At 67.1% G+C, this 52613-nt stretch carries 41 protein-coding genes; 20 read left to right on the top strand and 21 right to left on the bottom strand.

The window, feature by feature from the left end; all coding sequences use genetic code 11:
• The 4 genes from B2W22_RS28220 to tssJ form a co-directional block, all read right to left on the bottom strand.
• The coding region (locus B2W22_RS28220) for a type VI secretion system Vgr family protein (protein ID WP_286940472.1) at positions 1–5678 on the bottom strand (5678 nt) is incomplete at its 3' end.
• A 101-nt stretch (positions 5679–5779) separates the two neighbouring features.
• Positions 5780–6559, bottom strand: coding sequence for a DotU family type IV/VI secretion system protein (locus B2W22_RS28225; protein ID WP_175123334.1), 780 nt, complete (start codon positions 6557–6559; stop codon positions 5780–5782).
• A 16-nt stretch (positions 6560–6575) separates the two neighbouring features.
• The gene (gene tssK, locus B2W22_RS28230; RefSeq protein WP_175185953.1) at positions 6576–7922 is read right to left on the bottom strand and encodes a type VI secretion system baseplate subunit TssK; all 1347 of its coding nucleotides are present in this window, start codon (positions 7920–7922) and stop codon (positions 6576–6578) included.
• A gap of 84 nt (positions 7923–8006) precedes the next feature.
• The gene (tssJ, locus tag B2W22_RS28235; protein ID WP_286940473.1) at positions 8007–8624 is read right to left on the bottom strand and encodes a type VI secretion system lipoprotein TssJ; all 618 of its coding nucleotides are present in this window, start codon (positions 8622–8624) and stop codon (positions 8007–8009) included.
• Positions 8625–8780: 156 nt separating this feature from the next.
• Here tssJ and B2W22_RS28240 point away from each other — a divergent pair, with 156 nt between their 5' ends.
• The 12 genes from B2W22_RS28240 (at position 8781) to B2W22_RS28295 (ending at position 25807) form a co-directional block, all read left to right on the top strand.
• Positions 8781–9497, top strand: coding sequence for a tetratricopeptide repeat protein (locus B2W22_RS28240; protein WP_286940474.1), 717 nt, complete (start codon positions 8781–8783; stop codon positions 9495–9497).
• Positions 9498–9564: 67 nt separating this feature from the next.
• Positions 9565–10080: a type VI secretion system contractile sheath small subunit gene (gene tssB, locus B2W22_RS28245; protein ID WP_008168611.1), complete on the top strand. Its 516-nt coding sequence runs from the start codon at positions 9565–9567 to the stop codon at positions 10078–10080.
• Positions 10073–11566 (top strand): type VI secretion system contractile sheath large subunit, encoded by a 1494-nt coding sequence (tssC, locus tag B2W22_RS28250; RefSeq protein ID WP_175123331.1) that lies wholly within the window; start codon positions 10073–10075, stop codon positions 11564–11566. Before tssB ends, tssC begins: the two co-directional genes overlap by 8 nt.
• Before the next feature lie 48 nt (positions 11567–11614).
• Entirely contained in the window at positions 11615–12118 is a 504-nt protein-coding gene (locus B2W22_RS28255; protein ID WP_105237422.1) for an Hcp family type VI secretion system effector, read from the top strand.
• A 64-nt stretch (positions 12119–12182) separates the two neighbouring features.
• On the top strand, positions 12183–12668 hold the full coding sequence (gene tssE, locus B2W22_RS28260; protein WP_105237423.1) for a type VI secretion system baseplate subunit TssE: 486 nt from the start codon (positions 12183–12185) through the stop codon (positions 12666–12668).
• Between the two features lie 51 nt (positions 12669–12719).
• Positions 12720–14558 carry a type VI secretion system baseplate subunit TssF gene (tssF, locus tag B2W22_RS28265; protein ID WP_286940475.1) on the top strand — a complete coding sequence of 613 codons (1839 nt, stop codon included), beginning with the start codon at positions 12720–12722 and terminating at the stop codon, positions 14556–14558.
• Entirely contained in the window at positions 14522–15613 is a 1092-nt protein-coding gene (tssG, locus tag B2W22_RS28270) for a type VI secretion system baseplate subunit TssG (protein WP_175138886.1), read from the top strand. The genes tssF and tssG overlap by 37 nt, the downstream gene beginning before the upstream one ends.
• Before the next feature lie 22 nt (positions 15614–15635).
• On the top strand, positions 15636–18347 hold the full coding sequence (gene tssH, locus B2W22_RS28275; RefSeq protein WP_286940477.1) for a type VI secretion system ATPase TssH: 2712 nt from the start codon (positions 15636–15638) through the stop codon (positions 18345–18347).
• 16 nt (positions 18348–18363) lie between these two features.
• Complete coding sequence (locus tag B2W22_RS28280; protein WP_286940480.1) at positions 18364–21078, top strand: type VI secretion system Vgr family protein; 2715 nt, start codon at positions 18364–18366, stop codon at positions 21076–21078.
• Positions 21075–22046 (top strand): DUF4123 domain-containing protein, encoded by a 972-nt coding sequence (locus tag B2W22_RS28285; protein ID WP_286940481.1) that lies wholly within the window; start codon positions 21075–21077, stop codon positions 22044–22046. The genes B2W22_RS28280 and B2W22_RS28285 overlap by 4 nt, the downstream gene beginning before the upstream one ends.
• Positions 22043–25186 (top strand): T6SS effector BTH_I2691 family protein, encoded by a 3144-nt coding sequence (locus B2W22_RS28290; RefSeq protein ID WP_175123326.1) that lies wholly within the window; start codon positions 22043–22045, stop codon positions 25184–25186. The genes B2W22_RS28285 and B2W22_RS28290 overlap by 4 nt, the downstream gene beginning before the upstream one ends.
• A 12-nt stretch (positions 25187–25198) precedes the next feature.
• Positions 25199–25807, top strand: a complete 609-nt coding sequence (locus B2W22_RS28295; RefSeq protein WP_175123325.1) for a hypothetical protein — start codon at positions 25199–25201, stop codon at positions 25805–25807.
• A gap of 31 nt (positions 25808–25838) precedes the next feature.
• Here B2W22_RS28295 and B2W22_RS28300 read toward each other — a convergent pair whose 3' ends face one another.
• Entirely contained in the window at positions 25839–26204 is a 366-nt protein-coding gene (locus B2W22_RS28300) for a hypothetical protein (RefSeq protein ID WP_175185948.1), read from the bottom strand.
• A 133-nt stretch (positions 26205–26337) separates the two neighbouring features.
• Between B2W22_RS28300 and B2W22_RS28305 the strand changes: the two genes are divergently transcribed.
• Positions 26338–26985, top strand: a complete 648-nt coding sequence (locus B2W22_RS28305; protein ID WP_286940483.1) for an OmpA family protein — start codon at positions 26338–26340, stop codon at positions 26983–26985.
• 69 nt (positions 26986–27054) lie between these two features.
• Entirely contained in the window at positions 27055–27381 is a 327-nt protein-coding gene (locus tag B2W22_RS28310; protein WP_175123322.1) for a 4a-hydroxytetrahydrobiopterin dehydratase, read from the top strand.
• An 18-nt stretch (positions 27382–27399) separates the two neighbouring features.
• On the opposite strand, the gene B2W22_RS28315 is transcribed toward B2W22_RS28310, so the two are convergent.
• From B2W22_RS28315 to B2W22_RS28340, 6 genes are all read right to left on the bottom strand, one after another.
• Positions 27400–27855 (bottom strand): MarR family winged helix-turn-helix transcriptional regulator, encoded by a 456-nt coding sequence (locus B2W22_RS28315; RefSeq protein WP_175185947.1) that lies wholly within the window; start codon positions 27853–27855, stop codon positions 27400–27402.
• Positions 27852–28094, bottom strand: coding sequence for a hypothetical protein (locus B2W22_RS28320; protein WP_175123320.1), 243 nt, complete (start codon positions 28092–28094; stop codon positions 27852–27854). The genes B2W22_RS28315 and B2W22_RS28320 overlap by 4 nt, the downstream gene beginning before the upstream one ends.
• On the bottom strand, positions 28091–29716 hold the full coding sequence (locus B2W22_RS28325; protein ID WP_286940485.1) for an FAD-dependent oxidoreductase: 1626 nt from the start codon (positions 29714–29716) through the stop codon (positions 28091–28093). The genes B2W22_RS28320 and B2W22_RS28325 overlap by 4 nt, the downstream gene beginning before the upstream one ends.
• 163 nt (positions 29717–29879) lie before the next feature.
• Positions 29880–30578 (bottom strand): DUF6776 family protein, encoded by a 699-nt coding sequence (locus B2W22_RS28330; RefSeq protein WP_175123318.1) that lies wholly within the window; start codon positions 30576–30578, stop codon positions 29880–29882.
• Positions 30579–30737: 159 nt separating this feature from the next.
• Positions 30738–31424, bottom strand: coding sequence for an N-acetylmuramate alpha-1-phosphate uridylyltransferase MurU (gene murU, locus B2W22_RS28335; RefSeq protein WP_286940486.1), 687 nt, complete (start codon positions 31422–31424; stop codon positions 30738–30740).
• Positions 31424–32464 carry an aminoglycoside phosphotransferase family protein gene (locus B2W22_RS28340; protein WP_175185944.1) on the bottom strand — a complete coding sequence of 347 codons (1041 nt, stop codon included), beginning with the start codon at positions 32462–32464 and terminating at the stop codon, positions 31424–31426. The genes murU and B2W22_RS28340 overlap by 1 nt, the downstream gene beginning before the upstream one ends.
• 168 nt (positions 32465–32632) lie before the next feature.
• On the opposite strand from B2W22_RS28340, the gene B2W22_RS28345 reads away from it, so the two are divergent.
• From B2W22_RS28345 to rsmA, 3 genes are read left to right on the top strand one after another with little or no spacing between them, the layout of a single operon-like run.
• Positions 32633–35014, top strand: a complete 2382-nt coding sequence (locus B2W22_RS28345) for an LPS-assembly protein LptD (protein ID WP_286940497.1) — start codon at positions 32633–32635, stop codon at positions 35012–35014.
• Positions 35011–36603 (top strand): peptidylprolyl isomerase, encoded by a 1593-nt coding sequence (locus B2W22_RS28350; protein ID WP_175185942.1) that lies wholly within the window; start codon positions 35011–35013, stop codon positions 36601–36603. The genes B2W22_RS28345 and B2W22_RS28350 overlap by 4 nt, the downstream gene beginning before the upstream one ends.
• Positions 36604–36621: 18 nt before the next feature.
• A complete protein-coding gene (gene rsmA, locus B2W22_RS28355; RefSeq protein WP_175123313.1) occupies positions 36622–37413 on the top strand; it encodes a 16S rRNA (adenine(1518)-N(6)/adenine(1519)-N(6))-dimethyltransferase RsmA in 792 nt (263 codons plus the stop codon).
• Positions 37414–37530: 117 nt separating this feature from the next.
• Here rsmA and B2W22_RS28360 read toward each other — a convergent pair whose 3' ends face one another.
• Complete coding sequence (locus tag B2W22_RS28360; protein WP_286940487.1) at positions 37531–38673, bottom strand: glycerate kinase; 1143 nt, start codon at positions 38671–38673, stop codon at positions 37531–37533.
• 106 nt (positions 38674–38779) lie between these two features.
• Here B2W22_RS28360 and pyk point away from each other — a divergent pair, with 106 nt between their 5' ends.
• Positions 38780–40222 carry a pyruvate kinase gene (gene pyk, locus B2W22_RS28365; RefSeq protein ID WP_175123311.1) on the top strand — a complete coding sequence of 481 codons (1443 nt, stop codon included), beginning with the start codon at positions 38780–38782 and terminating at the stop codon, positions 40220–40222.
• A 55-nt stretch (positions 40223–40277) separates the two neighbouring features.
• On the opposite strand, the gene B2W22_RS28370 is transcribed toward pyk, so the two are convergent.
• Positions 40278–41507 carry a nucleoside recognition domain-containing protein gene (locus tag B2W22_RS28370; RefSeq protein WP_175185997.1) on the bottom strand — a complete coding sequence of 410 codons (1230 nt, stop codon included), beginning with the start codon at positions 41505–41507 and terminating at the stop codon, positions 40278–40280.
• Positions 41508–41650: 143 nt separating this feature from the next.
• On the opposite strand from B2W22_RS28370, the gene B2W22_RS28375 reads away from it, so the two are divergent.
• Complete coding sequence (locus tag B2W22_RS28375; RefSeq protein ID WP_286940488.1) at positions 41651–44041, top strand: acyl-CoA dehydrogenase; 2391 nt, start codon at positions 41651–41653, stop codon at positions 44039–44041.
• Here the strand turns inward: B2W22_RS28375 and def are convergent.
• The 8 genes from def to glyQ are packed head-to-tail and all read right to left on the bottom strand — an operon-like array spanning position 44038 to position 51513.
• The gene (gene def / locus B2W22_RS28380; protein ID WP_152383492.1) at positions 44038–44571 is read right to left on the bottom strand and encodes a peptide deformylase; all 534 of its coding nucleotides are present in this window, start codon (positions 44569–44571) and stop codon (positions 44038–44040) included. The two genes, B2W22_RS28375 and def, sit on opposite strands and share 4 nt — an antisense overlap.
• Positions 44572–44585: 14 nt before the next feature.
• Complete coding sequence (gloA, locus tag B2W22_RS28385) at positions 44586–44981, bottom strand: lactoylglutathione lyase (protein WP_063955180.1); 396 nt, start codon at positions 44979–44981, stop codon at positions 44586–44588.
• Between the two features lie 11 nt (positions 44982–44992).
• Entirely contained in the window at positions 44993–46135 is a 1143-nt protein-coding gene (locus B2W22_RS28390) for a 2-aminoethylphosphonate--pyruvate transaminase (protein WP_175123309.1), read from the bottom strand.
• Positions 46136–46181: 46 nt separating this feature from the next.
• Entirely contained in the window at positions 46182–47207 is a 1026-nt protein-coding gene (locus tag B2W22_RS28395; RefSeq protein ID WP_286940491.1) for a M48 family metallopeptidase, read from the bottom strand.
• Complete coding sequence (locus B2W22_RS28400) at positions 47194–47922, bottom strand: lysophospholipid acyltransferase family protein (protein WP_286940494.1); 729 nt, start codon at positions 47920–47922, stop codon at positions 47194–47196. The genes B2W22_RS28395 and B2W22_RS28400 overlap by 14 nt, the downstream gene beginning before the upstream one ends.
• A gap of 4 nt (positions 47923–47926) precedes the next feature.
• Positions 47927–48466 (bottom strand): D-glycero-beta-D-manno-heptose 1,7-bisphosphate 7-phosphatase, encoded by a 540-nt coding sequence (gmhB, locus tag B2W22_RS28405; protein ID WP_175123306.1) that lies wholly within the window; start codon positions 48464–48466, stop codon positions 47927–47929.
• The gene (gene glyS / locus B2W22_RS28410) at positions 48463–50601 is read right to left on the bottom strand and encodes a glycine--tRNA ligase subunit beta (RefSeq protein ID WP_286940495.1); all 2139 of its coding nucleotides are present in this window, start codon (positions 50599–50601) and stop codon (positions 48463–48465) included. The genes gmhB and glyS overlap by 4 nt, the downstream gene beginning before the upstream one ends.
• Complete coding sequence (gene glyQ, locus B2W22_RS28415; protein WP_062683440.1) at positions 50602–51513, bottom strand: glycine--tRNA ligase subunit alpha; 912 nt, start codon at positions 51511–51513, stop codon at positions 50602–50604.
• Positions 51514–51781: 268 nt separating this feature from the next.
• On the opposite strand from glyQ, the gene B2W22_RS28420 reads away from it, so the two are divergent.
• A complete protein-coding gene (locus B2W22_RS28420) occupies positions 51782–52549 on the top strand; it encodes a crotonase/enoyl-CoA hydratase family protein (protein WP_286940496.1) in 768 nt (255 codons plus the stop codon).
• The last annotated feature ends 64 nt before the right edge of the window (positions 52550–52613 follow it).

Genomic DNA, 52613 nt, shown 5'->3' on the forward strand with positions numbered 1-52613 from the left:
GGCAGCCCGGCGCCTTGCGGCCAGCCCGCTCCTTGCGGTAACCCGGCGCCTTGCGGCAATCCTGCCGTGCCGGCCTCCGGCACGAAGCCCGGCGTTTGCATCGAGGCTTGCGGCAGGGACGTCGCGGCGGCGGACGAAACATCGGTTGCCGGCAGCATCGTCGCTTCGCTCATGACGGCGTCCGGCGCGGAGGCCGAGGGCGCATGCGGCGCGAATGTGCCTGTCGAGGGCATCGCGGCAGCGGCGCCGCCTTGTGCCGGCGCGGACACGGCCGCCGAATAGTCTCCGCTCATGGCGCCGCTGGCGGATATTCCGGACGCGGCGCTGCCGGAAGGCGAAGCCATGGAGGGAAGATCCGAAGCGCCGGGCAGGCCGCCTTCCACCGTGGATGCGGAGGTCAGCGGGCCGGCATGGCCGGCTGCCGACGCCGTTGTGCCAAGCAGGCTGCCCGCGCCCGCGGCCAATGAGGCGAGCAGGGCCGCATTCGGCAGCGCCGTGGTGCTCGCCGTGTTGTCGCGGTGAGAACCGGATTGCGCGTTGCCGGTCTTGGCGTCGTGGGAAGCGTGCGGGAGCGTGGCTGAGCCGTCCGCTGCCTGTGCGCGCGCGGACGGCGCGGCGGTCGCGTTGGACTGTCCCGAACGGCCTGCGCCAAGCAGGGCCAGCGCGGACAGCGCGGCTGTTTTCGATTCGGAATGCCGATCGTGCGCGGCGGGCGTTGCCTCGCCGTGTGTCGGCGTTCCGTATTGGTCGGGGTTCTCAATGGAGGCAGCGGAGCTGGTCGCGGCGCTGCGCGGTTCATCGGCGGTGTGGGCTTCATCGGCACGACGGCTGACGCCTTCGCTGTCGGCTTGCGACGACGCTTGTGCCGACATCGCGTGGGCCAATGTCGCCAGCATGCCAGCAGACGCGATCGGTGCGCTGGTTTGGCGGGCGCCCGAAGACGCGACGTTGGCAAAGCCCGCGAGCAGGGACGGCTGGGCGTCGAAGCGAGAGACGGCGTCCTCTGGCCGGACGGAGCGCTTGATGTCTGCGGCGTAAGCGGAGTCCGCCGGACTCGCCGAATTCGCTGCGGCCGTGGCGGCAAACGGAGCAGCCGTTTCCGAACCCGGGGCGTCCGTGGCTGCACGCGCGCCACTTGCGCTCGGCTGGGGCTCGCGCGAGGCTTGGACCTTGCCGCCAACCGTGCCGGCGGCAACGCCTGCGGCCATCGTCGCGCCAGCCGCTGCGCCCATTGCATCCAGAATGGGCCTTGCTGTTGCGCTCGCACCCGCGGCGTCGCTCGCGAGACCCGCGCCCGTAAATGCTGCCGACGTTCCCGCTAGCGTAGTCGCTGCAATGCCTGCATCTGTCACGCCGGTCGGGAGGCCTGCGCCGGCGATCGCTGCTGGCGAACGCGCGATGGTTTGCGTCGCGATGCTTGCATCGGTTGCCGGGTTCGCGAGCGCCTTGTCTGCAAATGCTCCGGACGATCCCGCTAGAGATGGTGCGGCACTGCCTGCGTCGGCGGCATGGTTTGCGAGACCCATGTCCGCGAATGCGCCAGACGTTCCCTCGACGGTGCCCGTCGCCAGGTTTGCGCTGGTCATGCTGTGCGCGACGCTTGCGCCAACCGACGGGTCCACCGCTGCGAGCGGCAGCTCTGCCGCCGAGCCCGCGCCTTGGACATCAAGCGCGGGACTCGCGAATTGCGCGCCGGCGTTCATGGCCGCCGCGGACGGATTCACGCCCGCCCCGCCAGCGGTCAGACCTGCGACCGTGCCGGCTCCGGCGGTGCTGGCGGCCAGCCCCCCGCCGGCCCCGGCCGGCAGGGTGTTGGCGGCTACGCCTGCCGCCGCGCCCGTGGCAGAGACGGCGGAAGCGCTCACCGCTGCGGTTGCGCTGCCTGCCGCCGCGCCGGAACTCGAGGCGGTGGCTGGTGTCGTCGCGGATTGCGTCGGCGTTGCGTTGGCGGACGCTGTCGACGCTGCGGAGGGCGCGTCAGCGGCTGCCGACGTGACATTCGGCGCAGATGCTGCCGATTCAGGCGCTGATGGCGAAGTCGCTGACGACGCCGATGCCGTTGTCTGTGCGGATGCGGATGGCGTTGCCGGAGCGGAACCCGATGCCGATGCCGAGGCAGGCGCCGACGCCTCGGCGGAATTCTGTGTGGAGGTCGGCGCCGATGCAGGCGACGCAGCGGCATCCGCCGTCGTGGCCGAGCTGTTGGCGGCGGGCGATGCCGCAGCGGGTTGCGACGCCTGCGCGGTTGTTGCGCCGCCTGCAGCGGCAGGCCCGCCAGACGTGGCGCCAGGGCCACCAGCAGCGCTTGCCGCGGGTGTCGAGCTTGCGCTTGTTTGCGCACTATCGGCAACACCGGCTGGGGCAGCCGCTTCACCCGCCGTGCCAACAGCCGCACCAGCACCAGCACCAGCGCCAGCACCAGCACCAGCACCAGCACCAGCACCCAATCCCCCCGCCACGCCAGCACCCGCTCCGCCAGCGCCGCTCCCGATCCCCGCCAATCCGGCGGCGCTGCTGATCATCTTCGACGCGCCTTCGGGTGCGACGGAGGCCAGCATGTCGGTGGCGGCCGGCAGCGCGGACATGGGGTTCTTGACGAGTTCAGCCGCCTTGGAAACCGCGCCCGCAGCAGAAGCGGCGCCGTCGATCAGGCCGCCCGCGCCGGGCGCCACGCTACCCAGCAATCCCTTGGCTGCCGGCAGCGTCGACATGGGGTTGGCAACCATGGCCTGCGCCTGCGACACCATACCCATGGTGTTCTTCGCCGTAGTCAGCAGGCCGCCGACGGCAGGGCTGGCGTTGCCCAGCAGCCCGGGGGCGGCCGACAGCGCGCTCATCGGATTCTTTGCCATGCCGGCCAGCGCATTGGCCTGGCCGGCCAGTTGCGACAGTTTGCCGGCTGCACCTGCAGCGGTCTTGCCCAGGTCGCTCAAGCCGCTCGGCACCATGTCGCCCAATCCGCCCAGGCCACCGCCCGCGCCCGCAGCACCCGCCGCGCCGCCAAAGCCCGCCATCAGGCTCGTACCGGCATTCTTGGCGGCGGTGGCGAACACGCCGTCCTTGTGCACCAGTTCCGCGCTGACGATGAGCGGATCATCCACCGTCGTGCTGGGCAGGGCCGGCAGGCTGGCGGCATCGCTGCCGGGGCCGACGAAGTTGTGCGTGGCGCCCTTGACCGAGAACAGGCCGGGCCCCTTGAACACGATGTCCGCGCCATCGAGCGTGACGCTGCCGCCGGCGGCCTGCAACGTGACGCGCTGGTTGCCGAGGATCTCGATCCCTTCGGCCGACGAGGTCACGGTGATGTCCTGCCCGGCCAGCGCTTCCAGGATGTCGGTGTGGGCGTGCAGGGAGACGGGCGCCTGCGCCGAGATGGCGCGCAGCGGGCCCTGTTGCGCGAAGACGCTGGCAGACTTGGCCGAGACGGCTGCATACGTCTGCGTGGCCGCGACATGGGCATCGGACTGCGCGGTGGCATGCAGGTGTTCGCCCGCATGCAGCACGGCGCTGGCCGGTGTGGCAAGGTTCAGCGAGTTTGGCGCATCGACCATCAGGTGCGGCCCGTCGATGCGTTCGATGTCGGCCTCGGCCATGCGTTGGCCGTTGATCGCCTTGCCGGCCGCCTGGCCATTGACCTGGCGGGCGTAGCGGCCGTCCTGCTCGGGATCCAGCGCCTTGATGAGGTCGTCATAGCCCTCGGCGGCCGCCAGGGGCCGCGCCTGATGCTGGCCCGCACTGTCGTTGAGCCGGCGCGAGGCGTCCTGCGCGCCGCGCAGCAACAGCAGCGCTTCATTGATATCGGCCTGCGTCGACTTGCCATGCTCGCGTGCCGTGGCCGACACCAGCAGTCCCTGACCCGAGCGCAGCACGGCCCAGGCGTCCGTGCGCAGTTCGAAGCCCGTGCCGCGCCATTGGCCGCGGCTGGCGTCGTCCAGGCCCTGTTCCACCAGATAACCCAGGCCCAGTTGCGTGGCGGCGGTGGAACTTGCCAGGCGCGTGCGCAGCTTGCCCTTGGTGTCGTCGAAGACCCACTGGTTGCGGCCGGCGCCGTCCAGACCCTGGCTATGCCAGCCGCTGAGCACGCCCGCGTGGTTGGCGTCGCCGTTCTCTCCCGCGGACCAGGGCGGCAGATCCGCGTCGTTGTATAGCTGGCCCGCCACGACAGGCTGATCGATATCGCCGTCAATGAACTCGACGATGACTTCGGTGCCGCCACGCGGTAGATGATGAGCGCCCCAGTTCGGCCCGGCCTGCGCGCTGGCCACGCGCAGCCAGGTGCCGGACCGGTCGTCGCCGGGCGCGTTGCCGCTGGCGTCGCCATGGGAGCGATGCGGCAGGCCGCCCGTCAACGGCTTCTCGCCGCGTTGCCACGGAAACTGCACCTTCACGCGCAGGTCGCGGTCGGACGTGATGGGCGCGTCGGCCGCGCTGACGACCACGGCGGCCAGGCTCTCGGGCGCCGTGGGGCGGGGGCGCCAGGCCGGCATGAGCGCTGCCGCCTCAGGCTGCGCGCGGAAGCGGTTGCGATAGGTGCCGCGCTCCATGTCCGGCGTGTTCAGGACCTGCGCGGCTTGCCCGCCCAGGTTGTTGGTCGCTTCGTGCGTGACGTCGAGCAGCACGTACCGGTTGCCGGCAAGCTCATCGATGGCCTCTTTGCCGCCGCCCTGCGCATAACGGTCATGCTGGCTCAGCGCGAACACCCGGCCCGGCGCAAGCGAGCGGGCCGTGCCGGCGCCCTCGAAGCGCACCAGCCGCGACTCGTGCGCGCGCATCGCACGCGCCGCGCTCTGTTCGGCGGCATCGTCGTCGGCGTACTGGCCGTGGCCCGCGTAGTCATAGTCTTCCAGCACGGGCAGCGCTTCGAAGACCACCTGCGACTGCAACTGCGCGGCATGCGCGGTCAACGAGCGCTCGTTCCACGCCGCGCGCGCCACGCTGCCCGGACGCACGGATTGCGCGGCGGAAAAGCGTGTGATGCTGTCGCTGGTTTCCGTGGCGTCGCTGCGGTGAAAGCGCAGGGGTGACGCCGGGTCTTCCGGACGCGCCGCATCCGCATCGAAGATCACCACGCGGTGGCGTGCGCCGCCGCCGGCGCTTTCGCCATCGTCCTGCTGGTGCTCGAACCTGTAGCACAGGCCGGCCTGCGCCAGAATGCGCTCCACGAACGCCAGGTCCGATTCGCGGTATTGGGTGCAGATCGCACGGGGCGGCAGCGCGTCGGTGAGTTCGAAGGCGAACGCGGCCTGGGGATAATCCGAAAACACCTCGCTGACGATGTCCTGCACCGACAGGTCCTGATAGATGAAGCTGTCGCGGCGCAGCGCCAGCGCCGCCATCCACGGAGCCGCATGCAGGCGGTAGCGCGCCAGTCCGCCATCGGCGCCCAGCGCGTCGGCGCCTTCTACCACTGCGTGCCAGTGCCGCATCGAGCCATCGGCCTGCAGCAGGCTGACGGTGATCTCCTTGCCCAGCAAGGCTGCCACGTCCAGTTCCGCGCTGGCCGCCAGGCAATCCAGCGTCATCGAGAACAGCCGCGAGACACCCTCGGACAGGCTCATGTGCTCGATGACCAGTTCCGCATCAAGCGCGGTGGTCAGGCGCAGCAAGCGGGCTTGTTGCGACAGGGTGGCGATGTTCAGCGTGGAATAGGCCGGGGCATTGGAAGGCGAGGCGTTCATAGGGCTGGGCGGTATTCGTTTGGCGGAGCCAGAGGCGCGCGGGTGCGCCGGAAGGAACGGGCCCTCTCATGCGTGGCCCGCCCGGGTCTTGCGTGCCGCCGCTAGGGCAGCGAAATCGTCAGGTGCGCGGCACGCGGACCCAGCTTGACGATGTCGTGATAGGGTGCCATCGCGGTCTGCATTTCGGTGTTCAGGAAGTGGCCCATGCCCAGGAAGGCGAGCAGGCCCAGCAATGCGAACAACGCCATGATCGACCAGAGCGGCACGTCGCGCTTGAGCGTGTGCGCCACCTTGTCGGGCAGCGGCCAGTGCGGCGCGAAGCCGGTGCGCTTGCCGCGCAACAGGGCGATCTCGTCGCCCAGGCGCGCCGTCAGATACCCCAGCTTTTCCTGGCCTTCGATCAGGTACTTGCCCTGGAAGCCCAGCAGCAGGCACATGTAATAGATCTCCAGCGATTGCAGGCGCGGCGCGCCCTGCGCGCGCAGATCCTCCAGCCGGGCGAAGAAGTTCTCGCCCGCCAGTTGCTCGCCAAAGAGCGCAAGCTGCAGCGGCTGAAGCATCCAGGCGTCGCGGATCGCGAAACCGGAATTGAGCACGGTCTCGTCCACGGCGGCACAGAACGCGTACTTGGTCGCGTACACGTCCTCGGCGGGAATATCCATTTTCTTGGCGGCGCGCTCGTAGTCCGCCAGGAACTGCTGCACGTGGGCGGAGAAGGCGGCCGCGTCGGCGGGCTCCTGGCCGCTCTTGAGCAAAAACAGCATCAGGAAGCCGTCGTACATCAGATCCAGCAACGACCTGGCGGGACGGCTAGCGTGAAAGGCCGCCGCGTGCGGCGGCAGCGTTGCGCCAGGCATCAGGGAGGGGGCGTCAGCAGTCATGGCGGTGTCGTTCCTGTCAGCGAGTCACTGCGATCAGATCCAGCTTCAGTTCGGGAATCCCGGCGGGGGCATAGATGGCAATGCTTCGCGCCTGCAGCATGCGGTCATACAACGAACCGCGCGTCTGCAACGCGAAATAGACAGCGCCCGGCTTGACGGGCACGGCGGGCGGCACCTGCGGCGTATAGGACAGCGGCACGCCCGGCATGGCGGACAGCACCAGCTTGTCCACGTCTTCGGGGGCGCCCACCTTGAAGCGCATGGGCACGCTCTCGGCCAGTTCAGCGGCGGGCATCGCGGCCTGCACCGCCAGATACAGCGAGGTGGTCTCGTCCAGCTTTTCGGAATCGAGGCGGCCCATGTGGAACGAGGGACGCAACTCTTCGAGCACGATCGAGAAGTACCGGGTCGAGATCACCGTTTCGAGCAGGTCGCGCAGGATCTCGTCCATGCGGGCGAACGCCGGTCCGGGCGCATCGTGGCGATACACGGGAAGATCCGCCAGTGTGTGCACCTTGGAAAAGGTCATCAACGCGCCCGCCAGCCGCGCCAGTTCCTGAAACAGGCGTTCGGGATGCAGTTGCGGATGATGGAACAGGTGCGACAGCGTGGCGTAGGCCTCATTTGCAGTGTGCAGCAGCCAGAACGAGGCGACGTCGCCGGAGCGGAACTCGATGATGTTCTTGCTGGGTTCGCGATGAAAACCGTAGAGCGCGTTGACCTTGGCCTGCAAGGCGTCGAGCAGCCGCCGGAGCAGCTCGTGCAGGGCGCTGGAGGCGGTCAGCGACAGGCTGGGCGCAATGAAGGTCGTGTCCAGTTCATAGCTGGCGTTGGCCGTGCGCCGCACACGCGCCACGGGAATTGCCAGCAGTTCGTCGCGCGGTTCGAATTCGGAGATCAGGCGCACGTCCTTGCGCAGGAATGCGAGCTCGGCGGAGGCCGCGCCGGTGTAGAGATCGGGGGCGGGGGTATTGCTGTGCGTGTAGCGGGAATCGAAGCTGCCCGACGTCTGGGCGTCGCGGTAGTTGCCGCCGATTGCCTTCAAGGGATGGATCGCCAGATAGAACACGGCTTCGGTCACGCCATCCAGCGCGGTCAACGCGACAGGCGGTGGTAGTTCATCGCCGTGCGGCGCGCTGTAGAGTTCGCCGTCCGGAAACACGGCGCTCATTTCGGTGGCGCGCAGCATGCCGTTGGCGAGCGCCGAGGCATCGAAACGCGCAGAGCGCAGACCCCATGCATAGGGGTGCAACACGCGGGCCATTTCGGCCAGCCGATCTTCGTGATACGCATCCTGCCGCTGGAAATGCTGCGGCCGGAGGAACAGACCTTCGCCCCAAAGGACTTTGGCGGAGTAACTCAAAATACGCGCTCCCTGTTTCGTCTTTCCTGGTTTCTCTATTGCTTTAAGAATTGAAGGATGTGAACGGCGGGCGGCTTTGATGCTTCAGCCTGGACACTGCACGCCGGACAGGCGTGACGGGTCGTAGGCGGGTACGCCCGCAGGCAACGTGGGGCGGCCCTTGGCCACCGTCAGCGCGCAGGCATGCGCGCCCAGTACGATGCCGTCGTCTTCCACATCCTCGACTTTGAATACGTACTTCCAACGCATGGGCGCGGGTGCATAAAACAGCCCGGCGACAGCGATGTAATCGGCTTGCTTGGGGACTTTTTCGACGGTTTCGTAACGCTGTCCCGGCGTGAGCGTGAGCTCGCGCGAACCCAGCATTGATTCCCCCAGCGCTGCCTTTTCCCCGGCAGTGTCTATCAATTGCGTGAGCGGCGCACGCTGGAATGGCTCAGGATTCTTCAGGTAGTATATTTTTGTAACGATCGCCATCGCCTGGCCGGCGCCGGCATTCAAATTTTCTCCGGCGTGAATCGCCAGGTTCACTTCCACAGGCGCGTTTTCGGGCTTTTTCAGGCCCGCCATCTCCATCGCATTGCCCGTCAAACCGGCCACCGCGCCGATGGCCGAAACGGCTGCACATCCAGTAAGGACGGTGCTCGCGAGCGCACACGACAACCCCGTGAACAAACGTGATAAACGGATATGTTTGGACATGGCTCTTTATACCGGAAGTGTGTGAAGCAATACAGATCACGGCACGATACGTGCAAATTCGACGCAAGTAACATGAAGAAACGTGCTGTAGCGCTGCACTAACAAAAGGTTGATGAAATACGGCCCCTAGTTACAACCTTGCTAGGTGCTTAAAAAATGCCCTTCTTCCGCCTCGTTGTCATCGCAGGTGTCGTTGCATTGATGACCGGCTGTGTGTCGGTCAAGCCGCAGTCCGAAGCCGAGTACAAGCAGTCCCTGGCCGATGCCGAAAAGACGTTGGCGCAGAAAGACGCTGACCAGGCTGTCGCGCAATTTGAAGAGATCGCGCAGCGCAATCCGTCCAAGGGCGAACCCTGGTCCTACATTGCAAAGATCCGCTTCGACCAGCAGAAGTACGGGCAGGCGATCGTGGCCGCCGACGAAACGTTGAGCCGCGATCCGGATGACTTCGTGGCCAAGACGGTGCGCGCCGTCGGTGGCCTGCGCGTGGCCATGCAGTCCCTGGCCGATGTGCGCGCCGACGCGCTGCTGGCCGGCAACGCCCGCCCGGACGCCGTCGCGCTGGCCGAGGCGATGCGTGAAACGCTGGGCCAGGACGTCCTGTTCCCCGAGGGACGCCGCCCGCCGCCCCGGCCGCGCCAACCGCGCAAGGTGGATCCGGCACCTGCAGTCAAACCGGCAGCGGCGCTGCCCAATGCGGGGGCGCCTGCCGCAGGATCGCCTGCCGCAGGATCGCCCGCCGCAGGATCGCCCGCCGCAGCGTCGCCTGCCGCATCCCCCGCCGCGTCCCCGTCTTCGCAACAACCCGCCAGCCCGCCTGCCCAGCAGCCCAATCGCGCGCCGAATCCGTTCGGCGACCTGCTGACCAAATGATTCGCCTTGGGGCGCCGCCCTGGCGTCTCCTCGACCGACAGACAAGATCCTTTGCACGGAGCCGTCCATGGCCAAGAAAGAAAGCGTTCAGAAACGATTGCAGAAAGTCCGTCCGCCGCGCGTTCAGCTCACGTATGACGTGGAGAAGGGCGACGCCATCGAACAGAAGGAGCTTCCCTTCGTGGTCGGCGTGGTGGGCGACTTCTCTGCGCAGTCCGAGGCCGAGCTGCCCCGTCTGAAGGACCGCAAGTTCGTCAACATCGACGTCGACAACTTCGACGACGTGATGCGGGGGCTGGAGCCCCGCGCGGCGTACCGCGTGAAGAACCGCCTGACTGATGAAGGCGGCACGTTCGGCGTCGACATGAAATTCCGCTCCATCGAGGACTTCCGTCCGGAAGCCGTCGTGCAGCAGGTGGATCCGCTGCGCGAGCTGCTGGACATCCGCACCAAGCTGGCCGATCTGCGCAACAAGCTTGCCGGCAACGACAAGCTGGAAGACCTGCTGGGCGAAGTGCTGACCAGCACCGAAAAGCTGCAACAGCTCACCAGCGAGACCGATAAGGGAGGCCGCAATGAGTAATTCCGCCGCCGCACAAAACACCGCCGCCACCGCCACCGAAGCGCAAAGCGGGCTGCTGGACCAGATCGTCGAGCAAAGCCGCGTCGCCAAGTCCACCGCCGAGCACGACCGCGCCAAGGACATCATCGGCGAGCTGGTGCGTGAGGTGATGAAGGGCACCGTCGTCGTGTCCGACAACCTGTCGGCCATGCTGGACGCGCGCGTCGCCGAGCTCGACCGCCTGATCTCGGCCCAGCTCAGCGAAGTGATGCACGCGCCCGAGTTCCAGAAGCTGGAGAGCACCTGGCGCGGCCTGCACTACCTGTGCCAGGAGACCGACACCAGCCCGATGCTGAAGATCAAGGTGCTGAACACGACCAAGCGCGACCTGGTGCGTGATTTCCAGACCGCGATCGACTTCGATCAGAGCCTGATGTTCAAGAAGGTGTACGAAGAGGAATTCGGCACGTTCGGCGGTGCGCCGTTCGGGGCGCTGCTGGGCAATTTCGAGATCACGCGCCAGCCCGAGGACATGTATTTCATCGAGCAGATGTCGCACGTGGCAGCCGCGTCGCACGCGCCGTTCATCGCGTCGGCGTCGCCGGAGCTGCTGGGGTTGGACAGCTTTGCCGATCTGGGTCGCCCGCGCGATCTGGCCAAGGTGTTCGATACCGTTGAATACACCAAATGGCGCAGCTTCCGCGATTCGGAAGATTCGCGCTACGTCGGCCTGACCATGCCGCGCTTTCTGGGCCGCCTGCCGTACGACCCGGTGGAAGGCACCACGGTCGAAGGCTTCAATTTCGTCGAGGACGTGGACGGCACCGACCATTCCAAGTACCTCTGGTGCAACGCCGCGTGGGCCTTCGGCGCTCGCTTGACGGCGGCATTTGCGGACTTCGGCTGGTGCGCGGCGATCCGCGGCGTCGAAGGCGGCGGCCTGGTCGAGAACCTGCCCACGCATACGTTCAAGACGGACGACGGCGAAATCGCGCTCAAGTGCCCGACCGAGATCGCCATCACCGACCGGCGCGAAAAGGAACTGAGCGATCAGGGCCTGATCCCGCTGGTGCATTGCAAGAATTCGGATTACGCCGCCTTCTTTGGCGCCCAATCGGTGCAGAAGGCCAAGAAGTACAACACGGACAGCGCCAACGCCAACGCGGTGTTGTCGGCGCAGCTGCAATACATCTTCTCGGTATCGCGCGTGGCGCACTACCTGAAGGCGATGATGCGCGACAAGATCGGCAGCTTCGCATCGGCGCAGTCCGTAGAGAGTTTCCTGAATCGCTGGGTATCGCAGTACGTGCTGCTGGACGACAACGCGACGCAGGAACAAAAGGCGCAGTTCCCGCTGCGCGAAGCATCGGTGCAAGTGGCCGAGGTGCCAGGCCGCCCTGGCGTCTTCCGTGCCGTGGCGTTCCTGCGGCCGCATTTCCAGCTTGACGAACTCTCGATCTCATTGCGCCTGGTCGCCGAATTGCCGGCGCAGGCCCAGAAATCCTGAGCGTCATTGCACTGACAACTCATCCATCATCTGAAGAGGCTATCAACAATGAAGGACATCTACGTCAAGTTCGGCAATCCGGCGCTCAAGGGCGAGTCGCAGGACAAGGACCATCCGGACTGGATCGAAGTCAGTTCGTGGCGCCACGAGATCATCCAGCCGCGTTCGGCCACCGCATCGACCTCGGGCGGCCATACCGCCGAGCGCACCGAACACGGCGAAATGGTCTTCACCAAGGATCTGGACGTTGTCAGCCCGCTGCTGTATCAGCACGCGTCGGGCGGCACCACCTTTGACGAAGTGACCATCGACTTCCTGCGCGCCGACGGCGAGGGCAACCGCGTCAAGTACCTGGAGATCAAGCTCAAGTACGTGATCATTGCCCGCGTGGCGCCGGAAGTCGTGGCCGAAGGCCTGCCGCACGAAACGTTCTCGCTGAAGTACGCCGCCGTGCAGTGGAAGTACACGCAGCAGAAGGTGGGCGGCAATCAGGGCGGCAACGCCCAGGGCGCCTGGAGCCTGACCAAGAACGACAAGACCTACTCGGTCTGATCTCCGCCGGGCAGGCACGAAGACCGCGGCCCGAGAGGGTCGCCGTCCTTCTTTTGAGGCCCCGATGAAAGGATTCGAACCGAGTCTCTTCGACAAGCTGTTCGAAGCAGAGGGCCAGTCGCCCTATGCCTTGCGGCGCTTGTCGATCGAGGAGATGAAAGAGACGGTGGCGCGCGACATCGAGGCGCTGCTGAACACCCGCATGGTGTTCACCGAGGAGGACCTGCGGCGCTACCCGAACTGCCGGCGTTCCGTGCTGACGTACGGGCTGTCGGACTTTTCGGGACTCAGCCTGGCCAGCCACTACGACCGCGAGTTCATCTGCCGTTCGCTCGAACAGGCGATTGCGCGCCACGAGCCCCGGCTGACGCACGTGCGGGTCATGCTGCAGGTCGACAGCCGGGCGACGTCGGTGCTGTATTTCGCGATCACGGCCATGCTGGATGTGGGGCCCGCCCACGAGCCCGTGACCTTCGACGCCACGCTGCAGCCCTCGACCTTGCAGTACTCCGTGACCAAGGGTTGGGCCAAAAGCCCGGCCACGGTCTAGCGCATCAACCCGCGGTGCAGGTGCCCTGGCGCGCCGGACAGGAAGACATCAATGGAAGAATTGCTGCCCTATTACGAGCGCGAACTTGGCTTCTTGCGCACCTCGTCGCGCGACTTTGCCGAGCGTTATCCGAAGATCGCCGCGCGGCTGGGGCTGTCGGGCGAGACCTGCGAGGATCCGCACGTCGAACGCATGATCGAGTCGTTCGCATTGCTGAGCGCGCGCATCAACAAGAAGCTGGACGACGATTACCCCGAATTCACCGAAGCGCTGTTCGAGGTGATGTATCCGCATTACCTGCGGCCGTTTCCTTCGTGCAGCGTGGCGCAGTTCGACTTGGGCGGCGCGGGCGCGCAATTGACCGCACCCGTGCGCATCGGGCGAGGCACCGAACTGAAATCCCATCCGGTACGCGGGGTGGCGTGCCGCTTTCGCACCGCCTATGACGTCACGCTGGCCCCCATCGAGGTCCGGCGCGCGGCGTTCGAGTCCAGCGCCAATGCGCCGGCCACGGCCAAGCTGCCGGCCGGCGTCACGGGCCGCTTCTCCATTACGCTGGGCTGCCTGGGCGAGAACCAGCACTTCGGCATGCCGGGCGTCGACCGGCTGCGTGTCTATCTGCACGGCGAACCGTCGTTCGTGGCGGCGCTGCGCGACGCCCTGTTCCTGCGCGCGGCTGCGGCCTATGTCGAGCTGCAGCCGGGACGGTGGGACCGCCTGGCCACGATTCCGCTGGCGCAGGTCGGGCTGGCCGAGGAAGATGCGCTGATCGACTTTCCCGCCAGCTCGCACCCGGCGTACCGCCTGCTGGCCGAATACTTCGTGTTCGCCGAAAAATTCAATTTCGTCGATATCGACCTGAGCGCGCTGCGTCCCCATCTGGGCGCCGTGCGGGAATTTACGCTGCATGTGCCGGTCAGCGGGGTGCGCGCCGATTCCAACACGGCGCGTCTGCTCGAATCGACATCGGCGGACAACCTGCGGCTGGGCTGCACGCCGGTGGTGAACCTGTTTGCGCAGCGCGCCGATCCGATCCGCGTGACGCACGCCGCGGCGTCGTATCCGGTGGTGGCCGATGCGCGTCGCGCGTACGGATACGAGGTCTATTCCATCGATCGCGTGCGTCAGGTGCGGCAGAACGCCCAGAACGATACGGTGGTGGACTTCCGGCCGTTCTACTCGCTGCATCACGGCGAATCGCCGGAGTCTGCCGGCCACTACTGGACCATGCGGCGCGATGCGTCGATGGCGCAACGCAGCCCGGGGTACGAGACCGAGATTTCCATCGTCGACATCGATTTCGATCCCTCGGTGCCGCAGACCGAAACCCTGAGCCTGGACCTGACGTGCACCAATCGCGACCTGCCGGCGAGCATCGCGGTGGGCCAGTCGGGCGGCGACCTGTTCCTGGAAGGCGGCACGGTGGCGCGCAGCATCCGGATGCTGCGCCGGCCGACGCATTCGCACCGTTTCCAGCAGGGGCGCGCCGCCCACTGGCGGTTGATTTCGCATCTGGCGCTGAACCATCTGTCCCTCGTGCAGAGCGGCCTGCCCGCCTTGAAGGAAACGCTGCGCCTTTACGACCTGTCCGGGTCGGCGGTCGCCGCGCGTCAGATCGAAGGACTGATCGGCCTGGACTACAAACCGGCCACGCACTGGATGCCGGGCGAGCCTTTCGCCACGTTCGTGCGCGGGATCGAGATCCGCCTGACCGTCAATGAAGATCACTTCGTGGGCACGAGCCTGCATACATTCGTTGCCGTCATCAACCGCTTCTTTGGCCTGTACGTGCACGCCAACAGCTTTGTGCAATTGGTCGTGTTGTCGCGCCGCGGCGCAGAGGAATTACTACGATGCCCCCCATGCAACGGCGACGCCATCCTAGCGTGATGGACGCGCTGCTGGCAGAGCCGCAGCGCTTCAAGTTTTTCCAGGCCGTACGTCTGCTCGAGCAGTGCTTCGCGCGGCAGGAACGCGGCGCGACGCGCCATACGGTTCCCGTGCACCTGCGCTTTCCCAATGCCCCCGGGCTGGCGTTCCCGCCCAGCGAAGTCGTCGATGCGGTGGCGTATGACAAGGATGGCGAGGCGTTGGCCGACGAGGCGGCGCGCCAGGCTGCCATTGCCGAGGGACGGTTGGGCCGTGTGGAAGTGACACCGGCATTCTTTGGTCTGCTTGGCGGGCAGGGGGCGCTGCCGCTGCATTATTCCGAGATGCTGGCAAACCGGGAGAGCCTGCGGCGCGACCGCGGCGCGCGCGCCTTTTTCGATATTTTCTCGAACCGGGCGGCGGCGCTGTTCTACGCCGCGTGGAAGAAGTACCGCATGCCGCTGCGGCACGAAACCGAACAGGACCATCACTTTCTGCCGCTGTTGCTGGCGCTGGGTGGGATCGGTCACCCGGCGCTACGCGACCGGTTGCACAGCGGCGCGGGCAAAGTGTTCGACGAGTCCGTGGCGCATTACGCGGCGGCCGCGCGCCAGCGGCCTGTTTCGGCGCCGATGCTGCAGCGCGTGTTGCAGGACTACTTCGGCGTGCCTCTGCGCGTGGAGCAGTTCGTGGGGCGCTGGTATGACGTGCCGCCGCAGAATCGTACCCGATTGGGACAGCCGGGCGCGGTACTCGGCGTGTCCGCCCTGGCGGGCGATCGCATCTGGCAGCGCGACCTGCGCATCCGGTTGTGGATCGGACCGCTGCCGCGCCAGGCCTTCGCCGATTTCCTGCCGGGTGGCGAGCGCGCGCAGGCGCTGGAAAAGCTGTTGACGATGTTCGGCGGCATGACTTTCGAATACGAAGTGAGGCTGGTGCTGGCGCGCGAGAGCGTCATGCCTTGCCAGCTCGGCGAGGGCGGCGACGTGCGCCTGGGCTGGAATTCGTTCCTGTGCACCGGCCCGGCCACTGAGGACCGCGACGACGCCAGTTATGAACTGCACACCATCCATTGAACCGAAGACAAGCTAAAGACTCATGGCCACTCCGCTGAAGACGTTGATCGGGAAGTTGAATCAGACCTGCCGCCAGGCCGCCGAGCGGGCGGCCAGCCTGTGCATGGCACAGGGCCACTATGAGGTGGATCTCGAGCATCTGTTCCTGGCGCTGCTGGAAAAGCCGGCCAGCGACGTGAGCATCATTGCTCGGCGTTGCCACATCCAGGCTGATGCGCTGGAAGCCGATCTGAAGGCGGAGATCGACCGGTTCAAGAATGGGAATACGCGTACGCCCGTGTTTTCGGCGCATCTGCCCAAGCTGTTCGAACACGCGTGGCTGATCGCGTCGCTGGATACGCAGACCACGCGGATCCGTTCCGGGCATCTGCTGCTGGCGTTGCTGACGGAGCCGGACCTGGCGCAACTGGCGCGCCGGGGCTCGCCGCTGTTCGAATCGTTCCGGCTGGACGAACTGAAACACGATTTCGCCGCCCTGACGCAAGGGTCGGAGGAGACGGGGCAGGCGGTGGGCTTGGCCGATGACGCGGGTGGGCAAGAAGCGCCCGGGCAGCCCGCGCCGGGCTTGTCGCAGACGCCCGCGCTGGACCAGTACACGACCAATCTCACCGAGCGTGCGCGGGAAGGCAAGATCGATCCGGTCATCGGGCGGGATGCCGAGATCCGCCAGATGATCGACATCCTGACGCGCCGGCGGCAGAACAATCCCATCCTGACCGGCGAGGCGGGCGTGGGCAAGACTGCAGTGGTCGAGGGGCTGGCGCTGCGCATTGTCGCGGACGACGTGCCGCCCGCCTTGGCCGGCGTCACGTTACGCGTGCTGGACATGGGCCTGCTGCAAGCCGGCGCCAGCGTGAAAGGCGAATTTGAGAACCGGCTGAAGAACGTGATCGACGAGGTCAAGAAGAGCCCGTCGCCCATCATTCTTTTCATCGACGAGGCGCACACGATGATCGGCGCGGGCGGGCAGGCGGGGCAGAACGATGCCGCCAATCTGCTCAAGCCCGCCCTGGCGCGCGGCGAGCTGCGCACCATCGCCGCCACGACCTGGAGCGAATACAAGAAGTACTTCGAGAAGGACGCCGCGCTGGCGCGGCGCTTCCAGGTCGTCAAGGTCGAGGAGCCGGACGAAGCGCTGGCGGCGTCGATGCTGCGTGGCATGGCGCCGCTGATGGAACGCCACTTCGGTGTGCGCGTCCTGGACGAGGCCATTGTTGCGGCCGCGCGGCTGTCGCATCGCTACATCACGGGCCGTCAGTTGCCGGACAAGGCCGTCAGCGTGCTCGACACCGCCTGCGCGCGCGTGGCGCTGGGCCGCAGCGCCACGCCGGCGCTGATCGACGACGCGCGCCATCGTCTGACGCGGCTGCGCACCGAACGGGAGGCCCTGCGGCGCGAGGCCGCCACGGGGGCGCCGCAGGCGCGGCTGGCGGAACTGGACGCGGAAATCACCAGCGTGGAAGCGGCGCTGGCCGACGCGGAAGGGCGGCACGCGGCCGAGATGGCGCTGGTCGACAGGATCCAGGCCTTGCGCGCCGAACTGGAAGCCCAGGGCCAGGATGCGCCGAACGCGGACGCTTCCGCGGCGCCACCCGCCGCGCCGGCTTCCGGCCGCCGCAAGCCGGCGCCCGCGCCGCTTACGCCCGAGCAGCAGCGCCTGGCCGGCCTGATGGACGAGCTGCGCGCCTTGCAGGGCGAGCAGCCGCTGGTGCCCGCCTGCGTGGACGCCCAGATCGTGGCCGAGATCATTTCGGCCTGGACCGGCATTCCGCTGGGCCGCATGGTGAACGACGAGATCCGCACCGTGCTGCAATTGCAGCCCATGCTGGCCGAGCGCGTCATCGGCCAGGACCACGCGCTGCATGCCATCGCGCAGCGTGTGCGCACGGCCCGCGCCGGGCTGGAAGATCCGGACAAGCCCAAGGGCGTGTTCCTGTTCGTGGGCCCGTCGGGCGTGGGCAAGACCGAGACGGCGCTGGCGCTGGCCGACATTCTTTATGGCGGCGAGCGCAAGCTGGTCACGATCAACATGAGCGAGTACCAGGAGGCCCACAGCATTTCCGGACTGAAGGGCTCGCCGCCCGGATATGTCGGCTACGGCGAGGGCGGCGTGCTGACCGAGGCGGTGCGGCGCCAGCCCTACAGCGTGGTGCTGCTGGACGAGATAGAAAAGGCCCATCCCGATGTGCTGGAACTGTTCTTCCAGGTGTTCGACAAGGGGGTGATGGACGATGCGGAAGGGCGGGAGATCGACTTTCGCAACACGCTCATCATCCTGACGTCCAACGTGGGGTCCAGCACCATCATGCAGGCCTGCCTGAACAAGCCGGCCAGTGAGCGCCCGTCGCCGGAGCAGTTGGCGGAACTGCTGGCGCCGCAGTTGTACAAGGCGTTCAAGCCGGCGTTCCTGGGCCGCATGAAGACGATTCCGTACTACCCGGTGGACGACGACGCGCTGGCGCACATCATTGGCCTGAAGCTCGGCCGCATCGCGCGCCGCGTCCAGGCCACGCACCGCGCGGCGTTCGACTGGGACGACGGATTGGTGGAAGCCGTGCTGGCCCGCTGCACCGAGGTCGACACCGGCGCGCGCAATGTGGACCACATTTTGAACGGCGCGCTGCTGCCGGAGATCGCGGAGCAGGTGCTTGGCCGCATGTCGCAGGGTGAGGCCATCGCCAAGATCCGTGTGACCGCGGGCAAGAACGGCGAGTTCCGGTTCCGGATGAGCTGACGAGGGAGACGCAGACATGGCCCTTGAATCCGCTGCTGCCGGCCCGCTGGGCGCAGGCTTTACGCAGGCCGATCGCCTATTGGACCTGGCCACGCCGCTGGGGCCGGATACCTTGCTGGCCGAGCGGCTGCAGGGCCGGGAGCAGTTGAGCGGCGGCGGCTTCGTGCTGGACGTGGACGCGCTGTCCGGTGATGCCCACATCCCGCTGAAGTCGCTGATCGGCCAATCCGCGCAGGTCAAGCTGCAGACCGCCTTGGGCCGGGACGAACACCGCGTGTGGTGCGGCGTGGTGACCGAGGCGCGCTTCGAGGGCGCCAATGGCGGCTTTGCGCGCTACCGCCTGCGCATCGAGCCATGGCTCGCGCTGCTGCGCCAGCGGCGCGACAGTTTTGCGTTTCAGGATCTGTCGGTGATCGACATCGTCGACAGCGTGTTTGGCGATTACAAGGGCCAGGGTGCGCTTGCGCCCCAATGGCGCTGGGAAGTGAAGGATCGCGATGCTTACGCCAAGCGCAGCCTGACGATTCAGTATCGCGAAACCGACTTCGCGTTCGTGGAGCGTCTGCTGGCGGAAGAGGGGCTGTTCTATTGGGTCGAACATGAAGGCGGCGACGGGGAACCCGGTACGCATACGATCGTGATCGCCGATCACAACGGCGCATTCGAGACCGGCCCGCAGGACAGCGTTCCCTTCCAGCGCGCCGATGCGACCGAGGAACAGGACTCCATCCAGGCCTGGCGCCAGCACCGCGCATGGCGCACGAATGCCGTGCGGCTGGCCACCTGGGACTATCGCGCCATGCAGGCGCGCAAGGTCAGCGCCCAGATCGAAGACAAGTTCGCCAATGCGCTGGAACTGGCCGACTCGGATTACCCCGGGCAGTATCTGTACGAAGACAGCGCGCAGGGCGAGCGGCTGGCGCACAATGCGCTGGCCGCGCAGCGCGTTCGCCAGTCGTTGTTCGAGGGCGAAGGCACCGTGCGCACCCTGGCGCCGGGGCAGCGCTTCACGTTGACCGGCCATTGGGGGCCCTCGCAAGGCGCAGGGGCGGACTTCGTGGTCATCGGCATCCGTCACGAAGCGCGCAACAACTTCGACGAAAGCCTCGGGCAGGCCGTGGCGCAGGCGCTGGGCGCGGCGGGCGGCGGGGCTGTGGAAAAGGCGGAGGGCGAGGCGGCGGACTTCTATCGCAATCGCTTCGAGGCCATTGCCGCCACGCTGGAGTACCGGCCCAGCACACGCGACGGCCACGGCGCGCGCCTGCATCCGCGCCCCACCGTGCACGGCGCGCAGACTGCGCTGGTGGTGGGCGCCGGCGACTCGGTGCACACCGACCGCGATCATCGCATCAAGATCCAGTTCCACTGGCAGCGCGGCAGCGCGTCGAGCAGCCGGCAGGACCATCCGGCCGGCGAGGACAATGCGCCCGCCAGCGAGGCGCTGGGCACCTGGGTGCGTGTGGCCGAGCCCGTCGCCGGATCGGATTGGGGCGGGCATTTCGTTCCCCGGCTGGGACAGGAGGTGCTGGTGCAGTTCCTGCATGGCGATATCGATCGGCCTGTCGTCGTGGGCGCGCTGTACAACGGCGCGGGCACGGAAAACGCCGCGAACAACCAGGTGCAGGGCGGCGCGGCCAAGGCGACCGGCAATGCGCCCGCCTGGTTCGCGGGCAGCGAGGCGGGGCACGCGCACAACGTGGTGATGTCGGGCTTCAAGACCCAGGCGCTGGCGTCCAGCGGACAGGGCATGGGCGGCTACAACCAGCTCGTGCAGGACGACACGCCGGGCCAGTCGCGGTTGACGGCCTCGACCACGCAGGCCGAATCGCGATTGAACCTGGGGCACCTGAAGCAGCAGCGCGACAACGAGCGGCTGTCGGACCTGGGCCATGGCGCCGAGTTGGCGACGGCCGAGGCGCTGGCGCTGCGGGCGGGGGAAGGCCTGCTCATCAGCGCCCACAAGCGCGAAGACGCAACGGGCGGGCTGCTGGACAGCGAAGAGGCCATCCAGCAGATGGAAAAGTCCATCGAGCAAGCCGCCGAGCTGTCCGCAACGGCCGGCCGCCAGGAGGCCCTGTTGCCCGGCGACAACGACAAGCCGCGGGCGCTGAACGAGCTGAATGCAGTGCGCGAGATCATCGAAGGCACCAAGTCCGACGCAGAACACCGCGTGCCGGCCTACACCCAGCCGCACGTCCAGGTCAGCGCGCCCAGCGGAATCGGGCAATACACGCCGCATAACGCGTACACGGTGGCCGGCGCCACGCTGTGCCAGATTGCCCCGGACGTGAACTGGGCGGCGGGCGCGAATCTGGCGATGTGCGTGGCGCAGGGCGTCGCGCTCTTCACCAAGGGACTGGGCGGCAGCGGACGGGCGGTGCAGGAGCAAGGCATCCGCCTGCACGCCGCCGGTGGAAAGCTGCGGCTCCAGAGCCAGAAGGCGCGCATGCGGCTGGCGGCGGAAAAGGCGGTGACGCTGGCGTCGGCGCAGGGCGCGGTGGACGTCAATGCGTCCAAGAAGGTGCTGGCGACGGCCGCGGGCGCGTACATGCGGATCGAGGGTGGCGGCATCCAGCTGCATGCGCCCGGCAAGGTGGAACTGAGGGCCGGTGTGCACAACTGGGTGGGCCCGCAAAACGGCGCCGGACCCGCGCAGCCGCCGCAGGGCGACATGGAAGGCTGCGCCGCGGCGCTCGAAGACGCGGCCGGCAGCGGCGCGCTGGCGGCATGACGATGGATGTGACGTTGGACATGACGTTGGACATGACGACCCGCCAGCCCGAGTATTGGACGCCTGCCGCCGAGGCCCGCGTCGAGCGCGCCATTGCGGGCCTGCGCGCGGTGCTGGACGCGCGCGCCGACCGCCGCGTGCTGCTGTTGTGCGATTCGACGCTGGCCGATCCGCTGGGCGAGGACATCGCATCGGCCGGTCTGCGGCGCTGCGAGGTCGACCTGATTTCACAAGGGGCAAGCGCGCCGCCCTTGTATCTGGCCGAGGTGCCGGATGAAGTGCGGCACGAACGTCTGATCAACCGCAGCCTGCGGCTGGCGGTGGACGAGGCCGTGCGTCCGGCGCCGGCGGCCAAACGGCCGCGCTCGATGTCGGCATGGCTGGCCACCGATCTGCCGCTGGCCGAGGTCGCGCAGCGCTTGGTGCTGCGCGCGCGCCTGCGCGATGCGCAGGGGCGCGTGCGCATCCTGCGGTTCTGGGACCCGCGCACCACGCAGTTCCAGAGCGAGCTGTACGCGGGCACGGCGCCGGCCTCCTGGATCGAGGGCGTCACGTGGATGAGCGTGGACGGGTTCGGCCAATGGCAGACGCTGCCGGACGCGCGCGGCCCGATGCAGACCGTCACGCCCGATTGGCCGCGTCTGGCGCGGCTGGGCCGCGTCAACGCCGTCCTGCAACGGCTGAACGCGCAAGGGCTGCGTTATGAGACGCCGGCGCTGGAGGCGGTACGGCGCGCGCTGGATGCCGCCGCGGCGTGCGGCATCGCCGATGACGAGGACGCGGCGCTGTTCGCGGCCTGGCGCGTGCGACTGGACGCGCCGCTGGAATGCGCGCCATCGTTCCTGGCGTTGCTGCGCGAAGTGCGCGAGGAAGGCGGCCGCCTGTATCGCGCCGCCGAGGGCATGGACGACGAGGATTGGCAGGCGTTTGCGCACGAGGCGCAGGCGCGGGAGGATCTGCAAGCATGACGACTGACTACGACGCGCTGCCCTGCAAGGGCAAGTTCTGCGGCCGGCCGGGCCTGCCCATCCTGCCCATGCGGATCGCCTATGTGCCGGGCGGCAAGAACGACCTGCCCGACGGCGTGTACATGGATCCGGAGCTGTACTACGAGACCATGCGCCAGGGCGCCTACATGCTGCGCGCCATCACCGCCGGCTACGTCTACATCTGGGATCCGCGCCGCAGCTACGGTTGGCGCGCGTTCGCGGCGACGGCGACGGGCCAGATGAAGGAAGTGCCGGTCGACGACGACAACCGTCCGTCCGAACAGCCCACGTTCACGTGCACGCGCGAGGGTCACGGCCTGGAATCCACGCTGATCAATGTGGAGGCGCCGGCCAACGCGTCGCGCACGGTGTGGGTGGGGTATTCGCGCGTATGGTGGACGCGCGACATCCGCCGCGATCTGACCCGCGACGAACGCTGGCGCAAGAAGATCATGGTGGAGCTGGACGCCAAGGCGGTGTGGGGCGGCGGGTATCCCAAGCCCGAGACCGGCTACCGCGTGGCCGAGGACGGCGCCAATCTGGCCAAGCACTCGATCGAGTTCCGCGACGCGGCCGGCGCCGCCACGCTGTTCAGCAATACGCTGTCCCCGGCCGTCAACGTGTTCGGCGGGCAGGGCGCGGCCGTTGCGGCCAAGATGCGGCAGATGACGCCCAAGGGCGGCATCGTGCTCGCGCTGCGCGACCCCGTCGGCATCCTGGCCGACGTGGCGACGTGGCGCAACAAATGCATGGGCGAGCTGGCCGAACACCATCTGGACCCCACGCGCATGCGCGAGGTGGGCGTCGCGCAGATCATCGACGGCCTGCAGAAGCAGATGGGCAACACGGGCGACGAGATCCGGCGCCTGCGCGAACGTGTCGATACCGGCAAGGTCGCCAAGACGCTCAGCGACAACAAGGTCGCCATCGACCGCATGCGCGAGAAGATCGAAGGGGCGGGCAAGGATTGGGCGTGGTGGTATGGCCGCGAAGCGTTCTGGCTGGCGCTCAAGGCCTATTCGCCCAAGGACGCCGCGGCCGGCGAGCGGCTGGAAGAGGACATGGCGCTGTGCGTGGATGGCGCGGGCGCGATCGAAAGCGAACACAAGGTCATCGACGATTCGCTCAAGGACGAGGACAGCGACAGCACCTATGCGGCGATCTGGCGCGCGCTGGCGGCGAACGACGGCGAGCTGCTGGGTTTCCTGGACCGCGAGGCCAAGGGCAAGGTGATCTCCAAGCAGGTCTCCAATGTCCGCAGGATGATCAAGAGCTACAACGACTGGATCAAGGCGCGGGCGGCCAAAGGCCAGTTGCCGCCGATGCGGGTGGCTGGCGCGGCGATCGGCCGGTTCATGGCGACGCAGCTGCTGCGGCTGACCCTGGCGGGCGACCCCATCGCCGAACGCGTTGCGGCGCGCGTCACGCTGACGATGTCGGCGCGGATGAACGTCGTGATGGCCGTGCGCACGCATACGACCACCTTGCCGCGGATGATCGCGGACATGCACCAGATTGTCTGGGAACCGAACCCGGCGACGGTGACGGTGGGCGCGGGCAGCAGCGAGGGCCTCGGTGCGAGCAAGCAGATGCAGTCCGGCTGGATGGGCACGCAGGCCGAACGCTCCACGCCGGTCACGCTCAACTACATCATTCCCGAGGAAGTGGATGCGCAGTTGAACGCCGCGGCGGCGGCGCCGCCCCGTCCCGGCGGCGGCCCATCGCCGGCGCTTGCGCTACCGGCGCCCGCGCCCGTGCTGGCGCTGCCCGCACCGACCATGTCGCCGCTGGCGGGCCTGGTCAAGTGGGCAAAGTCCAAGGACGGCGCGAATGCGGGGGCGACTGGCGTGCTGACGCTGGTGGCGCTGTATGCGTCGGTCTCGGACTTGCGCAACGCGCAGGTCGTGCAGGACGCCAAGGCCGCGCGCAAGGCATGGTTCGGCATCACGTCGGGGGTGTTGGGCGTGGGCAGCGTCGCGATCGAAGTGACCGCGGGCGCGATCGGTGCACGCGTGGGCGCCAACACCGCCTTCACGATGAACCTGAAATTGAACATGCGCCTGACTGCGGTGCGGACGGCCGGCGCCGTGTTTGCGGCAGCGGCCACGTTCGTCGACGGCGCCAACAACGCGCTGAATGCGATCGACCAGTACGATGTGAAGAACTACGAGGCGGGCAACGCCTATGCCACCTCATCCGTGTTCCTGCTGTTGTCCGGGTTGACCGGCGTGGCCACCGCCCTGGTTTCGTTGGGCGGCGCATTCAGCACGGCCGGGGTGGTGGCGGGCGCGGGGGGCTTTGGCAGCGCGATGGTCGGCCTTACCAGCGGCGGCACGGTGCTGCTGGGCATTCCCGTGTGGGGATGGATTGCGCTGGGCCTGTGCCTTCTGGCTGCCGGGTTGTACTTCAAATTCTGGGGCGACAGCGCCAAGGAAAGCGAACTGGAAGTCTGGTTCACGCGTTGCTGCATGCGCTCCGCGCAGTTCTCGGACGTGAAGGATCGCGAACTCTATTCGACCCGGGAAGAGGAACTTGAGGATTTCAACTGGGCGGTGTTCGGCGTGCGCGTGATGCTGGAGTGGAAGGGCTTTAAGCAGGGGGAAATCTTTGGCCGCGATCGTCTGGTGCTGGACGTGGTGATGCCGGGCTATACCGAACACAGCGATTACGCATACATCCTGAAGCTCGTCGGACCGGGCATCAGCGTCATCGTGGCAAGCAAGGGATCCCCGCGCGCGACGGACCCGGATCTGCTGCCGCGTGGACCATCCGATATGCAATGGGTGCAGGGGCGCCCGCGCGAGGAGACCTGGGCCGACCGTGTGGACAACTACGTCGACAATATGACCTCCCGCCCCGGGTGGGCGGATGCCTGGCGCTGGATACGCAAGGATCGCAGCCAATCCATCGAGTTCACCGCCAAGCCTTGGGACGAGTCGGTTCAGTTCAATGTGAGCAGCGGCCGCGGGGTGCTGCGCACGGAGGTGCTGGTCGATGACGATATTTTCAATGAAGCGATCCTGAAGGTCGAATACTGGCCCGACCCGGATCGCATGCCCGACATCCGCTCGGTGCCCATGGGCCCCGGCGGTTCAAATCTTGTAAGAGCGACTAACTGACAAGGCGCACGCATGAACAGCAACGAACGGATCCCGGTGTCGGTCTATACGCGATGGCACCAGTTGTCGGTGCCCCTGGCGTTCGCGCTGGCGGCAGGCAACTTTATGCTCGTGGTCTTCAACCGCGGGCCGATCGGGCTGGCTGCCGTGCTTGCCGTGTTGGGCCTGTTCGTGCCGCCGCTGGTGGCGTTCAGGGGATTTCCCACGCGCAATGACGTGAAGGTGACCGCCGAAGGGCTGGAGTTTTCACGCCGCAAACCCGTTGCCTTCAAAGATCTGGTTAGTTGGGGCACGGACGATTATCTGAAACTGGTCCGCCCCGGTCTGCCGACCCTGCTGGTCAGCGCGGCGGACTTGCCCAGGCGCGAGCGCCTGCTGCGCGAATTCGAACAGGCATTGACGGCGTGGCAGAAGCGCCAGCCTGCAGGCACGCAGGCGGCGCGCCGCACGCATTTCTATGGGTCCACGGCGGGGCGTCTGGTCGGCTTGGCAATCACCGCCCTGGGCGCGGGATCGGCCATCATGGCGCTGAACTTGCGCGAGCCATCGGTGTCGCTGGCCATCGTGGGCGGGCTGGGGGCGTTGTTCGGGCTGGCGATGGTATTTGGCCGGCGCGGGTGATCGCACCGCTGATGGCCCGCGACGGCGTGGCCTACCGGAGCGTCGGCACACGGGCCGAATCCGAGAACACGACGCTGATCGACGTGTTCGACGTCAGGCGCAAGCTCACGTCGGCTTGAGGATGAACCGCGGAGCCCACCGTCTTGGCGGAGGTCCAGATCAGCCCAAGCAATGGCACGGCTGCCGATACCAGATCGCCGATTCCGGGCGCGGGATTGAGCGGGGCACGCACCACCGCGCTGCTCATGCCTGCGTCGCGGCACAAGGCCTGGAGACGGGTGACGGCGAGTTCCAGGTCGTCGACGTTTTCAAGGAAGAAATCCGCTTTTGCGTCGCACAAGCGGGCGAGTTCGTCGCCGGCCATCCTGTTGAAAAAGTAGGTGCGCGCCACGGACATGGGTTTCTCCATCGGAAGCGCCATCTTAGCGTTGGCCGCGTACAAAATGTTGCCCGGCGCCCCATTTCCCCTTGCTAGCATGATCCACGCCGGAATGATCCGGCATCTGGATGGATGGACAGTGGAGGTTGCCATGAATTCAAGAAGAACATTCAACCGTATCGCCGTGATTGTGGCGGCGGGTGCCTTGATGGCCGGTTGCGCGACGCAACAGCAAACGAATACCGCTGTCGGTACGGGCGCGGGCGCGGCGTTGGGCGCGGGCATCGGCGCGCTGATCGGGCACGGCAAGGGCGCTGCGATCGGGGCCGGCATCGGCGCGGTGGCGGGCGGCCTGGTGGGCTACAACTGGAAGGTCGTGAAGGATGACGTGCAGAAGTCCGGCGCGTCATCGCTCGGCATCGACGTCGTCGAAATGCCCGACGGCAGCCTGAAGGTCAACATCCCGAGCGGCGTGTCGTTCGATACGGACAAGACGCAGCTCAAGCCGGCGTTGCTGCCGGTGCTGGACAGCGTGGCGCGTTCGCTGAATCAGCATCCTGAACTGCGGGCCAAGGTGGTCGGCCATACCGACAGCACCGGTGCGCTGGCGCATAACCAGACGCTGTCGGTGAACCGCGCCAAGAGCGTGACGGATTATCTGGCCAAACAGGGCGTGGCCGGCACGCGTCTGACGGTGGAAGGCCGCGGTCCGAACGACCCGATCGGCGACAATGCGACCGCCGAAGGGCGCGCGCTGAACCGGCGCGTAGAGATCTACCTGTACGCGGTCCAGCAATAAACGCGGGCGCGTCATTTGCTGACAGGCGGCTGGCGCGATGCGCCGCCGCCTATCTTTACGGAGTCTGTCATGAGCGATTTCCCCCCCGCCCGCATCGGCACCGATATCGCGATCGCCGCGCTCACCGGCTGGCAGGCCGTGGCCGGGCGCGATGCCATCGAAAAGCGCTACCGCTTTCCCAATTTCAATGCCGCGTTCGGTTTCATGGCGCGGGTGGCGATGTTCGCGGAAAAGCTGAACCATCACCCCGAATGGACCAATGTCTACAACCGCGTGGACGTCACGCTGACCACGCATGACGCCGGCGGCGTGACCGAGCTGGACGTGCGGATGGCGCAGTTCATGGACGAAGCCGCCGAGCACGCGGGCGCGACGGCGCCGAAAGCACAGCCCTGAAGGACGCTGCCGCCGCGCTCAGTCCGCGGCGTCGCCGGCCTCGGCTTGCAGATGGCCGATCAGGCGGTCCAGCATATCGCCGAACTGCCGCTGTTCTTCGGCGGTCAGGCAGCCGAAGATCTCTTTGTTGCGGTGCGCGATGAGGTCGATGATGCGCCGGTAGTGCGTCAGGCCCTCGGCGGTTGGCGCCAGCACGACGCCGCGTCCGTCTGACGCCGACACCGTTTTTTCCACCAGCCCGCGATCCACCAGTGCCTGCGCGGATCGGCTGGCCTGGCCCTTGTTCAGGTTGGCAGCGCGCGCCAGGTCATTGACCGAGAGCGGCGCAAACCGGCCGATGGCGGCCAGGCACCGCGCCTCGCCCAGAGGAATGTCGCAATCCTTCAAGTAAGCCCGATTCGTGTCCCGGTCCGTGATCTTGTTGAGCACGTGCAGGCGGTAAGTCAGGAATCGTTCCAGAGGGGGCGTTTTCACGTCGGGCGGGCGGGATCTGCGCCCGCGGAAGATGAGGCCGGATAGTTTGCCATAGCGCCGTCCTCGAGGCTGGCGGCTTCGGCCTGCGCCAGCAGGGCCAGCGCGTCTTGCGTGGAAGGCAGGCGGCTCAGCAACGACAAGCCAAGTATCGACAGAAAGAGCGGCGCGCGTGATTCGCCGACGCGCGTCAGCGCCTGCGCCATGCTGGTGTAGACCTGATCCAGAGATTCGTTGTTCATGCTTGGCCTTTCGGGGGGGCGTTCACGTGCAGCGAGGGGTAGTAGGGCGCCAGCGCGGCGCGCAGTTCAGCGGCGGCGGGCGCGATCCAGCGGCCCAGCACGTAACCGTCCGGACGGAGCAGGTAGACCGCGCCTGCCTGATTGCCGTAACGCGCGGCAAGCTGGCCGTGCGGGTCGCCCAGTCCGCCTTCGCCTGCCCGCAGCACCCGCAGTGGCTGGGGCGCGTCTTGCGTGTCGGCGGCCAGTGTGTCCAACGCCGCCGACAGCGCCGCATCGGGCGCAATGGCCAGCGCGACGAAGCCCGCGCCAAAGCTGGCGGTCAGGTACTGCGGGGATTCGCCGTCTTGCAGCAGCACGTCGGGCGCGGGCTGTCCGGGCGCGGCGGCGGGGCCCGCTTCAGGCGCACGGTCCTCGCGATTCAAGGGAGAGGTGTCGTAGGAGATAGGTGCAGACTGGCGCGGATTGATGAGCGACCGCACGCCGTCGTCCACCAGAGCCAGGCGCAGCGCGGCGTCGCGCATGAGCCGGAAGCCGAAATCCGGCGGCGCCATGAATTCCGTGCTTTTGGCGCCATAGGCCAGATTCTGCCGCGTGGCATGGACGCGCTCGATGCTGTAGCTGTCCAGCAGCGTGTCGGGCGACTGGCCCTTCAGCACCCACGCCAGCTTCCAGGCCAGGTTGCCGGCGTCGTCCAGCCCGGAATTCAGGCCGCGCACGCCGAAGATCGGCACGAGGTGGCCCGCGTCGCCCGCGAACAGCACGCGGCCGTGGCGGTAGCGGTCCAGCGTCAGGCACTTGGCGTTGTAGATGGAGATCCAGAGCGGCTTCCAGGGCGCGGTCTCGCCAATCATGTCCAGATGGCTTTGCACGCGCGGCAGCACGTTTTCCGGCTGGACGGCCTCGTCGGGGTCTTCGTCGTCGCGGATCTGGTAATCGACGCGCCAGATGTTGCCGGGCTGGCGGTGCATCAGCAGCGTGGAGCCGGGATTGGATGGGGGATCGAACCAGGCCAGGCGCTCGACGGGCCGTTGCGATTCCTGTTCGATATCGACGATGACGTAGCGGCCTTCGTACTGCATGCCTTCGAGCTTCAGGCCCATGGATTCGCGGACGGTGCTGCGGCCGCCGTCGCAGGCGACGAGCCAGTCGGCGCGCACCGTGTGACGGGCGCCGCCCGCCTCCACCTCGACCGATACGCCGTCGGGACCGGGCTGCACGGCAGTGACGCGTGCTGACCAGGCGAGGGTGGCGAGGCCGGGATGGCGCTGCATGGCCTGGTGCGCGAATTCCTCCACGTAGTACTGCTGGATGTTCACCATCGGGGCATACCGCTGCAGGGGATCGTGCGGCATCTGGAAGTGCAGGACTTCGCGGTCGCGGTAATAGCTGCGACCGCCTGTCCAGGCCAGACCGGTGTCGATCAGCGGCCGGTCGGCGCCGATCCAGCCCAGGATTTCCTGCGACCGGCGCGACATGCAGATGGCGCGGCTGCCGCTGCAGTAGCCTTCATCGGCCTCGATGATGAGCGAGGCAATGCCGTACTCGGCGAGCAGGGCGGCCAGGGTCAGACCGACCGGACCGCCGCCGGCGATCAGCACGGGAACATGCGAAGGGAGCGTCATGCCGTCTCCAGAATTTGGTTGTTTGCGCAACTATATTCCTGGTATGTTGCGCACGCAACCAAATTTTGAAGACGATAAAAAACCCGCCGAGGGGCGGGTTTTGGGGGCCAGGTCAGGCCGGGAAAGGGGCCTTCAGTGGCACATGCTTTTAGTTGCGCACGCTTCAGTTGCGTACGTTGTAGATGCGCATCGCCTGCTGTTTCTGGTTGGGGTCCAGCACACGCAGCACCACGACCCGTGCGGTGAAACCGTCGGGCAGCTTGAGCTGGCCCAGCGCGTAGTCGTAGCGGTCGACCGTAAGCGCGGGGCCTTCCGGGGTCACGGTGGCGGCGCGGCCGTTGGGGTAGGAGCCTTCGATGGCGAAGGTCAGCGTGCCCTTGAAGGGCGCGCCCGTGCGGTCTTCACGCATCACCAGCACCTGATAGTCCAGCAGGCCGGGGGCGCGCTTGAAGCTGGCCGATCGGATGCCGATGTTGCCGCCGCGAGGATCGGGCGGCATGGCGTCCTGGAACAGCACCAGTTCCTTGTTCAGCGTTTCGATCTTGGCGCGGGATTCCGCCAGGTCGGTGGTCAGCTTTTCGTGGCCGGCCTTGTTGGCGTCGCGCTGCTGGGTGGCTTCTTCAAGCTGGGTCTGCAGGCGCTGGCGCTCCATGTTGGAGGCGCTGAGCTCGCTGTGCAGCTGTTCGGATTGTTCGACGGTCAGGCGTTGCGGGCCGTAATTGGTTTGCAGGAAGAGCACACCGCCCGCGCCAAGCGCAATGCCAACCATCAGCAGGACGAGCCAGCGCGGCATGCGGCGCGTGCGTTGCCCCGGCTGGTATACGGAGGGCTTGAACGTGGCCCGTTGCGATCTTCCAAACATCCCCATTCCTAGAAAACTTCCTGTGTTTATGCCTATCGGCAGGCGGCGCGCGCATGCCAAAGCGTCAGAGAATACCCCGTTAGCCGGGGGCGATGGTGCGCAGACAAGCCTCGTTGCGCACCTTGATATTGTGAAATATGTGGGTGTTAGGCAGCCCTGTCAGGCGGCCGTGCCAGCCAGTTCCGCGTCCAGGTCGGCAAGCCGCTGCGGGGTGCCGACATCCGTCCATCGGCCCGCATGCCGGGCGCCGTGCACCTGGTCCTGGCCCATCGCCTGCCTGAGCAGCGGCGCCAGCGGCGCTGCTTCGCCGCGCGGGACGTCCGCGAACAACGAAGGATGGTAGACGCCCACGCCGGCAAAGGTCAAACGCGGCTCGCCGTGGGCCAGCACACGCCCATCAGCCGTCAGGACGAAGTCGCCGGCAGGATGATGCGCGGGGTTGTCCACCAAAAGCAGCCAGGCGCCGCCTTGCGCCACGAGGGGCGCGGCGTGTTGCGCGGCCGCCGGATCCCAGTCGCACCAGATGTCGCCGTTGATGACGAGGAAAGGGTCGTCGCCCAAGAGGGGGAGCGCCTGCGCAATGCCGCCGGCCGTTTCCAGCGCGGTGGCTTCGGCCGAATAGCGGATGCGCACGCCATGCGCGGCGCCATCGCCCAGCCCGCGTTCGATCTCGTGGCCAAGCCAGGCGTGGTTGATGACGATGTCGCGGATACCGGCCGCGGCCAGGCGTTCCAGGTGCCAGACGATCAGCGGCTTGCCGCCCACCGCCAGCATGGGCTTGGGCAGGCGGTCGGTCAGCGGGCGCATGCGTTCGCCGCGGCCCGCGGCGAGGATCATGGCGCGCATCAGAACGTGTATCCGACGCTGACCTGGCGGTCGTCCAGGCGGTCCAGCAGGCGCAGCAGCGGCGTGAAGACGCCGTAGCGCTGCGCCACCTGGCGGACGTAGCCGTTCACGCGCGGCATGTGCGCCAGGTAGTGCGCCTTGCCGTCGCGGTGGTTCAGGCGCGCGAAGACACCCAGGATCCGCAGGTTGCGCTGCAGACCCATCCATTCATAGGCGCGGTGGAATTCGGCGAAATCGGCATCGACCGGCAGGCCGGCCGCGCGCGCCATCTCCCAGTACCGGATCGCCCAGTCGAGCTGTTGCGGTTCTTCCCAGGTGGTCCGGGCGTCGGTCACCAGCGACGCCAGGTCGTAGGTGATGGGGCCGGCCAGCGCATCCTGGAAGTCGATGACGCCGGGGTTCGGGCCGTACTGCGGCTGGTCGCAGACCATCAGGTTGGGCGAATGGAAATCGCGGTGCACCAGCACCTGGGGCTGCCCGCCGTTGCTGGCCGACAGCAGGGCGAAGATCTTTTCCAGGGCATTGGCGGTCTTGTCGTCCAGCGTGACGCCGTGGTGCTTCTGCACGTACCACTCGGGGAACAGTTTCAGCTCGTCGGCCAGGCGCGCGCTGTCGTAGGTGCCCAGGCCGTCGGTCGAGGCCTTTTGCAGCTTGACCAGGGCGGCCAGCGCCTCGCGATACAGCGTCTGCAACTGGGCGTCGTCCAGACCATCCTGGATGCGCTGATAGTAGGTTTGTTCGCCCAGGTCGGACAGCAGCAGCAGGCCCTGGTCCAGGTCCTGCGCCAGCACCGCCGGCACGTTCAGGCCGGCATCCGCCAGCAGCTTGTCCACGTGCAGGAAGGGACGGCAGTCCTCGTGCTGGGGCGGGGCGTCCATGACAATCAGGGTGCGCGATCCGGCGTCCAGTCTGAAGTACCGGCGAAAGCTTGCGTCAGCCGACGCGGGGCGCAGCGTTTCCACGGCCAGGTTCAGGGCAGGGGGCAGGCCTTGCAGCCAGTTGCGCACCTGCGCCAAGCGGGGGTCGTGATCGTTTTTCAAGGAAGATCCGTGTCAGAAGGGCAAAATTGCGGAAATTTCGATTTGGCGAACATAAGGCTGGGCGTTGTTCGCGGCTTCTCTATAATACCGGCTCATTTCCGTCAGCATTGGCCCCCCGTGGGCGCCTTTGTCCGGCTCTCCCGTGGTCTAAAAGGGCTGTTTTCATTCGTGCGCAAGGTTCCGTGGTTGATCCTCTCTGTTGTCAGCGTCGCCGCCGGAGCCGCCCAGGCTCAAGGTAGCCCGGGCACCGCTGCTTCCGCGCCGTCGGTCACGTCAACCCCCCAGCTGCGCACGTCTCCGGGTCTGCGCATGCACCGGTTGCCCGACGAGAGCATTCCCGCTTTCATGGAAGCGGACACCATTTCGGGCGACCCCGACTACGAGCTCACGCTGTCCGGCAACGCGCAGGTGCGCCGCATCGACGGCGTGATCAAGGGCGACGAGATCAATTACCGCAAGGACACCGGCAAGGTCGACGTGCGCGGCAACGCCCGCATGATGCGCGACGGCACGCTGGTGACCGGCCCGAACGCCACGTTCAACGTGGACCGGTATTCCGGTGAAGTCGAAAAGCCCAACTTCTGGCTGGGCGCCACGGGCGGCTTTGCCGTCGCCGACCACGCGGACATCTTCAGCAAGTCGCAGATGCGGCTGCACACGGTGACGTACAGCGGCTGCCCGTGCGAAAACCCGTCCTGGTACATCAAGGCCAATTCGGTCGATATCGACTTCGACGAAAACGAAGGCGTGGCCCGCGGCGGCGTGCTGTATTTCAAGGACGTGCCCATCCTCGCATCGCCTTACATGACCTTCCCGGTCAAGCGCGAGCGCAAGTCGGGCTTCCTGATTCCGACGTACGGCACGACCAGCCAGGGCGGCTTCGACATTTCGATCCCGTACTACTTCAACCTGGCGCCCAATTACGACCTGACGGTGCAGCCGCGCTACTTTTCCAAACGCGGCACCCAGCTGGGCGGCGAGTTCCGCTATCTGGGGTCGAGCTATGCGGGCACCATCGATGGCACCTACTTGCCCGATGACCATGTCACCGGCGAAGATCGCTGGATGTACTGGTGGCGTCACCAACAGACGTTCTCGCATGGTTTTTATACCGACTGGGACGTGGCCAAGGTCTCGGACGACAATTACTACCGCGATATTTCGCAGCTGGGCCTGAACCAGGCCTCGACCACCTATCTGCCGCAACGTGGCCGGGTAGGCTGGGCATCCCGCTATTGGAGCACCTATGCCCAGGTCTATAAGTATCAGACGCTGCAGGATCCGGATGCGCCGCTAGTTCCGCCGTACAACAAGGAACCCGAGTTGTACCTGCGAGGTGCCCGGTACGACTGGGGCGGCTTCGATGTCGATTGGACCTCGACGGCCGTGCGTTTCAAAATGCCGGAGTTCGGCGCCGTAAGCCGGTATCCCGACGGGGACCGTCTTCAGACCTATCTGTCGGCGTCCTATCCGATCGTGCGTCCCGGCTGGTTCATCATCCCGAAGGCCGGCGTCAACTACACCGATTACCAGACCAAATGGTATGGCGTGGATACGCTCGGCTTGAACGGCGGCAACGCAGCCGGCCTGCCGCGTTCGCAGTCGCGCACACTGCCCATCATGTCCGTCGATGCCGGCCTGATCTTCGAGCGTGACACGACGCTTTTCGGCAAGTCCTCCACACAGACCCTCGAACCCCGCCTGTATTACCTGCGCGTGCCGTATCGTGACCAATCCAAGCTGCCCGTGTTCGACACGTCGCTGGCCGATTTCAGCTTCTCGCAGGCCTTCGAGGAAAACATCTACACCGGCGGCTGGGACCGAATCGCCAACGCCAACCAGCTCACCGCGGCGCTGACCACGCGTTGGCTGGATGCCGACACCGGCTTCGAGCGCATGTCGCTGGGCGTCGCCCAACGTCTGTACTTCGAGGACCAGGAAGTCACGCTGCCCGGCGAAACGCCGCGCGAGAACGTGCGCTCCGACTTCCTGGTGGGCGCCAGCGCGGCCCTGACCGATACGCTGTCCACCGACCTTGCGGCGCAATACAACCCCTACGACAACAACTGGTCGCGCGGGCTCGTGAGCGCGCGCTGGTCGCCGCAGCGTCTCACCACGGTTGCCGTGGCGTACCGTTACCAGCGCGATCCGCAGCAAGGCGTGCTCTACCAGCCCCAAGGCCAGAACCAGGTCAGCCTGGCGGTCCAGTGGCCGTTCAGCAAGCGCTGGTACGGCGTGGGCCGGGTGGACTACTCTTTGCGTTCAGGTCCGTCCAGCACGGTGGCCAATACGACGGAATCTCCCCGCGTGACGCAGGCCATTGCCGGCCTGGAGTACAAGGGCGACTGCTGCTGGGTAGGCCGCATGGTCTACCAGCGCTACGCCGTATCGGCGGCGGACACCAACTCCGCGCTGTTCTTCCAGCTTGAGCTCACGGGCCTGGGTTCCCTCGGAACCGACCCGATGAACCTGCTGAACAGAAGTATCCCCGGTTACACGCGCGTCACGCCGCCCGCGCAGGCCGGGACCACATTTGAAAGGTATGAATGATGCGTAGGTTGCACTCTTTGCGCCGCCTCTCCGGCAATGCGCTGCTGCTGGCCTTGTTCGCCGGCTTGCCCGCCGCTCATGCGGCCGAGCAGACCGCCCGCGGCGCGAACAGCGCCAAGGCCGCTCCGGCTGCGCAGAACAAGGAAGCGCCCGCGCCCAAGGGCGAGCAGTTCGTAGACGGCATTGCCGCGATCGTCGACAAGGATGTGATCACGCTGCGCGAACTGCGCGACGCTTCACAGCGCATCGCAGGCGAACTCAAATCGCGCGGCATCCAGGTGCCGGACGACCAGACGCTGCAACACCAGGTGCTGCAGCGTCTCATCATGGAACGCGTGCAGCGCCACGAAGCCGACCGCCTGGGCATCCGCGTGGATGACGCCCAGATCGACACGGCCATCCAGGCCATCGCCGCGCGCAACAAGATCACCGTGGCGCAACTGCGCCAGGAGCTCGAGAAGGCCGGCACGTCCTGGGACGGTTACCGCAAGTCGCTGCGTGACGAGATCCGGTCGGATCGCCTGCGTCAGCGCGCGGTCGATTCGACCATCGTCATCTCCGACGCAGAAGTCGACGCCTTCCTGAAGGATCAACGCCGCAACCCGGCTTTCGGCGCGGCTCCCCCGCAGGCGCAGCAACCGCAACCCCAGGCGCAACCGCAGCCCGCGCCCGAGCAGGCCGCCGCGCCCGCCGGTCCCATGCTGTACGCGCTGGCGCAGATTCTGGTGCGCGTGCCCGAAGGCTCGTCGCCGGAACAATTGGCGCTGCTGCGCAAGAAGGCCGAAGGCCTGCTGGCGCAAGCCAAGCGTGGCGACGACTTCGCCAGCCTTGCCGCGGCTGCGTCCGACGGTCCCGAGGCGCTGCAGGGCGGCGTCATGGGCGTGCGTCCGCTGGACGGCTGGCCCGACCTCTTCGTCAAGGCCATCAGCAACCTGCAGAAGGGCCAGGTCAGCCAGCTCATCCAGAGCGGCAACGGTTTCCACATCATCAAGGTGATGGACCGCGGCACCGCCCAGCCCGCGCCCAGCCGCACGGCTCGCGCGCCGGCGCCCCAAGCCGCTCCGCAACCGGCTCCGCAGCCGGCCGCGCGCGCGCAGGCGCCGCAGGGTCCCACGCAGGTCGTTCAAACGCGCGCGCGCCACATCCTGATCAAGACGTCGACCGTCATGAGCGATGAACTGGCCCGCCAGCGCCTGGAGCAGGTTCGCCAGCGTCTGGTGAACGGCAGCGCCAAGTTCGAGGAAATGGCGCGCCAGTATTCGCAGGACGCCACCGCGCCGCAAGGCGGTGAACTCGGTTGGCTGAACCCGGGTGAAACCGTGCCGACGTTCGAGGCCGCGATGAACGCGCTGCAACCTGGCGAAATCAGCCAACCCGTGCAGACGCCGTTCGGTTGGCACCTGATCGAGGTCGAAGAACGCCGCGATCACGATGCGACCGACGATCTGGCCCGCATGCGCGCCCGCCAGACGCTGTTCGAGCGCCGTGCCCAACCGGCCTTTGAAGACTGGCTCGAGCAACTGCGTGCGCAGGCGTACGTCGACAACCGCCTCGAAAAGCAGCAGAAGATCCAGCAGAACAACCGCTAAACGCATTACGGGCTTTTCATGTCTCAACACCAGGCGCGCAAGCGCTTTGGCCAGAACTTCCTGACCGACGACAGCGTCGTCGAGTCCATCGTCCGGGCGGTTGCGCCCGCCCGCGACGATGCCGTGGTCGAAATCGGCCCAGGCCTGTCCGCGCTGACGCGGCCGTTGCTCGAGCGCCTGGACCATCTCACCGCCGTCGAAATCGACCGCGATCTGGCCGCCCGCCTGCGCAAGCAGTTCGAGGCTTCGCGCCTGACGGTCGTCGAGGCCGACGCGCTGACGGTGGATTTCTCGCAGTTCGGCGGCGCGCTGCGCGTTGTGGGCAACCTGCCCTACAACATCTCCAGCCCGTTGCTGTTCCACCTGATGACGTGGGCCGATCACATCCGCGACCAGCATTTCATGCTGCAGCGCGAAGTGATCGACCGCATGGTGGCCAAGCCCGGCTCCGGCGATTTCAGCCGCTTGTCCGTGATGCTGCAGTCGCGCTATCGCATGCACAAGCTGTTCGACGTGCCGCCCGAGGCCTTTGATCCGCCGCCCAAGGTGGTGTCGGCCATCGTGCGCATGGTGCCCTTGCCGGCGGACCGCCTGCGGCCCATCAGCGAGCGCGCTTTCGAAACCGTCGTGGCGCGCGCCTTTTCGCAGCGCCGCAAGATGCTGCGACGCGTGCTGGCCGACTGGGCGCCGCAGGTGCCCTGGGAAGCGCTTGAAATTGCGCCCACCGCGCGCGCCGAGGATATTTCGGTGGACCGCTACATCCGCCTGTCGGATGCGCTGGTCGAAGCCGGGGTGTTGGCGCGCGATTGACGTCCTTTCGGATGGCAAGGCAATGCAAAAAGGCCCCTCGGGGCCTTTTTGATTTTCCGCGCTAAGGCGGGGCGGCAACGTCGCCGGCATGCACGGCGAGGGCAGCCGGCTGACGGATCACAGCATGCGTTTCTGCGCCGCCATCCAGAGCTGCATCACGTCCCGCGCCCGGTCGGTCAGCAGGCGCTCGGCGTCCACCAGAGCCTGCTGCAACGTGATGGGGCCTGGGGCCAGACTGAATGCGGCGCTGATGCCGCAGGTATGCAGGGCCTCGTAGCCTTCTCCCAGCGAGCCGGCCAGCGCCACGACGGGTACGCCCGCGCGCTGCGCAATCCTGGCGACGCCGGCGGGCGTCTTGCCCCGCAGGGTCTGTGCGTCCATCCGGCCTTCGCCGGTGAAAACCAGCGTTGCGCCTTCCACCGCGTCGGCCAGGCCACCCAGTTCCGCGACGATTTCGACGCCGGGGCGGAAGTGCGCGTTGAGAAACGCCTTGGCGGCAAAACCCAGGCCGCCCGCAGCGCCGGCGCCGGGCGCATCGCGGTGATCCGCGTTCAGATGCCGGGCGCAGACGTCGGCAAAGTGGGCCAGCATCGAGTCCAGCTTCTGCACCTGTTCCGGCGTCGCGCCTTTCTGCGGACCGAAGACATGTGAGGCGCCCTGCGGACCGCACAAGGGGTTGTCGACGTCGGAGGCGATGTCGATGCGGACCTGCGCCAGCCGCGGGTCCAGGCCGCGTGTGTCAATCGAGGCAAGCTGCCCCAGCGCGCCGCCGCCCGGCGGCAGGCTGTTGCCGCCCGCGTCCAGCAGGCGCAGGCCCAGCGCCGTCAGCATGCCGGCGCCCGCGTCGTTGGTGGCCGATCCGCCAAGGCCGAGGATGATGCGCGTGGCGCCCGCGTCCAGTGCCGCGCGCATCAGTTCGCCCACGCCGTGGCTGCTGGCGCGCATCGGGTCGCGCTTTGCCGGTGCAATCAATTCAAGCCCCGCCGCAGCGGCCATCTCGATGATGGCGGTGCCGTCTTCCAGCAGTCCCCAGACGGCATCGACCTTGTGTCCGAGCGCGTCGTTGACCGCGATCTGCCGCTCCTTGCCGCCTGTGGCCGCGAGGACGGCTTCGACGGTGCCTTCGCCGCCGTCAGCCATTGGGACGCAAACCGTATGCGCGCCGGGAAAGGCTGCCTTGACGCCGCGCGCAATGGCGGCGGCCGCATCCGGCGCGGAAACGCTTTCTTTGAACGAGTCGGGAGCGATGACGATTTTCACGGGTGTCGTTGGGCGCGTTGAGGGTCGGAAATGTCACCCATGATACCCGTGGCAACGCGGCCGGCGTACCATAGCGCTTTCGTTGTTTTTGCGAGAGTGGACCGCCATGCCTGTATTGCGCCGCACCAAAATTGTCGCCACCCTGGGACCCTCGACCTCGTCGCCCGAACGCATCGACGCGATGATTCGCGCCGGGCTGGACGTGGCGCGGCTGAACTTCTCGCACGGCAGCGCGGACGATCACCGCGAACGTGCGCGCATGGTGCGCGAGATCGCCGCCAAGCAAGGCCGCTACGTCGCCATCATGGGCGACCTGCAGGGTCCCAAGATCCGCATCGCACGCTTTGTCGACAAGCTGGTGCATCTGCAGGTGGGCCAGCCGTTCACGCTGTCGCGCGTGCATCCCAAGGATGCGGGCACCGCCAGCATCGTGGGCATCGATTACCCCGAACTCGTCACCGATTGCCGCGTGGGCGACGAGCTGCTGCTCGATGACGGCCGCGTCGTGCTGGTCGTCGACCGCGTCGAAGGCGACGAGGTCCACACCACCGTCACGGTGGGCGGCCCGCTGTCCAACAACAAGGGCATCAACCGCCGCGGCGGCGGCCTGTCGGCGCCCAGCCTCACTGACAAGGACCGCGTCGACATCAAGCTGGCCGCTGAAATGGAACTGGACTACGTGGCCGTGTCGTTCCCGCGCTATGGCAGCGACATCGACGAGGCCCGCACCCTGCTTGCCGCCGCCGGCAGTCAGGCGTGGATCATCGCCAAGATCGAACGCGCGGAAGCCGTGGCCGACGACGAAGCCCTGGACGCGCTGATCCGCGCCAGCGACGGCGTCATGGTGGCGCGCGGCGACCTGGGCGTGGAAGTGGGCGACGCCGAACTCGTGGGCATCCAGAAGCGCATCATCCAGCACGCGCGCACGCTGAACAAGGTCGTCATCACCGCCACGCAGATGATGGAGTCGATGATCTCCAGCCCCATGCCGACCCGTGCCGAAGTCTCCGACGTCGCGAACGCAGTGCTGGACTACACCGATGCCGTCATGCTGTCGGCCGAAAGCGCGTCGGGCCAGTACCCGGTGGAAACCGTGCAGGCCATGGCCCGAGTGTGCCTCGGCGCCGAAAAGCACCCCACCTCGACCAAATCGCACCATCGCGTGGGCGAAACCTTCACGCGCTGCGACGAGACCATCGCGCTGGCGGCCATGTATGCGGCCAACCATTTCCCCGGCGTGAAAGCCGTCATCGCGTTGACCGAAAGCGGCCACACCCCGCTCATCATGTCGCGTATCCGTTCAGGCGTGCCGATCTACTGCTACAGCCCGCACAGCGTGACGCAGAATCGCGTAACCATGTTCCGCGGCGTGTACACGATTCCGTTCTCGCCGTCGGACTACGATCCCGCGGACCTGTCCAACGCCGCCATCGACGAACTGCGCAAGCGCAATCTCGTGCAGACGGGCGACTGGGTCATCCTGACCAAGGGCGATTTCTACCGCGACAGCGGTGGCACCAACGGGATGAAGATCCTGCTGGTGGATTGAAGCGGACGCGTTGCGGCGCGGCGCGGGCGCGAATGCCGGCCGCCGCGCCCTGCGGTCAACCAAAGAACCAGTAGCAAACGCCGATCGCGGCCAGCACGCCGGCCAGGTCGGCGATCAGCGCGCAGCCCACTGCATGGCGGGCGCGCAGGATCCCTACCGATCCGAAATACACCGCCAGCACGTAGAACGTGGTCTCGGTGCTGCCTTGCACCACCGCAGCCAGCAGCGCCGGGAAACTGTCCACGCCAAAGTGCGTCATGGTTTCCAGCATCATCGCGCGCGCCGCGCTGCCCGAGAACGGTTTGACCAGTGCAGTGGGCAACGCGTCCACAAACCGCGTGTCCCAGTTGGCCTGCGCGGCCACCCAGCGGATGCCGTCCAACAGGAAGTCCAGCGCGCCCGACGCGCGCAGCACGCCCACGGCGCAAAGCATTGCCACCAGATAGGGCAGCAGGCTCTTGGCGATGTCGAATCCTTCCTTGGCGCCCTCGATGAAGGCCTCGTACACGGGCACCTTTTTCCAGGCGCCCACGATCAGAAACGCCAGCAGGATGCCGAACAGCGTCAGGTTGCCCATCAGCGAGGACAGCGAGGCGATCGCGGCCGCCGACATGCTGGCCAGCAGCGCCATGAACCCGCCCAGCACCAACGCGGCGCCGCCCAGCCACAGCATGATGACGGGATCGGCCAGGCGCAGGCGCTGGCACAGCGCCACCGCCAGAAAGCCGGCCAGCGTGGACGCGCTGGTGGCCAGCAGGATGGGCAGAAACACCAGCGTGGGATCGGGCGCGCCCTGTTGCGCGCGGAACATGAACAGCGTGACGGGCAAGAGTGTCAACGACGACGCATTGAGCACCAGGAACAGGATCTGCGCATTGGTGGCGGTGTCGGGCTTGGGGTTGAGCGATTGCAGCTCGCGCATGGCGCGCAAGCCGATGGGCGTGGCGGCGTTGTCCAGCCCGAGGCCATTGGCCGCGAAGTTCAGCGTGATCAGGCCGATGGCTGGATGATTGCGCGGCACCTCGGGCATCAGACGCGCGAACAGCGGTCCCAGCAACCGCGCCAGCTTTTCGACGAGGCCCGCGCCTTCGGCGATGCGCAGGAAACCAAGCCACAGCGTCAGCGTGCCAAACAGCAGCACCATCACTTCCACGGACACGCGCGCCATGTCGAACAGGCTGGCGACCATCTGGCGAAAGACCTCGGGATCTCCGATGACCAGCCAGCGGTACAACGCGGCCGCGGCAGCGGTAAGGAAGAAGCCAAGCCAGAGTTTGTTCAGCATGCGGACGTGCCCGGACAGCGGTTGATTGCGCATCAGCGCGGCGACGCTCATTGTCGCAGAGTCGGTAAGCCGCAGCTTGGCCGCACGGCGCCAATTCTGGTACTTTGCCCCGATACGTCTTGTAGCGAACCACAGGGGGACCCATGGATTTCAACGCCTGGCGCCGGCGCCGCATTTCGGAACCCGCATACCGCTGGGCCCGCAATGCATTGCCGGCCATGTCGGCCACCGAACGCGAAGCCATCGAAGCCGGCGACAGCTGGTGGGACGCCGACCTGTTCACGGGCAACCCCGACTGGCGCAAGCTCCTCGCCGTGCCGCCCGCGACGTTGACGTCCGATGAGCAACGATTCATCGACGGCCCCGTGCGGCAGCTTTGCGGCATGCTGGACGAATGGGACATCTCGTGGAACCGCCGCGACCTGCCGCCGCAGGTCTGGGAATTCCTGAAGGCGCAGCGCTTCTTCGGCATGATCATTCCGCGGCGTCATGGCGGCCTGGGCTTTTCGCCGTACGCGCACTCCGAGGTCGTGCGCCGCGTTTCCGCCTATTCCATCACCGCCGGCGTCACGGTCATGGTGCCGAATTCGCTGGGACCCGGTGAGCTGCTCATGCAGTTCGGCACGCAGGCGCAGCGCGATTACTGGCTGCCGCGGCTGGCCGACGGCCGTGAAGTCCCGTGCTTCGGCCTGACCAGTCCCGAGGCCGGATCGGACGCGGCTTCGATGGTCGATACCGGCGTCGTGTGCCGCCAGGTCGTGGACGGCCGAGAGCTCATCGGCATCCGGCTCAACTGGCACAAGCGCTACATCACGCTGGGGCCGGTGGCCACCGTGCTGGGGCTGGCGTTCAAGATGTCGGACCCCGACGGCATCCTGGGCGGCCCCAAGGACATCGGCATTTCCGTGGCGCTGGTCCCCACGGATGCGCCCGGCGTCGACATCGGCCGCCGCCACCTGCCTGCGATGCAGGTTTTCCAGAACGGGCCCAACTCGGGGCGCGACGTCTTCGTGCCGCTGGATGCGCTGATCGGCGGCGTGGAGCGCGCCGGGCAGGGCTGGCAGATGCTGATGAGCGCGCTGGCCGCCGGACGCGGCATTTCGCTGCCGTCGCTGTCGGCGGCCGCCGCGGCGATGTGCGCGCACACCACCGGCATGTACGCCCGGGTGCGCGAGCAGTTCGGCATACCGATCGGCAAATTTGAAGGCGTGCAGGAGCGGCTGGCCAGCCTGGCCGGCAACGCCTATCTGGTCGAGGCCGCGCGCCGCCTGACCTGCGCCGCGCTCAACCAGGGCGTCAAGCCCGTGGTCGTGTCCGGCATCATGAAATACCACGCTACCGAGCGCATGCGCACGTCGGTGAACGACGCGATGGACGTGCACGCGGGCCGCGCCGTCATGGATGGTCCAAGTAATTACCTCGGCTCGCTGTACCGCGCCGTGCCCATCGCGATCACGGTCGAGGGCGCCAACATCCTCACGCGTAATCTGATCATCTTCGGGCAAGGCGCCATCCGCGCGCATCCCTACCTGATGCCGGAAATTCTGGCGCTGGGCAATCCCGACGAGGAACGCGGCATCGAGGTCTTTCACGATGTCTTCTGGCGCCATCTGCGCCACGCGGGCATGAACACGCTGCGCGCGATCGGCCGCGCCTGGACGGGCGGCATGCTGGCGCCCGCGCCGGCCTCGGGGCCGGTGGCAGGCCATTACCGGAGGCTGGGCCGGTATGCGTCGGGCTTTGCGCTGCTGGCGGACGCCACGCTGGCGCAATTGGGCGGCGGCCTGAAGCGCCGCGAAATGATCTCTGCCCGGCTGGGCGACATCCTGTCCGAACTCTATCTGCTGTCCGCCGTGCTCAAACGCTGGGAAGACGAAGGCCGCAAGCACGATGACCTGCCGCTGGTGCGGTGGTGCATGGCGCAAGGCTACGCCAGCATCGAGAAAAGCATGGATCAGGTGCTGCGCAACTTGCCGGTCAAGGCGCTGTCGTGGGGCCTTCGGGCGGCCATTCTGCCCTTGCGGCTGGCCAAGGGCCCGGACGACGCGCTCACGCGCGAATGCGCCGAGCTGCTGCTCAAGCCGTCGCCCACGCATGTGCGGCTGGCGGCTGACCTGCAGCGCGAGCCCGGCGATGATCCGTTGGGCCTGTTGACCCGCGCCTTCGCGCTGGCCGACGCGGTACAACCGATCCGCGACCGTCTGCGGCAGTCCAACGTGCGCGACTGGCGCGAGGCCCATCGGCGCGGGGCGATCACGGACGCGCAGGCGGCGCAGCTCGAAGCCGCGGAAGCGACCGTGCTGAAGGTATTGCAGGTGGATGATTTTGCGCCGGAGGCGCTGACGCCGCAGGGCGAAGGGGCGCCGGTTCGAGTGCAGGAGCAGGAGCAGCCGGAACCTCAGCAGCCGGAACCGCAGCAGCCGGAACCGCAGCAGCCGACACCGCAGCAACCGGAACCGCCCCAGCAACCGCCGCAATCGCCGCAACAGGAGAACGAGCCCCCCGCTGCGGCAAAGCCCGCCGATAACGCCTAGTCGTCCTGGTTGGGGTCCATGCCCGGAAACAGGATTTCAGTGAAGCCGAACTTCGTGAAATCCTGGATCCGGGACGGATACAGGCGCCCGATCAGGTGATCGCACTCGTGTTGCACGACGCGTGCATGGAAGCCCTCGGCTTCCCGTTCGATCAGCTGGCCGTACGGATCGCGGCCGCTGTAGCGGATGTGGCGGTAGCGGGGCACCAGGCCGCGCAGGCCTGGCACCGACAGGCAGCCTTCCCAGCCGTCTTCCATCTCGTCCGACAGCGGCGTGATGACCGGATTGCACAGGATCGTCTGCGGCACCGGCGGCGCGTCGGGATAGCGGTCGTTGCGGTCGAAACCGAAGATCACCAGTTGCAGGTCCACGCCGATCTGCGGCGCGGCCAGGCCCACGCCCTGCGCGGCCGCCATGGTCTCGAACATGTCGTCGATCAGGGCGTGCAGTTCAGGGGTGTCAAAACGATCCACGGGCGGCGCCACGCGCAGCAGCCGCGGGTCGCCCATTTTCAGGATGGGATGGATCATGGCCGGCGTCCGGGTCAGTCCTGGCGGTCTTTCTTCTGGATGAACTCGATCTTGTAGCCGTCGGGATCTTCCACGAAGGCGATGACCGTCTTGCCGTGCTTCATCGGGCCGGCTTCGCGGGTGACCTTGCCGCCGCGTTCCTTGACCTTGTCACAGGCTTCGTAGGCGTTGTCGACTTCCAGGGCGATGTGGCCGTAGCCGTTGCCCAGGTCGTACTTGTCGGTGTCCCAGTTGTGGGTCAGTTCGATGACGGCGCCATCGACTTCATCCTGGTAGCCCACGAAGGCCAGCGTGAACTTGCCGTCCGGGTAGTCGTTGCGGCGCAGAAGGCGCATGCCGAGCACGTTGGTGTAGAAGTCGATGGACTTGTCCAGGTTGCCGACGCGCAGCATGGTGTGGAGCAGACGCATGGGAGATTTCCTTAAGCGATGAGGGGTTGGGGGAACAGCCGGGCATTTCCGGCGTGTTCGCGGGTGATTCCGATGTCGCGCAGCGCGCCGCCCATTGCGTCGACCGCCTGCCGCATCTGACTGGCGCCAAAGGCGCCGATGCAGCCGACCCGGAATGTGGGTTCTTCGGTGTTGGTGAAGTTGCTGATCACATAGCCGCGCTGCTTGAGCGCGTCCACGAAGAGCTGCAGGTGCCAGGTCGGGGCGTCCGGCGCGCGGACGTTGACGACGATGGGGCCTTGCAGCTCGGGCGGCAAGTATGGGGTCAGGCCAAGATCGATCACGCCATCATAGAGCGTGCGCATGTTGGCGGTGTAGCGCGCCAGCCGCGCCTCGCGGCCTTCCTGGCGGAACAGTTCCAGCGCCACGGCCAGCGCCGCCAGCGTGGGCGCGGCGGGCGTGAAGCGGGGCCCGGCGTTGGGCGCGAGCGTGTGCTGATAGATATCCGCCAGGTCGAGCGACCAGCTTCCGGCGTTGCCGCGCGCGGCGTCCAGGCTGTCGCGGCGCGCGACGACGAAGGCGGCGCCGGGCAGGCCTTCCAGGCATTTGTTCGCGGTCAGCACCACGGCGTCGACCGCGGGCAGGGCCCGCAGTTCGAGCGGCAGGGCGCCAAAGGCGGACACCGCGTCCACGATCACGCGGCGTCCCAGCGCATGGGCGATGCGAGCCAGATGAGGCACGTCGTGGCAGATGCCGCTGCCGGTTTCGCTGTAGACCAGCGCCAGGTGCGTGAGTGTCGGGTCGCGTTCCAGCGCGTCGGCAACCGCTTGCGGATCCACGCGATTGGTCGTGCCCACCGCAAGCGGCACGGCGACGCGGCCGGCCTCGCCGGCCAGTTTCTGCAGACGGGCCGCATAGGCGCCGGTGGACGGCGCCAGCACGCGGCCGCCGGGCGGCACGAAAGTCCGGATGGCGGCTTCGACCGCGAAATGGCCGCAGCCGGGCAGGGCCAGCGCCACGTGTTCGTCCGCGCTGGCCTGCGCAATGGCCAGCACGCCGTCGCAGACCTGCCGGTACAGGGTTCGGAAATCGTTGTCCCACGGCGCGTAGTCCTGCGCCATGGCGGCCTTTACCCGCGCATCGGTCGTGACCGGGCCCGGAATCAGCAGCAACATTTCGATTCTCCTTGGGATCGCAGAGACGCTGGTGTGCCCCGGCGCCTCAGAACTGAGGCAGCGAAGCGGGATCGTGACGCCGCAGGATGTTCTTGGCGTCTTCGAAGTCGGGCAGGATCTGGCCCACTTCGCGCCAGAAGTCCTGACTGTGGTTCATCTCGCGCAAATGGGCAAGCTCGTGCGCGATGACGTAATCGATGATGGCGGGGGCGAAATGGATCAGGCGCCAGTTCAGCATGATGTTGCCGTCGCTGGTGCAGGAGCCCCAGCGGGTGGCGGCCGACGACAGGCGCCAGCGGCGGATCTTCAGTCCGCTGATCTGCAGGAAGTGCGCCAGCCGGGTGCCGAACCAGGCGCCCGCGCGCTGTTGCAGCCAGGCTTGCGCCGCATCGCGGATGCGGCCCTGGTCGGCATTGGATGGCAGCGCCAGCCACAGCGTGTCGCCATCCTGCGGCGCGTCGGCATCGCCGGACAGATTGGCCTGGCGGCTGTCGCCGCCCACGCCGATGACGATGCGACGGCCCAGATACGGAAGTTCGCCGCCTGCCTGCCAGCGCGTGTGCGCCATCGCAAGCTGCTGCTTGCGGGCATGCCATTCACGCAGCTTGGTCAGGATCCAGCGGGATTTCTCGCGCACCGCATCGTCGATCTGCGTCAGCGTCACCCAGTTGGGCGCGGTGACGCGCAGGCCGTCGTCGGTGATGACGAAGCCGATGCTGCGCCGCCGTGAGCGCAGCAGCACGAAACCAATGGGTTGCTGTTCGGTGGGCACCTCGCGCCAGCGCGCGCCGGGCGGCAGCGGGTCGGGGCAGGGCGTGGGCACGCGTGAGGCGGCGTTGGGAGACAGCGTCAGCAGCGGCTCGCCGGTGGCGGCGGGCGTCTTGGCGGCATCGGGAAACAGGTTGGCGGGCGTGACGGGCCGGGGAGTGTCAGGACGGTGAGTCTGGGCCCCGCCGGACGGCGCCCGGGGGGCGGCCGTCGGCGTCGGCACGGCGATCAACGGCGGCGCGCCCGCGGGCGCGTCGTCTTCCTGCGTACCAAACAGGAGTTCTAGCTGATCAGTGCTGGGCATACCTTTCGGGGTTGAGACGCCGCATTTCCCCTTCGATCCAGTCCTGAACCTTCTGGTTCAGTTCTTCGGGGGTAAGACCCTTGGATTCTATCGCGGGACCGATCGACAGGGTGACCATGCCGGGATACTTGACGAAAGCGTTGCGGCGCCAGCATTCGCCGGCGTTGTGCGCCACGGGTATGACCACGGCGCCGGTGCGCGACGCGAGCAGCGCACCGCCCATCTTGAAACGTCCGGCCTGGCCTGGCGGCACGCGCGTGCCTTCGGGAAACAGCAGCGGCCAGCGGCCTTCGTTCAAACGGGTCTGGCCTTGCTGGACCACCTGTTCGAACGCGTCGCGGCCCTTGGCGCGGTCAATGGCGATCATGCGCAAGAGCGCCAGGCCCCAGCCGAAGAACGGCACCATGTGCAGCTCTTTCTTGTAGACGAAGCAGACCTCGCGCGGCATGTAGGCGGGGAAGAACAGGGTTTCCCAGGCCGACTGGTGCTTGGACAGCAGCACCGCGGGGCCGTCGGGCAGGTTTTCCCAGCCCTTGACCTGCCAGCGGATGCCGCAGAAGACCTTGGCGCCCCAAATGGCCAGGCGGGGCCAGCCCACCGTGAGCTTGTAGCGCCAGTGCAGCGGCAGCGGCGCCCACAGGATGCAGGCGAAGGCGTACGGGATGACCGTGACGGCCAGGAACACGAAATACAGGAAGGAACGAAGCCGGGCCATCGGGTCACGCGTCCTGCAGCAAGGCGTCGGCCACGGCCGACAGGTCGTTGCAGACGCGCGTGTTGTCCGGCAGTCCGCCCTTGGCTTGCGTCTTGGCGCCGTTGCCCGTCAGCACCAGCCACGGCGAGCACCCGGCGGCCGACGAGGCCTGCAGGTCGCGCAGCGAATCGCCCACGGCCGGGACACCGGCCAGATCGATGTCGTAGCGGTGACCAATCTGCTCGAACATGCCGGGACGCGGCTTGCGGCAGGTGCAGTCGTCGTCGGGGCCGTGCGGGCACATGAAGATGGCATCGACGCTGCCGCCTACCGCGGCGAGCTCGCGTCGCATCTTGGTGTGGATGGCCGTCAGCGTGTCCATGTCGAACAGGCCGCGCGCGAGACCGGACTGGTTGGTGGCAACCACCACCTTCCAGCCGGCCTGCGTGAGGCGCGCGATGGCCTGCAGGCTGCCCGGCAGCGCGATCCATTCGTCGGGCGTCTTGACGAAGGCGTCGCTGTCCTGATTGATGACGCCGTCGCGGTCGAGGATGATGAGCTTCACTGGGCGAGCCTGGAAATGTCGGCGACCTGGTTCATCAGGCCATGCAGTTGGGCCAGGAGGGCGAGCCGGTTGGCGCGCACGGCCGGGTCTTCGGCCATGACCATGACGTCGGCAAAGAACGCGTCGACCGGTTCGCGGGCCTGGGCCAGCGTGGACAGGCTGCCGGCGAAGTCGCCGTCGGCAAGCTGCGCCTCGGCCTTGGGACGCAAGGCGGCCACGGCGGTGGCCAGGGCCTTTTCGGCCGGCTCCACCAGCGCGGCGTCGTTTACCGCGCCGATCTCGCCTTCGGCCTTCTTGAGCAGGTTGCCGATGCGCTTGTTGGCGGCGGCCAGGCTGGCGGCCTCGGGCAACTGCGCAAAGGCGGCGGCGGCGCGTACGCGCTCGGCCACCTGGTGCAGCGGCGGGGTCAGCGCGATCACGGCCTCGACGGCGTTGCGGTCGAAGTCGTTGATGAGCTGATTGCGATAGCGCTCATAAATGAAGGTACGGACCTCGGCCAGCGTGTCGCCCGGAATCTTGTCCGCCGGGAACGTGCCGGCGGCCAGCTGCAGCAGGCCGTCCAGCGTCAGCGGACCGTTCTGGCTGATCTTCAGCCAGCCGCCCGCGGCCAGTTGTTCGAAGGCGCTGATCAGGCCCAACGCGGCGCGGCGCAGGCCGAAGGGGTCGCGTTCGCCGGTGGGGGCCAGGCCGATCGCCCAGATGCCGACCAGCGTTTCGACGCGTTCGGCGATGAACAGCGTGGCGGCGGTCAGGGTGTCCTGCGTCACCGGCGCGTCGTAGCGGTTGCGGTACTGCGTGCGCAGGGCTTCGACGACGCTGGCAGGTTCGCCGTCGCCGGCGGCGTAATACGCGCCCATGATGCCTTGCAGCTCGGGGAATTCACCGACCATGTTCGAACCGAGGTCGGCCTTGGCCAGCATGGCGGCGCGGTCGGCGGCGGACACGTCGCCGCCCAGTTCGCCGGCGATGCCGCGGGCGATCGCGCGCACGCGCTCGACGCGGTCGAGCTGGGTGCCCAGCTTGTTGTGATAGACGATGGAGCCCAACTGTTCGACACGCGCGGCCAGCGGCGTCTTGCGGTCGGTTTCAAAGAAGAACTGCGCGTCGGCCAGACGCGGGCGCACCACGCGCTGGTTGCCTTCGACGATGTTCACCGGGTTGTCCGTGCGCATGTTGCTCACGATCAGGAAGCGGTGCGTGAGACGGCCGGTTGCCGGGTCGAACAGCGGGAAGTATTTCTGGTTCAGCCGCATGGTCAGGATCAGGCATTCCTGCGGCACCTGCAGGAACTGTTCCTCGAACTGGCCCACGTAGACGGTGGGGTGTTCGACCAGCGCGGTCACTTCATCCAGCAGGGCGGCCACTTCGGGGTCGTCGCCAAGCGTGGCGGACAGGCGGGTCGCTTCTTCTTGCAACTGGCGCTGGATCTCGGCGCGGCGCGCCTCGAACGACGCCACGACACGGCCCTTTTCCGCCAGCGCGGCAACGTAGGCGTCGGCATCGGCGATAACCACGGCGCCTTCGCTCATGAAGCGGTGGCCCAGGGTTTCGCGGCCGGCGGCCAGGCCCAGTGCCGACACCGGCACCACGTCCGCGCCGAACAGGGCGATCAGGCCGTGCGCCGGGCGCACGAACTTGACGGTGGAGACGCCGTCGGCCAATTGGTAACGCATCACCTTGGGGATGGGCAGGCCGTCGATGGCGGCTTCGATGCCTTCCTGCAGGCCGGCGGCCAGTTGCGCACCCGCGGCCGTGCCGCGCGCCACCAGGTAGTCCTGCTTGCCGTCGGACTCACGGTCCAGCGTGGCGAGGTCGATGTTTTCAAGGCCCTTGGCGGCCAGCTTCTTTTGCAGTGCAGGCGTGGCCTTGCCGTCTTCGGTCAGGCCGATCTTCACGGGCATCAGCTTTTCAGCATAGGCCTGGTCGGGCGCCTGCGCCAGCACGGCGGACAGGTGCACGGCCAGGCGGCGCGGCGTCGAGTACGGCGTCACGGCGCAGCCTTCGGCCAGCAGGCCGTGGCGGTCCAGCGTGGCGCGCACGCCTTCGGCAAAGGCCTGGCCCAGCTTCTGCAGGGCCTTGGGCGGGAGTTCTTCGGTCAGCAGTTCGACCAGCAGCGGGCGGATGTTCGTCGTCATTTATGCAGCCTCCCCGGCGGCCTTGTCGCGGCCCAGCATGGGAAAGCCCAGTCGTTCGCGGGAATCGTAGTAGGCCTGCGCGACGGCGCGCGACAGGTTGCGGATGCGGCCGATGTAGGCGGCGCGCTCGGTCACGCTGATCGCGCCGCGCGCGTCCAGCATGTTGAAGGTGTGCGCGGCTTTCAGCGCGGCCTCGTAGGCCGGCAGCGCCAGCGGCACGTCCATCAGGCGCTTGGCCTCGGCTTCGTAGTCGTTGAAATGCGCAAACAGCATCTCGGCCGACGAGTGTTCGAAGTTGTAGGTGGATTGCTCGACTTCGTTCTGGTGGAACACGTCGCGGTACAGCACGCGGTTGCCGTTGGCGCCTTCCGTCCAGACCAGGTCGTACACGCTTTGCACGTCCTGCAAATACATGGCCAGGCGTTCCAGGCCGTAGGTGATTTCACCGGTGGTGGGCGTGCAGTCCAGGCCGCCGACCTGCTGGAAATACGTGAACTGCGTCACTTCCATGCCGTTCAGCCAGACTTCCCAGCCCAGACCCCAGGCGCCGAGCGTGGGGTTTTCCCAGTCGTCCTCGACGAAGCGGATGTCGTGCTGCGTGGGATCGATGCCCAGCGCCTTCAGCGAACCGATATACAGATCCAGGATTTCCGGGGGCGCGGGCTTGAGCACGACCTGGTACTGGTAGTAGTGCTGCAGGCGGTTGGGGTTCTCGCCGTAGCGGCCATCCTTCGGGCGGCGCGAGGGCTGGACATAGGCGGCGCGCCAGGGCTCCGGGCCGATCGCGCGCAGGAACGTGGCCGTGTGCGAGGTGCCGGCGCCGACTTCCATGTCGTAGGGCTGCAGCAGGGCGCAACCCTGTTTGTCCCAGTATTCCTGGAGCGTAAGGATGATTTGCTGAAAGGTGAGCATAGGATTCTTGGAATTCGGCCGCCGGGCAAAAACTGCCCTGCGCGTGGGAAACCCGGCATTTTAACTGGCCTGCGGCCGCAGCGGTCCCCGGTGGGGCCGTACCCGTTACATCTGAGGCTGAGGGCGTCCCCGAATGTGCCCCTGGTGGACACGTGCCGGCCTTTGCCTGCGCCCGCAAACCAATGGTCGTATGATTCCGGGTTGAGCCTGAGTCTTATATAAAACCCGGAACCCGATTCCGAGAAATTCGCGAAAAAGGAGCAGTCCCATGTCTGACCTGATCACGGTGGAAGTCATCGACGGCATCCAGATCATCACGATCAACCGTCCCGAGGCCAAGAACGCCATCAACCTGGAAACCGCCGTGGCCATGGCCGCCGCGCTGGACCAGCTGGACAGCCGTGACGACGTGCGCATCGGCATCCTGACGGGTGGCGGCGGCACGTTCTCGTCGGGCATGGACCTGAAGGCGTTCGCCGCGTCCGGGCAGCGTCCATACGTCGAAGGCCGCGGTTTTGCCGGCCTGAACGAACGCCCGCCCAAGAAGCCGCTGATCGCCGCCGTCGAGGGCTACGCCCTGGCGGGCGGTTGCGAAATGGCGCTGGCTTCCGACCTGATCGTGGCCGCCAGCAACGCCAAGTTCGGCCTGCCCGAGGTCAAGCGCGGCCTGGTGGCCGGCGCCGGCGGCCTCCTGCGCCTGCCGCGCCGCCTGCCGTACCACATCGCCATGGAAGTCATCCTGACCGGCGAAATGCTGAGCGCCGAACGCGCCCACGCCTTCGGCCTGGTCAACCGCCTGACCGAACCGGGCGGCGCCCTGGCCGGCGCGCTGGAACTGGCCCGCGCCATCGTCGAGAACGGCCCGCTGGCCGTCCAGACCGCCAAGAGCATCGTCGCGCAAGGCGGCGACTGGGACCAGGAAGGCATGTTCGACCGCCAGCGCCCGCTGATCGCGCACATCTTCACTTCCGCTGACGCCAAGGAAGGCGCCACCGCCTTCGCCGAGAAGCGCAAGCCCGTGTGGCAAGGAAAATAGAAGTGGTTGGCCCCCACGCCGCGCACGCTCCGCGCGCTTGCTGCCCCCCGAGGGGGCGCATTTT

Origin of the sequence: Achromobacter sp. UBA4530 (assembly GCF_002388205.1) — a bacterium.
GTDB classification, from domain to species: Bacteria; Pseudomonadota; Gammaproteobacteria; order Burkholderiales; family Burkholderiaceae_B; genus Achromobacter; species Achromobacter animicus.

Coding starts and splice junctions, on each gene's coding strand:
- B2W22_RS28225 (WP_175123334.1), bottom strand. CDS start 6,559: ATGACTGCTGACGCCCCCTCCCTGATGCCTGGCGCAACGCTGCCGCCG.
- tssJ (WP_286940473.1), bottom strand. CDS start 8,624: ATGTCCAAACATATCCGTTTATCACGTTTGTTCACGGGGTTGTCGTGT.
- B2W22_RS28240 (WP_286940474.1), top strand. CDS start 8,781: ATGCCCTTCTTCCGCCTCGTTGTCATCGCAGGTGTCGTTGCATTGATG.
- tssB (WP_008168611.1), top strand. CDS start 9,565: ATGGCCAAGAAAGAAAGCGTTCAGAAACGATTGCAGAAAGTCCGTCCG.
- tssC (WP_175123331.1), top strand. CDS start 10,073: ATGAGTAATTCCGCCGCCGCACAAAACACCGCCGCCACCGCCACCGAA.
- B2W22_RS28255 (WP_105237422.1), top strand. CDS start 11,615: ATGAAGGACATCTACGTCAAGTTCGGCAATCCGGCGCTCAAGGGCGAG.
- tssE (WP_105237423.1), top strand. CDS start 12,183: ATGAAAGGATTCGAACCGAGTCTCTTCGACAAGCTGTTCGAAGCAGAG.
- tssF (WP_286940475.1), top strand. CDS start 12,720: ATGGAAGAATTGCTGCCCTATTACGAGCGCGAACTTGGCTTCTTGCGC.
- tssG (WP_175138886.1), top strand. CDS start 14,522: ATGCCCCCCATGCAACGGCGACGCCATCCTAGCGTGATGGACGCGCTG.
- tssH (WP_286940477.1), top strand. CDS start 15,636: ATGGCCACTCCGCTGAAGACGTTGATCGGGAAGTTGAATCAGACCTGC.
- B2W22_RS28280 (WP_286940480.1), top strand. CDS start 18,364: ATGGCCCTTGAATCCGCTGCTGCCGGCCCGCTGGGCGCAGGCTTTACG.
- B2W22_RS28285 (WP_286940481.1), top strand. CDS start 21,075: ATGACGATGGATGTGACGTTGGACATGACGTTGGACATGACGACCCGC.
- B2W22_RS28290 (WP_175123326.1), top strand. CDS start 22,043: ATGACGACTGACTACGACGCGCTGCCCTGCAAGGGCAAGTTCTGCGGC.
- B2W22_RS28295 (WP_175123325.1), top strand. CDS start 25,199: ATGAACAGCAACGAACGGATCCCGGTGTCGGTCTATACGCGATGGCAC.
- B2W22_RS28300 (WP_175185948.1), bottom strand. CDS start 26,204: ATGTCCGTGGCGCGCACCTACTTTTTCAACAGGATGGCCGGCGACGAA.
- B2W22_RS28305 (WP_286940483.1), top strand. CDS start 26,338: ATGAATTCAAGAAGAACATTCAACCGTATCGCCGTGATTGTGGCGGCG.
- B2W22_RS28310 (WP_175123322.1), top strand. CDS start 27,055: ATGAGCGATTTCCCCCCCGCCCGCATCGGCACCGATATCGCGATCGCC.
- B2W22_RS28320 (WP_175123320.1), bottom strand. CDS start 28,094: ATGAACAACGAATCTCTGGATCAGGTCTACACCAGCATGGCGCAGGCG.
- B2W22_RS28325 (WP_286940485.1), bottom strand. CDS start 29,716: ATGACGCTCCCTTCGCATGTTCCCGTGCTGATCGCCGGCGGCGGTCCG.
- B2W22_RS28330 (WP_175123318.1), bottom strand. CDS start 30,578: ATGTTTGGAAGATCGCAACGGGCCACGTTCAAGCCCTCCGTATACCAG.
- murU (WP_286940486.1), bottom strand. CDS start 31,424: ATGCGCGCCATGATCCTCGCCGCGGGCCGCGGCGAACGCATGCGCCCG.
- B2W22_RS28350 (WP_175185942.1), top strand. CDS start 35,011: ATGATGCGTAGGTTGCACTCTTTGCGCCGCCTCTCCGGCAATGCGCTG.
- rsmA (WP_175123313.1), top strand. CDS start 36,622: ATGTCTCAACACCAGGCGCGCAAGCGCTTTGGCCAGAACTTCCTGACC.
- pyk (WP_175123311.1), top strand. CDS start 38,780: ATGCCTGTATTGCGCCGCACCAAAATTGTCGCCACCCTGGGACCCTCG.
- B2W22_RS28370 (WP_175185997.1), bottom strand. CDS start 41,507: ATGCTGAACAAACTCTGGCTTGGCTTCTTCCTTACCGCTGCCGCGGCC.
- B2W22_RS28375 (WP_286940488.1), top strand. CDS start 41,651: ATGGATTTCAACGCCTGGCGCCGGCGCCGCATTTCGGAACCCGCATAC.
- def (WP_152383492.1), bottom strand. CDS start 44,571: ATGATCCATCCCATCCTGAAAATGGGCGACCCGCGGCTGCTGCGCGTG.
- gloA (WP_063955180.1), bottom strand. CDS start 44,981: ATGCGTCTGCTCCACACCATGCTGCGCGTCGGCAACCTGGACAAGTCC.
- B2W22_RS28390 (WP_175123309.1), bottom strand. CDS start 46,135: ATGTTGCTGCTGATTCCGGGCCCGGTCACGACCGATGCGCGGGTAAAG.
- B2W22_RS28395 (WP_286940491.1), bottom strand. CDS start 47,207: ATGCCCAGCACTGATCAGCTAGAACTCCTGTTTGGTACGCAGGAAGAC.
- B2W22_RS28400 (WP_286940494.1), bottom strand. CDS start 47,922: ATGGCCCGGCTTCGTTCCTTCCTGTATTTCGTGTTCCTGGCCGTCACG.
- glyS (WP_286940495.1), bottom strand. CDS start 50,601: ATGACGACGAACATCCGCCCGCTGCTGGTCGAACTGCTGACCGAAGAA.
- glyQ (WP_062683440.1), bottom strand. CDS start 51,513: ATGCTCACCTTTCAGCAAATCATCCTTACGCTCCAGGAATACTGGGAC.
- B2W22_RS28420 (WP_286940496.1), top strand. CDS start 51,782: ATGTCTGACCTGATCACGGTGGAAGTCATCGACGGCATCCAGATCATC.